Origin of the sequence: Rhodoferax sp., from assembly GCF_028688795.1 — a bacterium.
Lineage (GTDB): Bacteria > Pseudomonadota > Gammaproteobacteria > Burkholderiales > Burkholderiaceae_C > Rhodoferax.
Genome location: NZ_JAQTXM010000001.1, coordinates 170,631 through 226,789 on the forward strand (window position 1 = coordinate 170,631; position 56,159 = coordinate 226,789).

Annotated in this window: 52 protein-coding genes (2 of these 52 cut by a window edge); 26 read left to right on the top strand and 26 right to left on the bottom strand. The window is 59.4% G+C overall.

Annotation, left to right across the window (positions count from 1 at the left end; all coding sequences use genetic code 11):
• The 4 genes in view from PHQ58_RS00805 to PHQ58_RS00820 are tightly spaced (at most 24 nt apart) and all read right to left on the bottom strand, a layout consistent with a single transcriptional unit that may run on beyond the window.
• Positions 1 to 447: the 5' end (the start) of a TolC family protein gene (locus PHQ58_RS00805; RefSeq protein WP_300105791.1), read on the bottom strand. 825 nt of this gene lie to the left of the window's left edge; 447 of the gene's 1,272 nt are visible here — the first part of the coding sequence; the start codon lies at positions 445 to 447; its stop codon lies beyond the left edge, outside the window.
• 7 nt (positions 448 to 454) lie between these two features.
• Positions 455 to 1,105: a thioredoxin domain-containing protein gene (locus tag PHQ58_RS00810; RefSeq protein ID WP_300105793.1), complete on the bottom strand. Its 651-nt coding sequence runs from the start codon at positions 1,103 to 1,105 to the stop codon at positions 455 to 457.
• A complete protein-coding gene (locus PHQ58_RS00815; RefSeq protein ID WP_300105794.1) occupies positions 1,102 to 1,521 on the bottom strand; it encodes a disulfide bond formation protein B in 420 nt (139 codons plus the stop codon). Before PHQ58_RS00815 ends, PHQ58_RS00810 begins: the two co-directional genes overlap by 4 nt.
• A gap of 24 nt (positions 1,522 to 1,545) precedes the next feature.
• Positions 1,546 to 1,845 carry a copper-binding protein gene (locus tag PHQ58_RS00820; protein WP_300105796.1) on the bottom strand — a complete coding sequence of 100 codons (300 nt, stop codon included), beginning with the start codon at positions 1,843 to 1,845 and terminating at the stop codon, positions 1,546 to 1,548.
• 203 nt (positions 1,846 to 2,048) lie between these two features.
• Here PHQ58_RS00820 and PHQ58_RS00825 point away from each other — a divergent pair, with 203 nt between their 5' ends.
• Together PHQ58_RS00825 and PHQ58_RS00830 are read left to right on the top strand one after the other, a co-directional pair.
• Positions 2,049 to 2,732: a heavy metal response regulator transcription factor gene (locus PHQ58_RS00825; protein ID WP_300105797.1), complete on the top strand. Its 684-nt coding sequence runs from the start codon at positions 2,049 to 2,051 to the stop codon at positions 2,730 to 2,732.
• Positions 2,723 to 4,207 carry a heavy metal sensor histidine kinase gene (locus tag PHQ58_RS00830; RefSeq protein WP_300105799.1) on the top strand — a complete coding sequence of 495 codons (1,485 nt, stop codon included), beginning with the start codon at positions 2,723 to 2,725 and terminating at the stop codon, positions 4,205 to 4,207. Before PHQ58_RS00825 ends, PHQ58_RS00830 begins: the two co-directional genes overlap by 10 nt.
• Here PHQ58_RS00830 and lolA read toward each other — a convergent pair.
• The 3 genes from lolA to PHQ58_RS00845 are packed head-to-tail and all read right to left on the bottom strand — an operon-like array spanning position 4,170 to position 7,893.
• Complete coding sequence (gene lolA, locus PHQ58_RS00835; protein WP_300105801.1) at positions 4,170 to 4,829, bottom strand: outer membrane lipoprotein chaperone LolA; 660 nt, start codon at positions 4,827 to 4,829, stop codon at positions 4,170 to 4,172. The genes PHQ58_RS00830 and lolA overlap by 38 nt on opposite strands.
• A gap of 8 nt (positions 4,830 to 4,837) precedes the next feature.
• A complete protein-coding gene (locus PHQ58_RS00840) occupies positions 4,838 to 7,189 on the bottom strand; it encodes a DNA translocase FtsK (protein ID WP_300105803.1) in 2,352 nt (783 codons plus the stop codon).
• A gap of 23 nt (positions 7,190 to 7,212) precedes the next feature.
• Positions 7,213 to 7,893 (bottom strand): Crp/Fnr family transcriptional regulator, encoded by a 681-nt coding sequence (locus tag PHQ58_RS00845; RefSeq protein ID WP_300105805.1) that lies wholly within the window; start codon positions 7,891 to 7,893, stop codon positions 7,213 to 7,215.
• A 116-nt stretch (positions 7,894 to 8,009) separates the two neighbouring features.
• Here PHQ58_RS00845 and trxB point away from each other — a divergent pair, with 116 nt between their 5' ends.
• The 3 genes from trxB to rpmG all read left to right on the top strand — a co-directional run bounded on the left by trxB (position 8,010) and on the right by rpmG (position 9,548).
• Positions 8,010 to 8,960, top strand: coding sequence for a thioredoxin-disulfide reductase (gene trxB, locus PHQ58_RS00850; protein WP_300105807.1), 951 nt, complete (start codon positions 8,010 to 8,012; stop codon positions 8,958 to 8,960).
• 161 nt (positions 8,961 to 9,121) lie between these two features.
• Positions 9,122 to 9,355 (top strand): 50S ribosomal protein L28, encoded by a 234-nt coding sequence (gene rpmB, locus PHQ58_RS00855; protein ID WP_300105809.1) that lies wholly within the window; start codon positions 9,122 to 9,124, stop codon positions 9,353 to 9,355.
• Positions 9,356 to 9,377: 22 nt separating this feature from the next.
• Complete coding sequence (gene rpmG / locus PHQ58_RS00860) at positions 9,378 to 9,548, top strand: 50S ribosomal protein L33 (RefSeq protein ID WP_300105811.1); 171 nt, start codon at positions 9,378 to 9,380, stop codon at positions 9,546 to 9,548.
• Between the two features lie 166 nt (positions 9,549 to 9,714).
• Here rpmG and PHQ58_RS00865 read toward each other — a convergent pair whose 3' ends face one another.
• Together PHQ58_RS00865 and PHQ58_RS00870 are read right to left on the bottom strand one after the other, a co-directional pair.
• Positions 9,715 to 10,932, bottom strand: a complete 1,218-nt coding sequence (locus PHQ58_RS00865; protein WP_300105813.1) for a fatty acid desaturase — start codon at positions 10,930 to 10,932, stop codon at positions 9,715 to 9,717.
• A gap of 103 nt (positions 10,933 to 11,035) precedes the next feature.
• Positions 11,036 to 12,307: an RsmB/NOP family class I SAM-dependent RNA methyltransferase gene (locus tag PHQ58_RS00870; protein ID WP_300105815.1), complete on the bottom strand. Its 1,272-nt coding sequence runs from the start codon at positions 12,305 to 12,307 to the stop codon at positions 11,036 to 11,038.
• A gap of 136 nt (positions 12,308 to 12,443) precedes the next feature.
• Between PHQ58_RS00870 and PHQ58_RS00875 the strand changes: the two genes are divergently transcribed.
• From PHQ58_RS00875 to PHQ58_RS00890, 4 genes are read left to right on the top strand one after another with little or no spacing between them, the layout of a single operon-like run.
• On the top strand, positions 12,444 to 13,832 hold the full coding sequence (locus PHQ58_RS00875; RefSeq protein ID WP_300105816.1) for an efflux transporter outer membrane subunit: 1,389 nt from the start codon (positions 12,444 to 12,446) through the stop codon (positions 13,830 to 13,832).
• 60 nt (positions 13,833 to 13,892) lie between these two features.
• Entirely contained in the window at positions 13,893 to 15,203 is a 1,311-nt protein-coding gene (locus PHQ58_RS00880; protein ID WP_300105818.1) for an efflux RND transporter periplasmic adaptor subunit, read from the top strand.
• Positions 15,200 to 15,955 (top strand): ABC transporter ATP-binding protein, encoded by a 756-nt coding sequence (locus tag PHQ58_RS00885; protein WP_300105820.1) that lies wholly within the window; start codon positions 15,200 to 15,202, stop codon positions 15,953 to 15,955. Before PHQ58_RS00880 ends, PHQ58_RS00885 begins: the two co-directional genes overlap by 4 nt.
• On the top strand, positions 15,945 to 17,150 hold the full coding sequence (locus PHQ58_RS00890) for an ABC transporter permease (protein WP_300105822.1): 1,206 nt from the start codon (positions 15,945 to 15,947) through the stop codon (positions 17,148 to 17,150). The genes PHQ58_RS00885 and PHQ58_RS00890 overlap by 11 nt, the downstream gene beginning before the upstream one ends.
• A gap of 276 nt (positions 17,151 to 17,426) precedes the next feature.
• Here PHQ58_RS00890 and PHQ58_RS00895 read toward each other — a convergent pair whose 3' ends face one another.
• The 3 genes from PHQ58_RS00895 to purN all read right to left on the bottom strand — a co-directional run bounded on the left by PHQ58_RS00895 (position 17,427) and on the right by purN (position 18,742).
• On the bottom strand, positions 17,427 to 17,681 hold the full coding sequence (locus tag PHQ58_RS00895) for a DUF2442 domain-containing protein (RefSeq protein ID WP_300105823.1): 255 nt from the start codon (positions 17,679 to 17,681) through the stop codon (positions 17,427 to 17,429).
• Entirely contained in the window at positions 17,662 to 17,919 is a 258-nt protein-coding gene (locus tag PHQ58_RS00900) for a DUF4160 domain-containing protein (RefSeq protein WP_300105825.1), read from the bottom strand. The genes PHQ58_RS00895 and PHQ58_RS00900 overlap by 20 nt, the downstream gene beginning before the upstream one ends.
• Before the next feature lie 229 nt (positions 17,920 to 18,148).
• Positions 18,149 to 18,742 (bottom strand): phosphoribosylglycinamide formyltransferase, encoded by a 594-nt coding sequence (gene purN / locus PHQ58_RS00905; protein WP_300105827.1) that lies wholly within the window; start codon positions 18,740 to 18,742, stop codon positions 18,149 to 18,151.
• A gap of 82 nt (positions 18,743 to 18,824) precedes the next feature.
• Here purN and PHQ58_RS00910 point away from each other — a divergent pair, with 82 nt between their 5' ends.
• A complete protein-coding gene (locus tag PHQ58_RS00910; protein WP_300106064.1) occupies positions 18,825 to 19,487 on the top strand; it encodes a YceH family protein in 663 nt (220 codons plus the stop codon).
• A 15-nt stretch (positions 19,488 to 19,502) separates the two neighbouring features.
• On the opposite strand, the gene PHQ58_RS00915 is transcribed toward PHQ58_RS00910, so the two are convergent.
• The 3 genes from PHQ58_RS00915 to PHQ58_RS00925 are packed head-to-tail and all read right to left on the bottom strand — an operon-like array spanning position 19,503 to position 21,545.
• Positions 19,503 to 20,582, bottom strand: coding sequence for an ATP-binding protein (locus PHQ58_RS00915; RefSeq protein ID WP_300105829.1), 1,080 nt, complete (start codon positions 20,580 to 20,582; stop codon positions 19,503 to 19,505).
• Entirely contained in the window at positions 20,570 to 21,310 is a 741-nt protein-coding gene (locus PHQ58_RS00920; RefSeq protein WP_300105831.1) for a response regulator transcription factor, read from the bottom strand. The genes PHQ58_RS00915 and PHQ58_RS00920 overlap by 13 nt, the downstream gene beginning before the upstream one ends.
• 55 nt (positions 21,311 to 21,365) lie before the next feature.
• Positions 21,366 to 21,545, bottom strand: coding sequence for a hypothetical protein (locus tag PHQ58_RS00925; protein ID WP_300105834.1), 180 nt, complete (start codon positions 21,543 to 21,545; stop codon positions 21,366 to 21,368).
• On the opposite strand from PHQ58_RS00925, the gene PHQ58_RS00930 reads away from it, so the two are divergent.
• Positions 21,544 to 22,134, top strand: coding sequence for an EF-hand domain-containing protein (locus PHQ58_RS00930; RefSeq protein WP_300105836.1), 591 nt, complete (start codon positions 21,544 to 21,546; stop codon positions 22,132 to 22,134). The two genes, PHQ58_RS00925 and PHQ58_RS00930, sit on opposite strands and share 2 nt — an antisense overlap.
• A 21-nt stretch (positions 22,135 to 22,155) precedes the next feature.
• On the opposite strand, the gene PHQ58_RS00935 is transcribed toward PHQ58_RS00930, so the two are convergent.
• Positions 22,156 to 23,049, bottom strand: a complete 894-nt coding sequence (locus PHQ58_RS00935; protein ID WP_300105837.1) for a DNA ligase — start codon at positions 23,047 to 23,049, stop codon at positions 22,156 to 22,158.
• 97 nt (positions 23,050 to 23,146) lie between these two features.
• A complete protein-coding gene (locus PHQ58_RS00940) occupies positions 23,147 to 23,704 on the bottom strand; it encodes an HNH endonuclease (protein ID WP_300105839.1) in 558 nt (185 codons plus the stop codon).
• Positions 23,705 to 23,892: 188 nt separating this feature from the next.
• Here PHQ58_RS00940 and PHQ58_RS00945 point away from each other — a divergent pair, with 188 nt between their 5' ends.
• From PHQ58_RS00945 to hpnE, 6 genes are all read left to right on the top strand, one after another.
• On the top strand, positions 23,893 to 24,879 hold the full coding sequence (locus tag PHQ58_RS00945) for a bifunctional riboflavin kinase/FAD synthetase (protein ID WP_300105841.1): 987 nt from the start codon (positions 23,893 to 23,895) through the stop codon (positions 24,877 to 24,879).
• Positions 24,869 to 27,763, top strand: coding sequence for an isoleucine--tRNA ligase (gene ileS / locus PHQ58_RS00950; RefSeq protein WP_300105843.1), 2,895 nt, complete (start codon positions 24,869 to 24,871; stop codon positions 27,761 to 27,763). Before PHQ58_RS00945 ends, ileS begins: the two co-directional genes overlap by 11 nt.
• Positions 27,764 to 27,831: 68 nt before the next feature.
• A complete protein-coding gene (gene lspA, locus PHQ58_RS00955) occupies positions 27,832 to 28,293 on the top strand; it encodes a signal peptidase II (protein ID WP_300106065.1) in 462 nt (153 codons plus the stop codon).
• 33 nt (positions 28,294 to 28,326) lie between these two features.
• Positions 28,327 to 29,982, top strand: coding sequence for a Na/Pi cotransporter family protein (locus PHQ58_RS00960; protein ID WP_300105845.1), 1,656 nt, complete (start codon positions 28,327 to 28,329; stop codon positions 29,980 to 29,982).
• Positions 29,979 to 30,818 carry a presqualene diphosphate synthase HpnD gene (gene hpnD, locus PHQ58_RS00965; protein ID WP_300105847.1) on the top strand — a complete coding sequence of 280 codons (840 nt, stop codon included), beginning with the start codon at positions 29,979 to 29,981 and terminating at the stop codon, positions 30,816 to 30,818. The genes PHQ58_RS00960 and hpnD overlap by 4 nt, the downstream gene beginning before the upstream one ends.
• Positions 30,819 to 30,834: 16 nt before the next feature.
• Entirely contained in the window at positions 30,835 to 32,136 is a 1,302-nt protein-coding gene (gene hpnE, locus PHQ58_RS00970) for a hydroxysqualene dehydroxylase HpnE (protein ID WP_300105849.1), read from the top strand.
• An 11-nt stretch (positions 32,137 to 32,147) separates the two neighbouring features.
• Here the strand turns inward: hpnE and PHQ58_RS00975 are convergent, their stop codons facing one another.
• Complete coding sequence (locus PHQ58_RS00975; protein ID WP_300105851.1) at positions 32,148 to 32,561, bottom strand: YidB family protein; 414 nt, start codon at positions 32,559 to 32,561, stop codon at positions 32,148 to 32,150.
• 107 nt (positions 32,562 to 32,668) lie between these two features.
• On the opposite strand from PHQ58_RS00975, the gene PHQ58_RS00980 reads away from it, so the two are divergent.
• The 5 genes from PHQ58_RS00980 (at position 32,669) to PHQ58_RS01000 (ending at position 38,470) form a co-directional block, all read left to right on the top strand.
• A complete protein-coding gene (locus tag PHQ58_RS00980; protein WP_300105852.1) occupies positions 32,669 to 35,110 on the top strand; it encodes a penicillin acylase family protein in 2,442 nt (813 codons plus the stop codon).
• Between the two features lie 69 nt (positions 35,111 to 35,179).
• A complete protein-coding gene (hemH, locus tag PHQ58_RS00985; protein WP_300106067.1) occupies positions 35,180 to 36,277 on the top strand; it encodes a ferrochelatase in 1,098 nt (365 codons plus the stop codon).
• Positions 36,278 to 36,369: 92 nt separating this feature from the next.
• Entirely contained in the window at positions 36,370 to 36,534 is a 165-nt protein-coding gene (locus PHQ58_RS00990) for a hypothetical protein (RefSeq protein ID WP_300105854.1), read from the top strand.
• Between the two features lie 302 nt (positions 36,535 to 36,836).
• Positions 36,837 to 37,448: a DUF6088 family protein gene (locus PHQ58_RS00995; protein WP_300105856.1), complete on the top strand. Its 612-nt coding sequence runs from the start codon at positions 36,837 to 36,839 to the stop codon at positions 37,446 to 37,448.
• Entirely contained in the window at positions 37,445 to 38,470 is a 1,026-nt protein-coding gene (locus PHQ58_RS01000) for a nucleotidyl transferase AbiEii/AbiGii toxin family protein (protein WP_300105858.1), read from the top strand. The genes PHQ58_RS00995 and PHQ58_RS01000 overlap by 4 nt, the downstream gene beginning before the upstream one ends.
• A 60-nt stretch (positions 38,471 to 38,530) precedes the next feature.
• Here the strand turns inward: PHQ58_RS01000 and pap are convergent, their stop codons facing one another.
• Genes pap through PHQ58_RS01025 form a run of 5 tightly spaced genes read right to left on the bottom strand, consistent with a single transcriptional unit; the run spans position 38,531 to position 45,989 of the window.
• A complete protein-coding gene (gene pap, locus PHQ58_RS01005) occupies positions 38,531 to 40,054 on the bottom strand; it encodes a polyphosphate:AMP phosphotransferase (protein ID WP_300105860.1) in 1,524 nt (507 codons plus the stop codon).
• A 25-nt stretch (positions 40,055 to 40,079) separates the two neighbouring features.
• Positions 40,080 to 41,531 (bottom strand): bacteriohemerythrin, encoded by a 1,452-nt coding sequence (locus tag PHQ58_RS01010; protein ID WP_300105862.1) that lies wholly within the window; start codon positions 41,529 to 41,531, stop codon positions 40,080 to 40,082.
• Complete coding sequence (locus tag PHQ58_RS01015; protein WP_300105864.1) at positions 41,531 to 43,744, bottom strand: GAF domain-containing protein; 2,214 nt, start codon at positions 43,742 to 43,744, stop codon at positions 41,531 to 41,533. The genes PHQ58_RS01010 and PHQ58_RS01015 overlap by 1 nt, the downstream gene beginning before the upstream one ends.
• Before the next feature lie 23 nt (positions 43,745 to 43,767).
• The gene (locus tag PHQ58_RS01020; protein WP_300105865.1) at positions 43,768 to 45,126 is read right to left on the bottom strand and encodes an HD domain-containing phosphohydrolase; all 1,359 of its coding nucleotides are present in this window, start codon (positions 45,124 to 45,126) and stop codon (positions 43,768 to 43,770) included.
• Between the two features lie 32 nt (positions 45,127 to 45,158).
• Entirely contained in the window at positions 45,159 to 45,989 is an 831-nt protein-coding gene (locus tag PHQ58_RS01025) for an HDOD domain-containing protein (protein WP_300105867.1), read from the bottom strand.
• Between the two features lie 146 nt (positions 45,990 to 46,135).
• On the opposite strand from PHQ58_RS01025, the gene PHQ58_RS01030 reads away from it, so the two are divergent.
• The 3 genes from PHQ58_RS01030 to PHQ58_RS01040 are packed head-to-tail and all read left to right on the top strand — an operon-like array spanning position 46,136 to position 51,901.
• Positions 46,136 to 47,239 carry an HD domain-containing phosphohydrolase gene (locus tag PHQ58_RS01030; protein ID WP_300105869.1) on the top strand — a complete coding sequence of 368 codons (1,104 nt, stop codon included), beginning with the start codon at positions 46,136 to 46,138 and terminating at the stop codon, positions 47,237 to 47,239.
• A gap of 34 nt (positions 47,240 to 47,273) precedes the next feature.
• The gene (locus tag PHQ58_RS01035; protein WP_300105871.1) at positions 47,274 to 50,294 is read left to right on the top strand and encodes a PAS domain S-box protein; all 3,021 of its coding nucleotides are present in this window, start codon (positions 47,274 to 47,276) and stop codon (positions 50,292 to 50,294) included.
• A gap of 38 nt (positions 50,295 to 50,332) precedes the next feature.
• The gene (locus PHQ58_RS01040; RefSeq protein ID WP_300105873.1) at positions 50,333 to 51,901 is read left to right on the top strand and encodes a methyl-accepting chemotaxis protein; all 1,569 of its coding nucleotides are present in this window, start codon (positions 50,333 to 50,335) and stop codon (positions 51,899 to 51,901) included.
• A gap of 12 nt (positions 51,902 to 51,913) precedes the next feature.
• Here PHQ58_RS01040 and PHQ58_RS01045 read toward each other — a convergent pair whose 3' ends face one another.
• The 3 genes from PHQ58_RS01045 to PHQ58_RS01055 are packed head-to-tail and all read right to left on the bottom strand — an operon-like array spanning position 51,914 to position 54,906.
• Complete coding sequence (locus tag PHQ58_RS01045; protein ID WP_300106068.1) at positions 51,914 to 53,398, bottom strand: tripartite tricarboxylate transporter permease; 1,485 nt, start codon at positions 53,396 to 53,398, stop codon at positions 51,914 to 51,916.
• 8 nt (positions 53,399 to 53,406) lie between these two features.
• On the bottom strand, positions 53,407 to 53,925 hold the full coding sequence (locus PHQ58_RS01050) for a tripartite tricarboxylate transporter TctB family protein (protein WP_300105874.1): 519 nt from the start codon (positions 53,923 to 53,925) through the stop codon (positions 53,407 to 53,409).
• A 21-nt stretch (positions 53,926 to 53,946) separates the two neighbouring features.
• Positions 53,947 to 54,906 (bottom strand): tripartite tricarboxylate transporter substrate binding protein, encoded by a 960-nt coding sequence (locus tag PHQ58_RS01055; protein WP_300105876.1) that lies wholly within the window; start codon positions 54,904 to 54,906, stop codon positions 53,947 to 53,949.
• Between the two features lie 150 nt (positions 54,907 to 55,056).
• Between PHQ58_RS01055 and PHQ58_RS01060 the strand changes: the two genes are divergently transcribed.
• On the top strand, positions 55,057 to 56,159 hold the 5' portion of the coding sequence (locus PHQ58_RS01060; RefSeq protein WP_300105878.1) for a class I SAM-dependent methyltransferase. The gene runs 151 nt beyond the window's last position; 1,103 of the gene's 1,254 nt are visible here — the first part of the coding sequence; its start codon is at positions 55,057 to 55,059; its stop codon lies beyond the right edge, outside the window.

The following is a 56,159-nucleotide window of genomic DNA, read 5'->3' on the forward strand; positions in this document are numbered from 1 at the left end:
AAAGTAGCGCTGGGCATGCGTGGTTTTGACTTTGGCCGCCAGCATGCTCCAGGTGCCTTGCGCCTTGCCGTCTACCGCCTGCGCTTCTTGCACGGCAATGGCACGTTTCAGATCGCGCTTGCCCCACCAGGGCAGGTCTTGCATGAAGGTGTATTTGGTGCTGCCCGTTTCATTGGGCCACAGCGTGGGTGACTGCGAATCTCCCTTGGTGATGTCCATCCATTCGATGCGGAACTTCGGGTCCATCAGGGCGCCTGCCATCGTCACGCGTTCGTTAGCTGCCTGAGATTCGTGACGCATGCTGGTGTAGTCCGGGTTGTTGGCTTTGGCCAGGGCCAGCAAGCTCTCTACCGTGGCACCGGGCAAGGTCTCTTGGGCCAGTGCAGACGACCCCCCCCCTAGAACCAACAGCGCAGTGAGAGCTGTGGCTTGTAAAACAGTTTTCATGGGGAGCCTATTGAGTGTTGGCAAGTTCGCTGTCGACAAGCCTCTTCAACTCATCGAGCCCGAACTGGGGCAAGGGCTTGCCGTTGACAAAATACTCTGGGGTCATGGTCACGTTCATGGTTTTGGCATCCGCCAGATCACGCGCAATCATGGTCGCCACTTCAGGTGCATTGGCATCACTTTGTAACTTGGCCATGTCCATGCCCAAGGTTTCCAGAATCGGTCCGGTCAGCTGCACATTGGCGGTGTGGTTAAGCACCCATTTATCCTGGCCAGCAAACAATGCCGCCAGCGTTTGCTCAAACTTGCCCTGCTTGCGCGAGGCTTCCAGCACTTTCACCACCGATTCAGAACCGGGGTGAAATGGCGCGTAGCGCATGCTCAGGCGAATCTTTTCCGGGTGCGCGGTCATCATGGCCTTGACCAACGGATAAAACTCGCGGCAGGTGCCGCACGCCGGGTCAAAAAATTCAACGATGTGCACCGGTGCATTGGGGTTGCCAAAGCTCGGTGCATCTGCGCGCACCAGTGCAGCCATGTTCTGCTGTGCCAGTTGCGCGGCTGCTTGGGCCTGCTGGTTTTTGTAAAAGAACGCGCCACCGGCAAACACCAGAATCAGCAATGCAATCACTGCGATGAAGAGATTTTTTTGTTTCATTTGGAAGAACTCCGGGTGGCTGCCCACAGCAAGCCATTGATGGTTAAGAAAGCCAGAAAAGAGAGCAAGGGAATCGTCACAAAACCAAACCATTCAATCTGGATCGTCTTGCACGGAATGCCCTGACGACAAGGGGCCAGGGCTTCCGGGATGATGCCCATGGTGAGCAGCACATGAAAGCCGGCCACCAGCAGCCCGATGACCGCCAGCGGCAAGGCATAGCGGAGCACCTTGGCATCAAACGGGAACAGCCCCAGCGCCAGAATCAGCACCAGCGGGAACATGAAGATGCGCTGCCACCAGCACAGCACGCACGGTGCCAGGCCCATGACTTCACTCATAAACAGCGCGCCCAGCGCCGCCACAGTAGCAACCAGCCAAGCGGCAAAAATAAGCGTGGGGGCCGTGGGTTTCATAAGTGGCAAATGGTCACCTATGAATTACCTGACCAGTTCGACTTTGGTGACCGTCATGCCACCGTCGGCTGGATCGGTGGCAAAGCGGATTTTTTGCCCCGCTTGCAGCTGCCCAAGCATGGCTGCGTCCTTGACCTTGTACGCCATGGTCATCGGCGGCATGCCATTGGGCAAAGCGCCGTGTGCCAAGGTGACCGTCCCTTTGGATTTGTCCACTTTTTTCACCAGCGCATCGCTCAGTGCGGCATCAGCACTTGCCTTGGCGGCCGGTTTGGTGGCCTGCGCCATGTGGGCGTTGTGATCCATCTGCGCCAAGACAGGCATGGAAACTACAAAAACAATAGCTGCTAGCGCTTTATTTATATGGGCTTGCATGCGATTTCTTTCAAAAATTGATGGGGTACTGAAAATGGCAATGTCTGAAGTCTGCCCGCCAGCGCCCCACCGCAAGCTGACCGCCAGATTACTTTTTTGTCATCCAGCAACCCGCGCCTCGCGGGCGTACCCGGCCAAGGCAGAATGCAGCCATGAAAATCCTGATCGTCGAGGATGAGCCCAAAACCGGGGACTATCTCAAGCAAGGCCTGTCCGAGGCTGGTTTCACGGTCAATCTGGCCCACAACGGCCCCGATGGCTTGCATCTGGCAGTCACCGAAGACCACGACCTTGCCATCTTGGACGTGATGCTGCCGGGTCTGGACGGCTGGGGTGTGCTGGCAGGCATTCGCCGCGCCGGCAAAGACATGCCGGTGATGTTTTTGACAGCACGTGATGCGGTGGATGACCGGGTCAAAGGCCTGGAACTCGGTGCTGACGATTACCTGGTCAAACCTTTTGCGTTTTCTGAACTGCTGGCCCGGGTGCGCACCCTGTTGCGCCGGGGCAGCAAGGCACCCACCGAACCTTTTTTGCGCGCTGCCGATCTGGAACTGGACTTGCTGCGCCGGCGTGTCAGCCGCGCTGGCCAGCGCATCGACCTCACTGCCAAGGAATTTGCCCTGCTGGCATTACTGCTGCGTCGCCAAGGCGAGGTCTTGCCCCGTTCATTGATTGCCTCGCAGGTGTGGGACATGAACTTTGACAGCGACACCAATGTGATCGAGGTCGCCATGCGCCGCCTACGCGCCAAGGTGGACGACGCCTTTAGCCCAAAGCTGATCCGCACCGTGCGCGGCATGGGCTATGTGCTGGAAGACCCTGAGTGCGCGTAACTGGCCGCACCTCCATCGCCCGGCGGTTGACGCTGCTGTTTGTCGCGGCTTCCACGGCGGTGCTGCTGGCGCTTGGTTTTGTTGTGGCCTCGTCGGTTGAGCAGCATTTTGAAGATCTGGACATGGAGGTGCTGGTTGGCAAAATGGATCTGATCCGCCAGACGTTGGTCACCGTGAAGACACCCGATGCGTTGAGTCACATCGGGCACCAACTGGAGCATTCGCTAGTGGGGCACCATGGGCTTGAGGTGCTCATCATCGGAGCCGATCACACCCGGCTGTTTGCCACACCCAACGCCACCTTTCCTGTAGACCAGGTTGTGGCCAACGCGGCCCCACATTCGTCCAACGCACTGCGGCCCATGGTCTGGTCATTTGGACCTCAAAACTTCCGTGTGGTTGCCGCTGAGCTGCCCACCGGGTTGCCAGGCAAGCTGATCAGCGGCCAGGCCCTGGAACAACAGCGTGACCGTTACCAGCTCGACACGGTGTGGGTGGCAGTTGCCACCGACATGGCGCACCATCAAGCCTATATGCACGCGTTTCTGCAAACACTGTGGCTGTTTGTAGGTGGGGCTGCAGTGCTGACGGGCTTGCTCGGCTGGGCGGTGGTGCGGCGCGGCCTGGCACCGTTGCGCGCCATGCAGGTGCAAGCCCAAGGGGTGAACGCCCAGCAACTCAACCAGCGCTTGCCGGTAGAAACCGTTCCGCGCGAACTGGCTGAGCTGGCCCAGTCCCTCAACGACATGCTGGCGCGCCTGCAAGATGCGTTTCAAAGGCTGTCTGACTTTTCGTCCGACATTGCGCATGAGCTGCGTACCCCTGTCAGCAACTTGCTGACGCAGACTCAAGTCACCCTGACCCGTGAACGAAGCGCCCAGACCTACCGCGACATTCTGGAATCCAACGCCGAAGAGTTCGAGCGCATGGCCCGCATGATCTCCGACATGCTGCTGCTGGCCAAAGCGGACAACGGGCTGGTGCTGCCCCAGCGTGAGCCCCTGGTTATGGCCACCGAGATTCGTGCCCTGTTTGATTATTTTGAAGCGATCGCTGAAGAAAAGAATATCACGCTGAGCCTGGAGGGAGACTGCAAGCTCAGCGCCGACCGGCTGATGTTGCGCCGTGCCGTGGCTAACCTGCTGTCAAATGCCGTGCGCCATGCACATCCCTCCAGCACTGTGTCGGTCAGCTTGCAGACCCTGCATACCGGCGTGCAGATCAGCGTATCGAACGTTGGCGACGACATTGCTCCCGAGCATATTGATCGGGTGTTTGACCGCTTTTTTCGGGTAGATCCGGCGCGTCAACGCAGTTTTGAAGGGACCGGCCTGGGGCTGGCCATCACCCAGTCCATCGTCACCGCGCACGACGGGCGCATCCGGGCCACCTCAGCCAATGGCTTGACCACTTTCACCGTCAGCTTGCCATTGAGCGCTACTGACGAATCACATCCGCCCCCACCGGCGGTTTGAACGCAAAGGCAGTGCTGGGCAGCGCGGGGTTGCTTTGAAACTGTTTGAAGGTCAACACCGAGCGCTGGCCAAAACTGTCCAGAATTTCCAGCACCTCCAGTGTGCTGGTAGGTGCAGCCGCCTCACCCGCCACCCGAAAACCCACCCGCACCGACTGCAACTGGCCGTCTTTGGACTTCGGCGTGGCTGTGACCCACTGCAAACCATTCGCATCAGGCGCGTCAGCCAGCAAAAAATCTGCTTTGAGCGCTTGTAGATCTGCCGCTGAGGCAATCAAAGCCGCCGGGGTTGAGCCCAACACGGCCGACTGCTTGCGCGCGGTGACCTGGTTCAGGTCCGCGTCATACAGCCACAGCGTTTGGCCGTCTGCCACGATGGTTTGCTCGAACGGCTTGGTGTAATTGAACCTGAACCGGTTGGGCCGGGCAAATTCAAACTGGCCGGTAGAGGTTTTCACTTTTGGCAACTGGCCCTCTTTGGCGGGCGAGGTCACCACCTGACTGAAGTCTGCGCGCCCTGACTTGACGTTCTTAACAAACATTTCAAGGCTATTTAGGCCTGTAGCCCCCGCCAATCCTGCGTAAGCAGCTATAAAAATTACAGTAATTAAAAATCGTTTCACACAGTTCCTTATTCGCTGCGCGCGGGCACCAAAATTTCACGCTGGCCACTGCTGCTCATGCTGCTGACCAGGCCAGCGTTTTCCATGTCTTCCACCAAGCGCGCTGCACGGTTATAGCCAATTTTCAGGTGCCGCTGCACCAGCGAGATACTGGCCTTGCGGTTCTTGAGGACAATTTCGACCGCCTGGTCATAGAGTGGATCTTTCTCACCACCCGCAGCGCCGTCACCCGTGGCACCGTCTTCGCCATCCACGGTGCCACCTTCCAGAATGCCCTCGATGTAGTTGGGCTCACCCTGGCTTTTCAGGTAAGTCACCACGCGGTGCACTTCCTCGTCACTCACAAACGCGCCGTGCACACGAATGGGCAGGCCGGTGCCGCTGGGCATGTAAAGCATGTCGCCCATGCCCAGCAAGGCCTCGGCACCCATCTGGTCCAGAATGGTGCGGCTGTCGATCTTGCTGCTGACCTGAAACGCAATGCGCGTCGGAATATTGGCCTTGATCAGGCCGGTGATCACGTCCACGCTGGGGCGCTGGGTGGCCAAAATCAGGTGAATACCGGCGGCACGGGCCTTTTGCGCCAGCCGGGCTATCAGCTCTTCAATCTTCTTGCCGACCACCATCATCAGGTCGGCCAGCTCGTCAATCACCACCACAATGTGCGGCAGGCGGTCAATCGGTTCGGGGCTTTCAGGCGTCAGGCTGAAGGGGTTGTAAATGAATTCCCCGCGCGCCTTGGCTTCATCCCATTTGGTGTTGAAACCAGCCAGGTTGCGCACACCCATTTTGCTCATGAGCTTGTAACGGCGCTCCATCTCGGCCACGCACCAGGTCAGGCCATTGGCGGCTTGACGCATGTCGGTCACCACCGGGCACAACAGGTGCGGAATGCCTTCATACACCGACATTTCGAGCATCTTGGGATCGATCATCAAGATCCGAACATCATGCGCCTCGGCCTTGTACAAAATGCTCAAAATCATGGCATTGATACCCACCGACTTGCCCGAACCTGTGGTGCCAGCCACCAGCACGTGCGGCATCTTTGCCAGGTCAGCCACGATCGGATTGCCGATGATGTCCTTGCCCAACCCCATGGTCAGCAGAGATTTGCCATCGTGGTAAGTCTTTGAGCCCAATATTTCTGACAGCTTGATGGTTTGACGCTTGGCATTGGGCAGTTCCAGCGCCATGTAATTTTTGCCAGGAATGGTCTCCACGACGCGGATCGACACCAGGCTCAAAGAACGCGCCAAGTCTTTGGCCAGACCGACAATCTGTGAACCCTTGACACCGGTGGCAGGCTCAATTTCATAGCGGGTAATCACCGGACCGGGCTGCGCCAGCACCACGGTGACATCCACACCGAAATCCTTGAGCTTTTTCTCGATCATGCGGCTGGTCATCTCCAGCGTTTCGGGGGACACGGTTTCTTGACGCGTCAAGGCCGCGTCCAGCAAGTCAACCTGCGGCAGCTTGCTGTCGACTAACTCATTAAACAAGGGTTTTTGTCGCTCTTTGGCAACCCGTTCGCTCTTGGGCACTTCAGCCATCACCGGCTCAATTTGCACCGGCTTGGTGCGGTGCACCGCTACATCCTGGCGCTCTTCGACCAAGACTTCAGCACGTGCCTGTGCGGCTTGCTGCCCCAGGGCTTTGTCTTGCTGCTCTTCGCGTAGTTCGCGGTGTGTCTCGATCTTGCCAAACAGCCAGCCCCCCAACCGCTCAGCCAATTGTCCCCAGGAAAAACCAAACACCAGCGACGACCCCACCACCCCGCCCACAATGGCCACTAACCCTGAGCCCGCAAACCCCAACCACTTAACCGCCAACGGCCCCAGAAAATACCCCACCAAACCACCACTGTGGCCGGGCAAACGGGCCTCGTAGCTATAAAAACGCGTCCATTCCAGCACAGCGCTGGCAGCCACCAACAACACCAGGCCGAGCCAGAATTTGTGCCGTTGGCCAAACCAGCGCAGCCACGGTGCGCGTGCCACTGCGGCTTGGCCCGCAACCAGCATGTCCTGCCCACGCAGCCAGTGTGCCAAAGCCGACAACCACACCCGCAAGGCGGCTGCCACACACCACCAAACCGAAAAACCCGCCAAAAAATAGCTGCCGTCGGCCAGCCAGGCGCCCAACCAGCTGGCGCCATTGCGCACGGGCTCACCCGTGCCCGATGTGGACCAAGCCGCGTCCTGCAGCGCGTAAGTGGACAGCGCCAGCAACCACAGTGCGAGCAACAAAAAGCCGGCCACCAAGGTCAGTTCATTGGCAAAACGGGCGGCGCCTGAGCGTGTCGGTGCAGCTTGGCGAGCCGTGGGAGAAGTCAAGGTGTGAAGCGAATAGGTCATGGCTCGAAGGGTCTCAACAAACATCAGCGCGGCAAAGAGCGACGCTCAGTCAACTCTACCGAGCCATTCGCATGGGTTTTGATGAAGCCCCGCTCCTCAAAGTCACGCATTACCCGGCTAACCATTTCACGCGAGGCACCGACCATTTTGGCAATGTCCTGGCGTGTAATCTTTTCCCTGATCAGCAATTGCTTGCTGTCTTCTTCTGCTGGTTGTGAAAAGCTCATCAGCACCTGCGCCACCCGGCCGTACACATCCATCAACGCCAGCGAGCTGATCTTTTCGTCGGCCTTGCGCAGGCGGCTCGCCAGCCCCTTGATGACCGCACTGGCGGTGGCGTGGTTCTCGGCCAGACAGCGGTTGAACTCGGCTCGCTCCAACACGAGCAAATCCGTCTGCACTTCAGTTTGTACGCTGGCCGAGTGGCTTTTGCCATCAATCAGACTGATCTCGCCCACGTAGTCACCCACCTGAAGCACCGCCAGAATGACCTCTTTGCCACGCCGGTCCGTCATGACGACACGGGCCCGCCCTGACAGAATAATGAAGAGTGAATTGCATTTTTTGCCCTGCTCCACAATCAACTCTCCCCGCTTCACACGCCGTTTGGTCACAGCATCGGCCAGCTGCGCCATTTGGTGCGTGGAGAGCGCCGAAAAAATTGGCACCCGCCGCAGCAAATCCAGATTTGTAAGCACAGCCATCGCATAATCCTTGTTTAAAACTCGTCACACCGCCGTCTGATACAACACAACGTACTCGCTTTTTTGTATCACCCTTAACTGTACACGGCCATCACACCGCTTCCGAAAGGCACCCCATGACAGACACACGACACGCCAAAGTTCTCATTCTGGGCTCTGGCCCCGCTGGCTACACCGCAGCCATTTACGCCGCACGCGCCAATTTGCAACCCCTGCTGATCACTGGTATTGCCCAAGGGGGGCAACTCATGACCACCACTGAGGTCGACAACTGGCCCGCCGATGTAGACGGCGTACAAGGCCCTGACCTGATGCAACGCTTTCTGGCCCACGCCGAACGCTTCAATACCGAGATCGTGTTTGACCACATCAGCCAGGTTGATTTCTCCAAGCGCCCATTCACCCTAACCGGCGACAGTGGCACTTACACCTGCGATTCGCTCATTTTGGCCACCGGCGCGTCCGCCAAATACCTTGGGCTGCCGTCTGAAGAAGCCTTCATGGGCCGAGGCGTGTCGGGCTGCGCCACCTGCGACGGTTTCTTCTATCGCGGCGAAGACGTCTGCGTGGTTGGCGGTGGCAACACAGCCGTCGAAGAGGCGCTGTATTTGTCCAATATTGCCAAGAAAGTCGTGCTGATTCACCGCCGCGACAAATTCAGGGCCGAACCGATCCTGATCGACAAACTGATGGAAAAAGTGGCGAGTGGCAAGATTGAACTTCGCACATTTTGTGCCCTGGATGAGGTGCTGGGCGATGCCAGCGGCGTCACCGGTGTGCGTATCAAAAACGTGACCTCAGGGGCACTGGAAGACATCACGCTCAAGGGTTGCTTCATTGCCATTGGCCACGCCCCCAACACTGACATCTTCCAAGGGCAACTGGACATGGCAAGCGGCTACATCCAGACCAAGGGCGGCAACCAGGGCTTTTCCACCCAAACCAGCGTTCCAGGCATCTTTGCCGCAGGCGACGTGCAAGACCATGTTTACCGCCAGGCCATCACCAGCGCCGGCACCGGTTGTATGGCGGCACTGGACGCGCAGCGCTTTCTGGAACAGGAATAAATGCTGGCCAGGCGGCCACAAAAGCCCGGGCTATAATCTCGGGCTTTGCTGCTGACCTCCCGTGAGGGATTTGGCTGCAGATGGGTTACCGCCACCCTGATCTTGGCGAGGTGAGGCTTCATGCGTCAGCATGGGCCGTTTAAAAATATCGGAGTGTCCAAATGGCACGCGTATGTGAAGTCACGGGCAAAGGCCCCATGGTCGGGAACAAGGTTTCCCACGCCAACAACAGAACCAAGCGTCGGTTTCTGCCAAATCTGCAATACCGCCGTTTCTGGGTTGAGTCTGAAAATCGCTGGGTTCGCCTGCGAATTTCAAATGCCGGTCTGCGTTTGATCGACAAAAAAGGTATCGACACTGTGCTCGCAGATTTGCGTGCTCGTGGTCAAGCCTAAACCCTTTAACTGAAAGAGCATCATGGCAACCAAAGGCGGACGCGAAAAAATCAAGCTGGAATCGACAGCTGGCACTGGCCACTTCTACACCACCAGCAAGAACAAGAAAACCACACCTGAAAAGCTGTTGATCAAGAAATTTGATCCAAAAGCCCGTAAGCACGTGGACTACAAAGAAATGAAACTGAAGTAATTCAGCGTCATCCACTTGTAAAAAAGCCCGCAGACTGCGGGCTTTTTTGTGTTCTGAATTTTCCAGATTGACAGAATAGCTTGGGTAGCCACCCCTCAAATAGCTACGTATTTAATAGCTGCTAGCGCTTTATCCATAAGGACTAGAGGCCATAAAGACCAATAAATCAAGCGCGAACGGCGCGCAGCTTCAAAGAAAACTCTTGCAGCGACGCGATGCCGCTGGCTTCAGCGCGTTGACACCAGGCGTGCAGCTCGGCGGCCAACTGCTCACGGGTGTGCGAGCGGTTCAACCACAACTGACGTAACTCTTCACGCATCAGCACCATTTTGTCAAGCACTGGCGAGGCGGCGCGCACCGTGGTCAAGTGTGCCACCACGGAGGCAGGCACCTTCTCGGCGTCTCGGTGCAACCAGCTTTGAGCTGCCTTGATCATGGACGCATCGGCACTGCGGGCTTTCAGGGCGACCACCTCATCATTGAAGGCTTGGCGCATGCCCCGGGCATAACCCGCCATCAACTCGTACCGGTTTTGAATCAGTGCTTCAAGTGTTTGTTCATCAGCCACCGGACGAATGGCACCCAAAGCGAGTCGTGGCGGCGTCTTCTTGACCTTGGCCAAACCCATGCGTTGCAGCAGGCTGATGTACATCCAGCCAATGTCGAACTCATAGGGTTTAACCGACAACTTGGCAGAGGTCGGGTAGGTGTGGTGGTTGTTGTGCAGCTCTTCACCCGCAATCAGGATGCCCCATGGCGAGATATTGGTGCTGGCGTCAGGGGCTTCAAAATTACGGTAACCCCAATAATGTGCCGCACCATTCACAATGCCAGCGGCCATCACCGGCGTCCAGGCCATTTGCACCGCCCAAACGGTCAGGCCAACGGCGCCAAACAGCGTGAGATCAATCAACAGCATCAAAATGATGCCAACAGTAGAAAACGGGGTGTAAAGCTTGCGCTCGATCCAGTCGCTGGGCGTACCGTGCCCGAAGCGCGCCAGTGTCTCTTTGTTATTCGCCTCTTTGCGGTACAACTCATAGCCCTGCGTGAGCACGGTTTTGATGCCGTACACATGCGGGCTGTGCGGGTCATCGGGTTGCTCGCATTTGGCATGGTGTTTGCGGTGAATGGAGGCCCATTCCTTCGTTACCTGGCCGGTGGTGAGCCATAGCCAAAAACGAAAGAAATGCGAGGCGATGGGGTGCAAATCAAGCGCACGGTGGGCTTGGTGGCGGTGCAAGAAAATGGTGACGCTGATCATCGTGATGTGGGTCACGGCCAAGGTAAACAGCACCAATTGCCACGCGCTCAAGTCCCAAACACCGTGCACAGCCCAGTCCAGCAAGGCCTGCAAAACAGTCGAGTTGTCCAACGAAATCATCAACTTTGTCTCTTTAATAATTATTGCTGACGCCCACAGAAACCATTTCCTGTGGACTCAACCAGACAATTTTAGGGGTTATGCACGCCCCCTGCCTTGCAGCCTATACCCGTTCCCACACCGCGGCAAAGAAACCGTCGGTCTGGTGCCGGTGCGGCCACAGACGCAGATAGCGCTGGCCAGTTTCGCCGCCACTGCACAGCGAAGCGGCCCGCTCGACCTTCAAGCCGGTGAGCACTTCGCCCGCATCCAACACCTTGAACTCTTGATTGGCAGCAGAAAAAGCGGCGGCAATGGCCTCATTTTCTTGCGGCAGCACGCTGCAGGTGGCATAAACCAGACGCCCACCGGGTTTCACCAGACGCGCCGCACTTTGCAAAATGGCCGTCTGCTTGACCGTCATCTCATCCACCGCAGTTTGCGTTTGGCGCCATTTCAGGTCAGGGTTGCGGCGCAAGGTGCCCATGCCAGTGCAAGGTGCATCCACCAGCACGCGGTCAATCTTGCCGCTCAGGCGCTTGACGCGGTCATCACGCTCGTGCGCAATGACCGCCGGGTGCACATTGGACAAACCGCTGCGCGCCAGCCGTGACTTGAACGCATCGAGCCTCCCGGCCGATGTGTCAAACGCATACAAACGCCCGGTGCTGCGCATGGCAGCGCCAATGGCCAGGGTTTTGCCACCGGCACCGGCACAAAAATCGACCACCATCTCGCCGCGTTTGGCATCAAGCAGCATGGCCAGCAGTTGCGAGCCTTCGTCTTGAACCTCAAAGTCGCCACGCTTGAAGGCTTCCATCTTGCTCAAGGCTGGTTTGCCGGCAATGCGCAAACCCCAGGGTGAAAACGGTGTTGGCACTGCCTTGATGCCCAGAGCGGCCAGCTCTTTTTGCACATCGGTGCGCTTGGCCTTGAAATCGTTCACACGTAAATCCAGCCCGGCGCCTTTGTTAAGACTCTCGGCCAGTGGCCAAAATTCGTCGCCTAACTGGTCTTTGAGCGGCTGCACCAGCCACTCGGGCAGGTTGTGGCGATGGCGCTCCATCAGGTCTTCAGGCTTGATTTTTTCGCATTGATCGAGCCAGTTGATTTCTTGATCAGACAAGGCGCTGCGCAAAAAATCACCGGGGCCGTAAAAACCAAGAATGGCCAGGCGACGTTCTTTTGAGCCGCTGCCTGAGGGCGCCAAGTGGTCAAACAGCTGTTTTTTACGCAGCACGGTGTAGACCGTTTCAGCCATGGTGGCGCGTTCACGCGGCCCGAGACCACGGTGATCACGGAAAAACCGCGACACGATGGCATCAGCCGGGTGGTCAAATTTGAGGGTCAGCCGGACCAATTCGGAACAGGCTTCGAGGAGAGCTTTTGGATGCATAGCCCGCGATTGTCCCACGGGAACTTTACGCAACTTCACCGCTCTGAATCTTGAATGTCAAATTCAAGTTGCACAATGACTCGACGCTGCAATGGCAGTTGACAAATTTTTTGCATTTCACCTCACCCAATTTCTGATGTCTGTGCTCTCCACTTACCCCATGTTGAACCTTTGTAATGGCCGCTGGCCTGGCCGTCTGACCTGTGCTGCCACCCTCTCGCTTGGCCTGTTTTTGTCAGGCTGTGCCAGTGTGTCGCCACCCGTCCAAACAAACTTAAACGAGACACAGGCGCAGCACATGGCGTGGTGGGGCAACTTCAACGACCCACTTTTGTCCCAGTTGGTTCAGCAGGCGCTGCAAGCCAACACCAGCATTCGCTCTGCGCAAGCGTCATTGCAACAGGCACGTGCCTTGCGCGACGTGAAGGTAGCCAATAGCTTGCCCGGTGTCACGCTGTCGGGCTCGGCCCAGCGCAACCAAACCGAATTTGCCGACGGCAACAACAGCTTCCGGGCCGGCCTGGATGCCCGATGGGAACTTGACGTGTTTGGCGCGGTGAGCAGCGACATCAATGCCAGCGAGGCCGACACCCTTGCTTCACAAGCCAGCCTGCGCGATGTGCAGGTCAGCATTGCCGCCGAAGTGGCCCTGGCTTACATCCAGTTGCGCGGTCAACAAGCGCAACTGGCAATTGCCCGCAACAACCTGGGCAGCCAGTCTGAAACACTGCAACTCACCGATTGGCGCGAACAGGCCGGACTGGTGACCTCGCTTGAAGTTGAACAAGCCAAGGCCGCCACCGCGCAAACTTCCGCGCAAATTCCCGCCTTGACCGCCAGCATCGCCAAAACCCGTCATGCCCTGGCTGTGCTCACCGGGCAACGGCCTTTGGAACTTGACTTGCTGCTGTCCACCAGCCAACCCGTGCCACAGGCCGCCGACCTGAACACCACCGCCATTCCTGCAGACACCCTGCGCCAACGTGCCGATGTGCGCGCTGCCGAGCACCGCATACAAGCCGCCCTGTCCCGCGTGGACGCGGCAGACGCCGCACGTTACCCCAGCTTCAATCTGGGTGGCTCACTGTCTTTAAGCGCACTCACACTGGCGGGCCTGACCAACGGCGCCAGTCTGGCCGGCTCGCTGTTGGGCAGCCTGTCGGTGCCGCTGTTTGACGCCGGGGCAGGCAAGAGCCAGGTGCTGGCCCAGCAAGCCGCTCTGGAGCAAGCCCGCGCGGCTTACCAAAACACCGTGCTGACCGCCCTGAAAGACGTTGAAGACGCTCTGATCAGCCTACAAAGTGACCGCCAGCGCTTGCAACTGTTGCAACAAGCCGCCACCGCCGCAAACAACGCCGCCTTGCTGGCACAAAACCGCTACAGCAGCGGGCTCATTGATTTTCAGACCGTGTTGCAAACCCAGCGCACCCTGCTCAGCGCGCAAGACAGCGTAGCCGGGCTGCAAGCCGACCTCAGCAGTGACCATGTGCGCCTGGTCAAGGCACTGGGCGGCGGCTGGCAATAACACGCGCCATTCACCCATTCCTGTCACCGAATATTGACCCCGTTCTCCATGAGCAACCCCATGCCTGATACAACCAAGACCACCTCCCAGCCTCAAACCCCCAAGCCCGGCGACCTGCAAACGCTACTGAAAGAGGCGCCCAAATCCACTTGGTGGCGGCGACGCGAATTGTGGGTCGCGCTGGTTTTGCTGGCAGCGGCCGGTGGCGGCTATTACTACTGGCAGCAAAGCCAGGCGCGCAGTGCCGCCCCCACCTACATCACCGAGCCCGCCGCCCGCGGCAACCTGACGCTCACGGTCACGGCCAACGGCACGCTGCAGCCCACCCGCTCGGTCAACATTGGCAGCGAACTCTCGGGCACGGTGCTGCGCGTGTTGGTGGATGTGAATGACAAGATTATAAAAGGCCAGGTGCTGGTGGAGCTTGACACCGCCAAGCTCAATGACCAAGTGGTGCGATCCAAGGCTGCACTGGCCAGCGCGCAGGCCCAGTTGGCACAGGCCAAGGCCACCGTGGTCGAGAGCAGCGCCAGCCTGGCCCGACTGGAAGAAGTGGCCAGGTTGTCCGGCGGCAAAGTGCCTTCCAAAGCCGAGCTAGACAGTGGCCGCGCCACGCATGACCGTGCCATTGCCGCCGAGTTGAGTTCCCGCGCCAACGTCGATTCGGCTCGCGCGTCGTTGGCCACCGATGAAACCAACCGCTCCAAAGCCTCCATTCGCTCGCCCACCGACGGCGTGGTGCTGACCCGCACGGTGGACCCTGGCAATGCCGTGGCGGCTTCGCTGCAGGCAGTGACCCTCTTCACGGTGGCCGAAGACCTGAGCCAGATGCGCCTGCAAGTCAATGTGGATGAGGCCGATGTGGGCCGCGTCAAGGTCGGCCAGCCGGCTACCTTCACGGTCAGTGCGTTTCCGTCAAGGCGTTTCCCTGCCGCCATCACCCGCGTGGCCTATGGCTCGACCATCACCGACAACGTGGTCACCTACCAAACCCTGCTGGATGTGAAAAACGAAGACCTGAGCCTGCGCCCAGGCATGACCGCCACCAGCACCATCACCGCCGTCGAGCGCAAAAATGTGCTGCTGGTGCCCAACACCGCGCTGCGCTTTAGCCCACAAGCCACGCCAGCAGCAGCCAAATCGAGCGGCAACATCATGTCAAGCATGATGCCGCGCATGCCGCGGGCTACCAAAAAAGCCAGCGGCGGCTCGGCCAAACAGGTGTGGGTGCTACAGGGCGACACACCGGTGGCGGTCAACGTCACCCCAGGCATTAGCGATGGCCGCATGACCGAGATCACCGGCGGCGACCTGACGGAGGGCATGGCCGTGATCACCGACCAGCGCACAGGCACCGCCAGCAAACCATGAGCGCGCAGCCACTGATTGAACTCATCGGCGTCACCAAGACCTATGGCCAGGGCGCCACGGCCTTGCAGGCGCTCAAAGGCGTGGACCTGACCATTGAGGCGGGTGACTTTGTCGCCATCATGGGGCCCAGCGGCTCGGGCAAATCCACCGCCATGAATACGCTGGGTTGCCTGGACACCCCCACCACCGGGCAATACATCTTCAATGGCGTGCATGTCGAGACCCTCACCCGCGACCAACGGGCACTGCTGCGCCGGCATTACCTGGGCTTTGTGTTCCAGGGCTTTAACCTGTTGGCGCGCACCACGGCCCAAGAAAACGTGGAACTGCCCCTGCTGTACCGGGGCGAGCCCACCAAAACCCGCCATGCGGCTGCCAAAAAAGCACTGGCCTCGGTCGGCCTGGCGGGCTGGGAACACCACACCCCGGCCGAACTGTCGGGCGGTCAACAGCAGCGCGTGGCCATTGCCCGTGCCATCGTTACCGAGCCCACAGTGCTGCTGGCCGATGAGCCCACTGGCAACCTCGACACCCACCGCAGCCGCGAGATCATGGAGCTGCTGTGGGGCCTGAACGTAGACCACGGCATCACCGTGCTAATGGTCACGCACGAGGCCGACATGGCCGCCTACGCCAAACGCATCGTGCATTTTGTTGACGGCGTGGTTGACAGCGACACCCGCAACCCGAATCCCGCCGGGCTAGCCCAACATGCCACTGACAAAGCTGCGGAGGTGTCCGATGTGGCTTAGCACCTTGTTACTGGCCCTGCGCTCGATCCGGCGCAACCTGATGCGCTCTTTTTTAACCATTCTGGGCATCGTGATTGGTGTCAGCGCCGTCATCACCATGGTCACGGTGGGCAACGGCGCCACGCTGGCCATTCAAAACCAGATTTCCGGCCTGGGCACCAACCTGCTGCAGGTGCGCCCCGGGCAACGCATGATGGGCGGCGGCGGTGCCAGCTCACCCTCCTTCAAGGAAGCCGATGCACAGGCACTCTTCAGCCAGCTAGGCGGCATCACAGCGGTGGCGCCCGAGGCGCGCAGTGGCGCCACCATCGTGCTCGATGGCCGCAACTGGAGCAGCAGCGTCATCGGCAGCACCAACGACTGGCTGTTCACCGGCAACTGGAAGATCGCCGATGGCCGCGAGTTCACCACCGAAGAGCAAGTGGCTGGTGCCGGTGTCTGCCTGATTGGCGAGACCGTGCGGCGCGAGCTGTTTGGCAGTCAAATGGCCATCGGTGCGTCCATTCGGGTCAAGCAGATCAGCTGCGAGGTGATTGGCTTGCTGGGCGAAAAGGGCCAGGGGGCTTTTGGCAACGACCAGGACGACGTGGTGCTGATGCCGCTGCACACCTTGCAGCGGCGCATCACCGGCAACACCCGCGTCAACACCCTGCTGGTGTCGATGCAAGACGGCGCCGACCCCGAGCGCGTCAAGGCCAGCATCACCCAACTGCTGCGCGAGCGACGCAAACTGGCAGAGAGTGACGAAGACAACTTCAACGTGCTCGACACCAAGCAGCTTGGTGAAACCTTCTCCAGCACCACCCGGGTCATGACCATGCTGCTGGGCGCGGTGGCGGCCGTGAGCCTGCTGGTGGGCGGCATTGGCATCATGAACATCATGCTGGTGAGCGTGACCGAGCGCACCCGTGAAATCGGCTTGCGGCTGGCCATTGGCGCGCTGGAGCGTGAGGTTCTGCTGCAGTTCTTGATAGAAGCCGTGGTGCTGGCGGCCCTGGGCGGCGTGATCGGTATTGTACTGGCCACCGGCGCATCCATTGGCTTGTCCAAGTTGATGAGCGTGCCCTATGTGTTCAACGTCGGTGTCAATTTGCTGTCGTTTGTGTTTTCAGCCGGCATTGGCGTGCTGTTTGGCTATTTCCCGGCCAGACGCGCCGCGCGGCTGGACCCGATTGAAGCGTTGCGGCACGAGTGATTTTTATATAAGAAATTGGCCTCTAGCGCTTTATATATAAGCGCTAGAAGCTATTTTTTATATAGCGAATTGATTTAGATATCCCTGACCGAGGTATCGGCCGGGCCGGGCATCTCAGTCACCCCAGAAACACATCAGCACGCATGTTAAAACGCTGCACCAAGGGTTTGGCGACGTCCATATTTACCGCGCGTTTGCCGCCAAGAATATCCGAGATGCGCCCTTGCGGTGCACAGTCTGACAAATCTTCTTAAGTGTGGTGGTCACGGCCAAGGCTTACGCTGCCATTTGCCGGGTTCGCGTCTTGTCTCCTATGCCCATCAAAAGCCCAGGGACACTGATATCTTCATCAATTTCGTCCCAGTGGACGCCCGTCCCACCCCCGGACAACTCATAGCGCAGGCGCTGCTCAGGCGAGGCACGCAACAGGCGCGGAAAATAGACCAAAGGCACGCCCAGCTTGCGACCATCAGCCAAATTTACCCACATCATCGTCGCGTCAAAATTCAACTCAAGTGCTGAAATATTCATGCCATACCCTTTCTATCAAGACCTCATTTTTTTCGATGACGCCCATCAGACTATTCAACTCATGCGCAGCAAAACCAATATTTTCTGCCAACGATACGGGTCCGATCCAGAACTTTGCCCGAGCACTACCGTTGCGAACGTGAACATGCGGTGGTTCTCGTGGATCGCCCTCATTTGAGAAAAAGAAAAACTTGAAGTTCTTCCAACGAAATACAACTGGCAAGTGACGGGATTCCATGCTTGGTGTGATTATGCAGTTTCAATCATGGGGCCGAGTAAGCATCCCCGTTTTTGCCGGGGATGGTTACTAGCAGAGCAAAGTCAACCCAAGTGACTGAAGCAATCAGCTCTAACCGCCGAGCCGGCCTTGACTTCAATATCTGTATTGGCCCAGGGCAGCGCCCGTTCGACCAAAAAACAACGCCACCAGGGCGTTAGCACTTCGGGCAATGTGGTCAGGCTATGAGCTATTTTTTATATAACAATTCAGCCACCGCACGCGGGTAAATCAAATGCTCTTGCGTGAGCACCCGCGCTGCCAACGTGTCTGCCGTGTCACCTGCAAGCACCGGCACAACTGCCTGCGCCAAGATCGGGCCGTGGTCGAGTTCCGGTGTTACCAGATGCACCGTGGCGCCAGCGACTTTGCAGCCGGCATCAATGGCGCGCTGGTGCGTATGCAAACCGGCAAAGGCGGGCAACAAAGAGGGATGAATGTTCACCAGACGCCCCGCATAACGGTTGACAAAACCAGGCGTCAAAATGCGCATGAAGCCCGCCAACAGCACCAGCACTGGTTGCCCGGGCACCTCAAACGCATCAATGCGCTCGGCCAGCGCGGCATCAAACGCCTCACGGCTTGGGTAGGCCTTGTGGTCAAGCACCGCTGTGTCAATGCCCTGCTTGCGGGCAAATTCAAGGCCTTTGGCGTCTGCCTTGTTGCTGATGACGGCCGCCACGCGGGTGCCATACTTGTCAGCCCAGCGCTCGGCTTGTGCGGCTTTCACAATGGCGGCCATGTTGGAGCCGCCGCCTGAGATCAAAATAACGATGTTTTTCATAACTGGCTGAATTATGACTTTGACCCCTACCCCTCTCTCTGACACCACCGAGGCCTCTCAGCCCACAACCAAGGCTGGCCTCATCTTGACCCCGGTCGAGGCCCGTGTGCTTGGCACCCTGATGGAAAAAGCCCGCACCGTGCCCGACAGCTACCCGCTGTCGCTCAACTCGTTGTTGCTTGGCTGCAACCAAAAAACCACCCGCGACCCGGTGATGGACCTGTCTGAGCCCGAGGTGGCCAGCGCCATTGACAGCCTGCAGAACCTCTCGCTGGTGCGCACCAACACCAGCGGGCGCGTGGCGCGGTTTGAGCACAACTTCCAGCGCGGCGTGGGTGTGCCCGAGCAATCTGCCGTGCTGCTGGGCGTCTTGATGCTGCGCGGACCGCAAACCTCCGCAGAGCTGCGCCTGAACACCGAACGCTGGTACAAATTTGCCGACATCTCATCGGTCGAGGGTTTTCTGGAAGAGTTACAAGACCGGTCAGAGACAAAAGGCGGCGCGCTGGTGGTCAAACTGGCGCGAGCGCCCGGTGCCCGCGAGCAGCGCTGGGCGCATTTGTTGTGTGGCCCGGTGGATGAATCGCAATGGGCCAGCGGTGCCGGTGGGGTAAGCCATCGCGCCGCAGACAACAGCACGTTGGAGCGCATCGACCGGCTAGAGGCTGAAGTGGCCTCGTTGCGCGCCACGGTGAACCAATTGTGTGCGGAGCTTGGGGTCACGGCGGTCGCCACCGCTGAGTGAGCTCTCGGCAATCAATCAGCGATCGATTGGTTTTTGCCGCGGCAAGCACAGCGTGGCCAGAAGGCCACCTTCTATTGGGTTGCACAGCGTCAAACTGCCACCGTGTTTTTGGGCAAATTCATGTGCGCTGGCCAGGCCCAAACCCACACCACCACTGTTGCGGTTACGCGAGGACTCAACCCGGTAGAAAGGGGCCAGCACCTTGTCGAGTTCGCCTGGGGCAATACCTGGCCCATCGTCCTGCACAGAGATCTGCAATTGGTCGCCCACGTCTGTCAAGCTGATGCGGGCGCGCTTGCCATAACGCACGGCGTTTTCCACCAGGTTGCCAAGGCAGCGACGCAAGGCTGAGGCTTGTATCAACAGGGGTGCGGCCGCCACCCTACCTTGCACCCGCACGTCCTGACCACTGTCCTGAAAGTCTTCTTCCAGACTGGTCAGTAGCGAGCCCACATCCAGCAGCACCTTAGGCTCAGGGTCAGCCATGCCGCGCAAATAGTCCAGCGTGGTGCGAATCATGTGGTCCATTTCCGTGATGTCTTTGCCAAAGCTCTGACGCGTTTGCGGGTCACTGAGCGATTGCACGCGCAAGGTCAGGCGCGTCAGTGGGGTACGCAAGTCGTGCGACACCGCGGCCACAAACTGGTCGCGCTGCGCCAACTGCAGGCACATGCGCTCCTGCATCTGGTTAAACACCCGAATCGCCTCGCGGCACTCCAGCGTGCCTTCTTCCGGCATGGCAGGTCGGTGGATGTCGCGCCCCAGTTCTTTGGCTGCCTGCCCAAACTTGCGCACCGGTTCTGAGAGCCAACGCGCACCTACCCAGGCGGCCAGCACCAAGGCCAGCAGCCGCACCGTGATGTCCATCAGCAACCCGACATGAAACATGGGCGGTGGTCCGTGCCCAGGTGGGGGTGGCGAATGATGCGGCGGCGGAAACGGATTCAGTTCAAACATCAGGGTCAATGCCAGCACATGGCTGCTCACCACGGCCACCACCAGCAACAAGGCCAAGCGGCCAAACAGGCTGTCAGGTAGCAGGCGCTGCGCCAGTCCCTGGATACGCTGACAGGCCCAAGGCATCAATTGCGCCATGCCGAGCGCCCCTGCACAGACCGGGCATTGAACATGTAGCCAGCCCCGCGAACAGTCTTGATCATGGAGGGCGCGTCTGAATCGTCGGCCAGCTTTTGCCGCAGCCGCGACACCAGCAGGTCGATGCTGCGCTCAAACACGTCCATGGCGCGGCCTCTGGCCTGCTCCATCAACTGGTCCCGGCTAAACAGGCGGCGTGGTGTCTGCAGGAAGGTGGTCAGCAAGCGAAATTCGGCATTGGAAAGTGCCACCGCCAGGCCAGCCGGCGACACCAGGGTCCGGTCGTCGCGATGCAACACCCAACCATCAAAATGAACCACATCGCTGCGCAACACATCAGAGCCGTCCTCAGGCGCTTTGGCAACGCGTCGCAGCACGGTGTGAATGCGCGCCACCAGTTCGCGTGGCTCAAAAGGTTTGCTGACGTAGTCATCCGCGCCGTTTTCCAGCCCGATGACGCGGTCAACCATGGCACAACGGGCGGTCAGCATGATCACGGGCAAGCTGGAGCGCTGGCGAATTTCCCGCGACAGCTGCAGGCCATCGGCGCCGGGCATCATCACGTCCAGCACCACCAGGTCCACCGGATGACGCGCCAACTCAGCCCACATGCTGCTGCCGTCGCAAGCGGTATGGGTTGAGAAATCAAATCGCTTCAGGTAGTCACTGAGCAATTCGGTGATTTCTTCGTCGTCATCAACAATCAAAATATGGGGCTGGAGGGACATGGCGTAGGGCATTCTGGCTGACCCAACCAGTCTAGTGGCTGGGCCTTGCGCCAGATCACTGGAACTGGGCTGTGATTGCATCCCTGTTGTCCAGAACCCAAGGGCTTTTGTAACGGACTTGGTACAAACCAGACATCACCGCGTTACCTGCCACACCAACAATCAAAGCGTTACCCGACAGGCCGACCTGAATGTCAGGCAGCCATTCTTCACGACCTATGAAAGGAAAGACCATGAGCTCAATTTCAGGCGTCAGCGCTTCAAGTAACGCTTGGGCAAACGCCAATGCCACCACCCAGCGCAGTCAGATGCAGGCCAAAATGTTCAGCAAAGTTGACAACAACTCGGATGGTTCGGTAGACCAAGCTGAAATGACAGCCTTCACCGACAAAATGAAAGCAGCTACCGGCCAGGACAGCGCGACCAGCTTTGCCAAGCTCGACACCGACAGCAACGGCAAGCTGACCCAAGCTGAATTTGAGGCGGGCCGTCCGGCAGAGGGCGCACAAGGCGCCCAGGGTTCCGGCGGCGTCAAGGGCGCTGGTGGCCCACCCCCACCGGGTGGGCATGGTGGGCCCCGCGGTGCAGGCGGCACCAGCGAAACCAGCAGCAGTTTTGACCCGCTGGACACCAACCAGGACGGCACCGTCTCGCAGCTAGAAAAGCTGGCTGGGGCCCTGAAGGAATTTGTCAACTCGGCAGATGCCACTTCCTCAGGCTCAAGCGCCAGCGACAACCTGATGCAACTGGCCAAACAGATCTATGAGCAGATCTCGTCTGGCAACACAGCTACCAGCGCCAGCACACTGGACGCCGTGGCCTGACGCCAACCGCTGTAAATCGCGCTACTCCGGCCCACGCACCCGCAAAAACGACGCAAACTTGGGCAGCCCCTTGGGCGTGCGGTCGCGGTAGCGATAAGTCACCACGGACCCAATCGCAGGGGGCGCCTCGCGCTGGGCATCAGTAAAACCCGTGCCCAAAGCAAAGCGCTTGCCATCGGGCATTTCCAACAACAAAGCACCCAGTCGCCCGGTGTGACGCCCTTTGCCCGGCAAATGGGCCACCACGCGGGCATCTTCGTCGGGCTGGAGTTTGAGTTTCAGCAAAGCGTCGCTGCGTCCGGGCGACCACAGCGCGTTGGTGCGGTGCAACACCAGGCCTTCACCACCTACTTTGACTGTGGCTCGCAGCAAGGTGTGCAAGGCTGCCGCGTTGGCGACGCGTTGTTGCGCCACCGTCTGCAACCAGTCTTGGTTCGCCTCGGCCACCAAGGCTGTCAAGCGCTGTGTGCGCTCGGAAAACGGGCCTGCAGCACCCGGCAGGTCAAACAGCATGTACTTCACGCCACGCCAGTCAGCATCCACCGGCACATGGCGGCGCACGGTGCCGGATAACTCATCAAACCGCCCACGCCCCAGCCACAACTCACCGTCCAGCGCAGTTTTTGGCAACGCGTTGGTGAACCAGGCGGGCGCGGCAATGGGTAAGCCGCTGCGAAAACGCAAGGCTTGCCCGTCCCAAAAAGCGCGCACACCGTCGAGTTTTTCGCTCACCCAATAGGCCTTGGGGTCGTCCCCTTCGTGCCACAACCGGGCGTGCATGAGGGCCGGTGCTGATGCAGCAGCAGCCTGCACCGCAGCCGGATCAGCCACCACAGCACCAGCCAAAGTCGGCGCAAAAACGCTGCCTAACATCAGGGCGACATAGATGGACGTGCCAGTTTCGTGATGTTTCATTTTTTCCCTGTAATTTCTAATCACCACATCAGAACGACATGGATGGCGTCACTGCGCCCGCAATGACGACAGTCAATCATGCCAGCACACTGCGCTGTCACGCTACCAGTCGTGACGACTTGGGCACATGCGCCATGAGAAATTCCATTTGGTCAACCAGAATGCGGCGGTTGCGCAAGATGAAATCTTCCCATAGGCTGGGCACATAAGGTGTGTAAAGCAGCGGCATGTGCGCCTGCTCGGGTGTGCGGTGGCTTTTGCGGTGGTTGCACGGGCGGCACGCCGTGACGACATTCATCCAGGTGTCGATGCCGTTTTGGGCAAACGGAATGATGTGCTCGCGCGTCAAATCGGACTCGTCAAACGGGTTGCCACAGTAGGCACACAGGTTGCGGTCACGCGCAAACAGCTTGCTGTTGGTGAGGCCTGGGCGCAACTCAAACGGGTTGATGTTGGGCACCCCCTTGGTGCCAATGATGCTTGACACGGTGATGATCGACTGCTTGCCGGTGACCGCGTTGTGGCCGCCGTGAAACACCGCCACCTCATGGCCCATTTCCCAGCGCACCTCTTCGGCGGCGTAATGAATCACCGCCTGTTCAAGCGAAATCCACGATTGGGGCAGCCCTTGGGCTGACAGCTTCAAGACTTTCAAAACACGACTCCTGAAAAAAGACGTTATCCGAACCTATCCAAAACCTTCTGCAGCGGTCCACCAGCTTGCGCTGCAAGCCGGCCCGCCCTGGCACCGCATCTGGGCCACAATATACATCTTTTATAAGTCAAATTGACGTCAAGCGCTTAAGCTCCTTGCGCACATAGCTATCAAATTTATAACAAATCATGAAGATTTTCCGTGGCTTCAAGCACCCTGGCATTGCCCCGGCGTGCGCCCTGACGATTGGCAACTTTGACGGCCTGCACCGTGGCCACCAAGCCATGCTGTCCTTGCTCAAGGGCGAGGCACAGCAGCGCGGCGTACCCAGTTGTGTGCTCACCTTTGAGCCGCATCCGCGCGATTTTTTTGCCGCCCTGACGCACAACCCCGGCCTGGCCCCGGCCCGTGTGGGCACGCTGCGCGACAAGCTCTGCGACCTGGCCAACTGCGGGGTCGACCAAACCGTGGTGCTGCCGTTTGACGCCCATCTGGCCAATTTGTCGCCTCAGGCCTTCATCGACAAGGTGTTGCTGCAAGGCGTGGGGGCCCGCTATGTGCTGGTGGGCGACGACTTTCGCTTTGGCCAGCGCCGCGCTGGCGACTACACCTTGCTCGACGCAGCCGGCTTGAAACAAAACTTTGATGTGGCGCGTATGAACAGCTACGAAGTGCATGGCCTGCGGGTTTCAAGCTCGGCGGTGCGCGAGGCCCTGGGACAAGGCCGCATGGCAGATGCCAACCGGCTGCTCGGTCACCCGTATCGCATTTCTGGCCACGTCGTGCATGGTCGCAAATTGGGGCGCACGCTGGGCTTCAAAACCATCAACCAACGCTTTGCCCACTGGAAACCGGCCGCCAGCGGCATTTTTGCCGTGCTGGTGTACGGCCTGAGTGAGCAGCCGCTGCGGGGTGTGGCCAACCTGGGCGTGCGCCCATCAATTGACCCGCGCGATGTGAATGGCGGACGGGTGCTGCTGGAAACCCATTGCCTGGACTGGCCTGACAGCCTGGGGCTTGAGGGGGCCTACGGTAAAATTGCCAGCGTGGAACTTCTCCACAAACTGCACGACGAACTCAAATACGACTCCCTGGACGCGTTGACCACTGGCATTCAAAAAGACTGCCAAGATGCCCGTGCCTATTTTGCGACCCTGCGCCACCATGACCAATAAGACCCCAGAAGCCCTTGAGGCTGTCGGCAAAGCCGATTACCGCAGCACCCTGAACCTGCCCGACACCCCGTTCCCGATGCGCGGCGACCTGCCCAAGCGCGAGCCGCAATGGGTCAAGCAATGGGAAAACCAAGGCCTTTACCAAAAGCTGCGCGCGGCCAGAGCGGGCGCTCCCAAATTTGTGCTGCACGACGGCCCGCCCTACGCCAATGGCCAGATTCACATGGGCCACGCGGTCAACAAGATCCTGAAAGACATGATCGTCAAGGCGCGCCAGCTCAAAGGCATGGACGCCGCCTACATCCCCGGATGGGATTGCCACGGCCTGCCAATCGAGAACGCGATCGAGAAGAAGTTTGGCCGCAAACTGGCCCGTGACGACATGCAGGCCAAGAGCCGCGCCTACGCCACCGAACAAATTGACCTGCAGCGCGAAGACTTCAAACGCCTGGGCGTGCTGGGCGACTGGGACCACCCCTACCGCACCATGGACTTCGCCACCGAGGCCAACGAAATCCGCGCCTTCAAACGCGTCGTGGAGCGCGGTTTTGTCTACCGTGGCCTGAAACCCGTGTACTGGTGTTTTGACTGCGGCTCAAGCTTGGCTGAGTTCGAGATCGAATACGCCGACAAAAAATCGCAAACGCTGGACGTGGGCTTTTTGTGTGCCGAACCGGCCAAACTGGCCACCGCCTTTGGCCTGAATGCATTGACCAAAGATGCCTTTGCCGTCATCTGGACCACCACCGCCTGGACCATTCCCGCCAACCAGGCGCTCAACGCCCACCCCGAACTGACCTACGCGCTGGTCGATACCGAGCGCGGCCTGCTGGTGCTAGCTGTTGATTTGGTCGCCAAGTGCATGGAGCGTTTTGGCCTGACTGGCACGGTGCTGGCCACCGCCAATGGCAAGGCTTTGGCAGGCATCAACTTCAAGCACCCCTTGGCCCACGTCGATGCCGGTTACGACCGTTTCAGCCCGGTGTACTTGGCGGAGTACGTCAGCGCCGAAGACGGCACCGGCATCGTGCACTCCTCACCCGCTTATGGGGTAGAGGATTTCAACTCATGCGTGGCGCATGGCATGGCCTATGACGACATCCTGAACCCGGTGCAGGGCAACGGCGTGTATGCGCCAGAGTTACCACTGTTTGCCGGTCAGCACATCTGGAAAGCCTGCCCGGTCATCATCGACACCCTGCGCGAGGCCGGCCGCCTGTTTGCCACCACCGACATCGTGCACAGCTACCCGCATTGCTGGCGCCACAAAACCCCGGTGATTTACCGCGCCGCAGCGCAGTGGTTCATTCGCATGGACGACGGCGAGGGCGTGTTCACCAAAGACAAAGCGCCTAAATCCCTGCGCAAAATCGCCCTGGAAGCCATCGAGCAAACCGCGTTTTACCCGGAAAACGGCAAGGTCCGCCTGCGCGACATGATTGCCGGCAGGCCAGACTGGTGCATCTCTAGACAGCGCAGCTGGGGCGTGCCGCTGCCCTTCTTCCTGCACAAAGACAGTGGTGAGCTGCACCCCAAAACCATGGAGATTCTGGACATTGCGGCCGACATGGTGGAGCACGGTGGCATTGAGGCCTGGAGCAAGGCCAGCACCGAAGCCATTTTTGCCACCCTCGACTGCGAAGCTGACGCGCCCAACTACACCAAAAGCAGCGACATTCTGGAGGTCTGGTTTGACTCCGGCACCACCCACACCACGGTACTCAAAGGCTCCCACGCAGGCGCTGGCCATGACAGCGGCCCTGAAGCCGACCTGTACCTGGAAGGCCACGACCAGCACCGTGGCTGGTTCCACTCTTCCCTGCTCACGGCCTGCGCCATGTATGGCCGCGCGCCCTACAAAGGCATCCTGACGCACGGCTTTACCGTGGACAGCAAGGGCCACAAAATGAGCAAGAGCGCCGGCAACGGCGTCGACCCGCAGGAAACCTCGAAAAAGCTGGGCGCTGAAATCATCCGCCTGTGGGTGGCCGCCAGCGACTACTCTGGCGACATCGCCGGGGACGAAAAGATCCTGGCCCGTGTGGTCGACACCTACCGCCGCATCCGCAACACACTCAAATTCCTGTTGGCCAACACCCAGGACTTTGACCCAGCAGCAGACAGCGTGCCGTTTGAGCAAATGCTGGAGATTGACCGCTACGCCCTGAGCCGTGCCGCGCAATTGCAGGCCGACATCCTGGCGCACTTCGAGGTGTATGAATTTCACCCGGTGGTGGCCAAGCTGCAGATTTACTGCAGCGAGGATTTGGGTTCGTTCTACCTCGACATCCTGAAAGACCGCCTCTACACCACCGCGCCCAATTCACTGGCGCGGCGCAGTGCGCAAACCGCGCTGTGGACCATCACCCAGGCCATGCTGCGCTGGATGGCGCCTTTCCTGAGCTTCACCGCCGAAGAAGCCTGGACTGTGCTGGGTGCGGCAGGCAAAACACCGGTCGCCACGCGCGAGTCGATTTTCATGGACACCTACAGCGCCTTGGCCGAGCCAGACGCTGCGCTGCTGGCCAAGTGGACACGCATTCGCGAGCTTCGCGACCTGGTCAACAAAGACATCGAGGTGCTGCGCGCCGATGGCAAGCTGGGCTCATCGCTGCAAGCCAACGTGGCGTTGACGGTGGCACCAGATGACCACGCCCTGCTGGCCAGTTTGGGCAATGACCTGAAATTTGTGTTCATCACATCTGCTATTGAGTTAGTAGCTGGTGACGCAATATCCATAAGGGCTAGCACCTCAAATGGCATAAAGTGTGAGCGCTGCTGGCATTACCGTGACGACATCGGCTCAGACCCCGCCCACCCCACCTTGTGTGGCCGCTGCACCAGCAATTTGTTTGGTGCCGGTGAAGCGCGGGTGTTTGCCTGATGGCCACGCCGCCCCGCAAGACCAGTGCCCCGAACGCCAGCCGCGCCCTGCCCGCCGGCATTACCCTGATGGCCTGGCTGGGCTGGGCCATGGTGGTGCTGATCGCGGACCAGTTCACCAAAGTGCTCATCCTGGGCTACTACCAGCTGGGTGACAGCACCCCGGTCACCAGCTTTTTCAACGTGGTGCGGGTGCACAACACCGGCGCGGCGTTCTCGTTCCTGGCCAGTGCCGGCGGCTGGCAGCGCTGGTTTTTTACCGGCATCGGCATTGCTGCGGCGGTGTTGATGGTCTGGCTGCTGAAAACCCACCCCGGGCAAAAACTGTTTGCCTTTGCCATCGCCAGCCTGCTGGGCGGCGCGGTGGGCAACGTGATTGACCGCGTGCTGTACGGCTACGTGGTCGATTTTCTGGACTTTCACGCCAAGGGCTGGCATTTTCCGGCCTTCAACGTGGCCGACAGCGCCATCACCGTGGGTGCTGCCTGCCTGATTCTCGATGAGCTGCTGCGGGTTCGGCGCGGTCGCTGAGCCAGGCCAGCCGCAGAATAAACAAAGGCTGCATTGACCCATCTGCTTAACCTGTTGGCCGCGATTGCCCTGCTGGTATGGGGCACGCATCTGGTACGCAAAGACACCTTGCGTGTGTTGGGCGCCAATTTGCGCCGGGTGCTGGCACAAAGTGTCAGCCACCGGTTTAACGCCATGGCCTCGGGCATCGGGGTCACGGCGCTGGTGCAGTCCAGCACCGCCACCGCACTCATCATCTCGGCGTTTGTTGGTCAGGGGCTGATGGCCTTGCCGTCGGCGCTGGCCGTGATGCTGGGGGCCGACCTGGGCACCAGCCTGATGGCACTGGTGTTTTCGCGTGACCTGTCCTGGCTGTCACCGCTGTTCATCTTCTGTGGCGTGGTGCTGTTCATTGCCCGCCAGTCCACCAACGTGGGTTATGTCGGGCGCATCTTCATTGGGCTGGGGCTGATGCTGCTGGCGCTGAGTCTGGTGCGGGGGGCGGCTACCGAACTCACCCAAGCCCCCGCTGTGCGCGCCTTGCTGGCCTCCCTGGGCAGTGACCGGTTGCTGGAAATCACGCTGGGCGCGGCGCTGTCGGTGCTGAGCTATTCCAGCCTGGCCATTGTGCTGCTCACCGCCACCCTGGCCAGCACACAAGTGATCCCCGTGGACGTGGCGCTCGGCCTGGTGCTGGGAGCCAACCTGGGCAGCGGCTTGCTGGCCGTGCTGACAACCCTCGGCGGGCCGGTAGAAGTGCGCCAGGTGCCCTTGGGCAACTTGATCTTCAAGGTATTGGGTATCGCGCTGATGGCGCCCTTGGCAGGTGTCTGGCTGCACCACGCGACACCGCTTCTGCCTGATGTGGCCACGGTGGTGGTGCTGTTTCACCTGACGTTCAACGTCATCGTGAGCGTCATCTTCATTGGGCTCACCGACGTGGTGGCACGTGTGGTGACGTTTTTCCTGCCCAAGCCGATCAGCAACAACCTGAACGGTCGGCAACGCCACTTGGACCCGTCTGCGCTGGCCACACCCTCGGTGGCACTGTCTTGCGCAGTACGCGAGGCCATGCACCAGTCCGACGTGGTGGAAACCATGCTGCGCGGGGTGGCCGATGTCATCAAGAACAATGACATGGCCATGGCCAAGGCACTGCAAAAGATGGACGACACGGTCGATGAGCTTTACTCTGACATCAAGTATTACCTGACCAAAATCTCGCGCGAGTCTCTGAGCGAAAAAGAAGCCCACCGCTGGGCCGAGATCATCAGCTTCACCATCAACATGGAGCAAATTGGCGACATCATCGAACGCGTGCTGGGCGACATCGAAAAAAAGAAAATCAAGGCTGGCCGCAATTTTTCCGAGGCTGGCATGGCCGAAATCACCGCACTGCACGGCCAGCTGGTCGACAACCTGCGCCTGGGCATGAGCGTCTTTTTAAATGCCAATGTGCGGGACGCCAGGAAATTGCTCGAAGAAAAAACCCGTTTCCGTGACATGGAACTGGCCTACGCGGCCAACCACCTCAACCGCCTGTCGGACAACACGCTGCAAAGCATCGAGACCAGTTCGCTGCACCTGGACCTGATCAGCGACCTCAAACGCATCAACTCGCACATCTCAAGCATCGCCTACCCCATTCTTGATTCAGTCGGCGCGCTGGAGCCCAGCCGTCTGCGCCCGACAAGCCCTTCCCACCCATGACCCCCCAAGACTATGTTCAGCAAAAAGCGGTTGCCTCAGGCAGCAGCTTTTATTACGCCTTTTTGTTTTTGCCAACACAAAAGCGTGCCGCCATCACCGCGTTTTATGCGTTTTGCCGCGAGGTGGATGACGTGGTGGACGACATGGTCGACCCCAGCGTGGCCGCCACCAAACTGCAGTGGTGGCGCGCAGAAGTGGCGCAGGCATTTGCCGGCACGCCCAGCCACCCGGTGCTGCAGGCGCTGATGCCACTTGCCGCCACCTTCCAGATCGAGCAGCGCCACCTGCAAGCCGTGATTGAAGGCTGCCAGATGGACCTGAGCCAAACTCGCTACCTTGATTTTGCTGGCCTGCAGCGCTACTGCCATCTGGTGGCGGGCGAAGTGGGCGAAGTCGCTGCGCGCATTTTTGGCCAGACCGATGCACAAACCACCGCCTATGCCCACGCGCTGGGCCAAGCGCTGCAGCTCACCAACATCATCCGCGACGTGGGCGAAGACGCGCGGCGTGGCCGCATCTACCTGCCAGTCAATGAGTTGAAACAATTTGGCGTGACCGCGCAAGAGATTCTCAACGGCACCTACTCAGACCGCTTCACAGCGCTGATGCGTTTTCAAGCCGAGCGCGCCCAGGGCTTGTATGACCAAGCGCTGGCGCTGCTGCCCGTGGCCGATTTGCGGGCGCAAAAACCGGGCCTGATGATGGCCAGCATTTACCGCGCCCTGCTGCGCGAGATTGAGCTTGAGAACTTTGCCGTGCTGCACCAGCGCATCAGCCTCACGCCGCTGCGCAAGCTTTGGCTGGCCTGGAAAGTGCAAGCGCTGGGGCGCCTGTGAGCCGAAAGAACACGCCTTGAAAATCGCCATCATTGGCGCGGGCTGGGCTGGTTTGGCGGCTGCGGTCACGGCCACCCAAGCCGGTCACAACGCTACAGTTTTAGAAGCTACTCACGCTTATGGCGGAAGGGCTAGAGGCCTAAATGTCTTAAAAAATTGCACCCTGCCAAATGGCACACCGGTGACGCTAGACAACGGCCAGCACATCCTGATTGGGGCCTACACCGAAACCCTCAAGCTGATGCGCCAAGTGGGCGTCAACCCGGCTCAAGCCTTGCTAAGCACACCCATGGCGCTGCTGTTCCCGCAAGGCGAAGGCATCCGGTTCAAAGACTGGCCGACACCGCTGGACGCGTTGGGCGGCATCCTGGCCGCGCGCGGCTGGTCGCTGGGCGACAAGGCTTCACTATTGCGAGCTTCCGTGGGCTGGCGGCTGCAGGGCTTCAGCTGCGCGGCCGATGTGTCGGTGGCTGAGCTGTGCCGCGCCCTGACCCCAAGAATCAACGCCGAGCTGATCGAGCCGCTGTGCGTGTCAGCCCTGAACACGCCAGCAGAGCGCGCCAGCGCCCAAGTGTTTTTGCGTGTGCTGCGCGACGCCTTGTTTGGCATGCAAGGCGGCTCGCGCCTGCTGCTGCCTCGTGTCGACTTGAGCGCGCTGTTTCCTGATGCCGCAGCGGCTTGGCTACAACAACACGGCGGCCAGGTGCGGCTAGGCCAACGGGTTGAAACCATTAAAAAACAAGGCGAAAGCTGGTGGGTAGATGGTGAGGTCTTTGACGCGGTCATTCTTGCAACTTCAGCATCAAATGCGGCTCTAGCCCTTATGAATAATGCGCAAGCAGCTACTCAACCTATAGCAAATAAAATGCAAACCTGGGCCATGCAATGCCAGGCTTTGCGTTTTGAAGCCATTGCCACCGTCTATGCGTGGGCGGCTGATGCAAAGCTGGCGCACCCCATGCTGGCACTGCGCAGCAGCCCGCCCTGCCCTGCGCAATTTGCCTTTGACCGGGGCCAGTTGGGCGGCCCGGCAGGCTTGCTGGCGTTTGTGGTGAGTGCCGCCGAGGGCGACCGGGCCACGCTTGAGGCCCAGGTGTTGGCGCAAGCCCAGGCACAGCTGGGCTTAAGCTTGCAGGCGGTTCAAACCGTGGTTGAAAAACGCGCCACCTTTGCCTGCACGCCCGGCCTGCAGCGCCCGCCAACCCAGATTGCACCAGGCCTACTGGCCTGCGGCGACTATGTGGCGGGGCCTTACCCGGCCACACTGGAAGGTGCCGTGCGCAGCGGCCAGGCTGCCGCGCACGCCCTCGCCGCTTGACGTCTGGTTTATCAGGCTTTGCCCAGCAAACCACCCAGCATCCCCATCAGGTCACCGGCATTGCCCAAGCCACCTTCAGGTGCCGTGCCATTGGGGGTCAACTTGTCAATCAAGCCGGGCAGCATTTGCGCCAATTGGCCAGACAGCTGCGACGGGTCCAGTCCAAGCTGGCTGGCCGCCTTGGTCACCATGTCGCTGCCCAGCGCATCGGACAGCTGGTCGCCCGAAATGGCCTGGTTGGCACCCGTGCCAATCCATGAGTTCACCGCGTCGCCCAGGCCCGCTTGCCGGAATTTTTCCACCAGGCCATTCAGGCCGCCGGCTTCACCGTTGTTGGCCAGCAAACCACTCAACACGTTCGCCAAACCACCTTGCTGCTGCACATGGTTAGTGACAGCGCCCAACACCGAATCAAACAAACTCATAGGTTCCCCCTTAAATTGAAGCTGCAAATTGTCAGGGGCAAACGGCGTTGATACGCCATCGGCCCTTATGATCACTTTGCTAAACGGGCATTTTGCACACCTTTTTCATGAAACTCGCACTCAAGATTTCTCTCGGCACGTTGTTGGGTTTGTTGCTGGTCGCCACGATCGGCGGCTCCTGGTATGTCTACAGCAAGCAGCCCAAGCGCTCTGGCGAGCTGACGCTGGAGCGCCTGAGCGCCCCGGTCACGGTGCGTTATGACGAGCTTGGGGTGCCGCACATCAAGGCCAGCAAAGAGTCTGACCTGTACCGCGCGCTGGGCTATGTGCACGCGCAAGACCGCCTGTTCCAGATGGAAATGGTGCGCCGCCTGGCGCAGGGTGAACTGGCCGAAGTGATGGGCCCCAAGCTGATCAAGACCGACCGGCTGTTTCGCACCCTGGGGCTACGCGCTCACGCCATCAAAACCGTGGCCGCCATGGACCTGCAAAGCCCCGCCATCCAGGCCCAAAGCGCTTACCTTGACGGCATCAACCAGTTTCAGGCCACGCACCCGGCACCCATCGAGTTCGATATGCTGGGCATTCCCAAGCGCCGGTTCACCTTGCAAGACACCGTGGCCGTGTCGGGCTACCTGGCCTACAGCTTTGCTGCCGCCTTCAAAACCGAGCCGCTGCTGACTTTTGTGCGTGACGAACTGAGTGATGACCATCTCAATATATTTGACCTGGAATGGAACCCGCAGGGCGTGATCGAAGCAGCGCCCAAAACGGCCATGAACCGGTCCACGCCCAAAACCCGCACACCCGACTGGCACGCCCTGAGCCAGCTTGCCCAAGTCAGCCAGGAAGCGCAAACCCTGGCCGGCGTGCCGCTGTTTGAGGGCAGCAACGCCTGGGCCGTGTCGGGCCAGCGCACCTCCAGCGGCAAGCCCATGCTGGCGGGCGACCCGCACATTGGTTTCTCTTTGCCCTCGGTCTGGTACGAGGCCCACCTGAGCATGCCGGGCTTTGAGCTGTATGGCAATTTTCAGGCGCTCAATGCATCGGCGCTGCTGGGCCACAACCAGCAGTTTGGCTGGAGCCTGACCATGTTCCAAAATGACGACCTTGACCTGATCATTGAAAAAGTCAACCCAGCCGACCCCAACCAGGTGTGGTTTCAGGGCGAGTGGGTTGACCTTGAAACCACCGAAGAGCTCATCAAGGTCAAAGACCTCAAGCCCATCAAGCTCACGCTGCAGCGCTCGCCGCACGGCCCAATCATCAGCAACGCGTTTCGCGACACCTTGGGTGGTGCCCCGGTGGCCATGTGGTGGACATTTCTGGAAACCGACAACCCCCTGCAAGAAGCGTTTTACGAGCTAAACCGCGCCAGCACCCTGGCCAAGGCGCGAGACGCGGCCAGCAAAATACATGCACCCGGCCTGAATGTGGTGTGGGCCAGCGCCTCGGGCGACATTGGCTGGTGGGCCGCCGCCAAGCTGCCCATTCGCCCGGCCGACGTCAACCCGGCCTTCATGCTCGACGGCGACTCGGAAGAGGCCGACAAACTCGGTTTTTATCGCTTCAGCGACAACCCGCAAGAAGAAAACCCGCTGCGCGGCTACATCGTGTCAGCCAACCACCAGCCCCACAGCACCAGCGGCTTGCCCGTTCCCGGCTACTACAACCCAGCCGACCGGGCGCAGGCCCTGGAAGACCGGCTGGGCAACGACGCCCTGCAATGGAACCAGCTCAACACCGAGTCGCTGCAACTCAGCACCCAAACCGCCTACTTCTGGCGCGTGCTCGGGCCCTTGATGCCCGACCTGAGCGACGTGGTGCGCGACCCGCTGGAGCGTTCGGTGTTTGACAGCCTGTCCCAGTGGGACGGCCAATACACCGTGCAAAACATTCCACCCACCGTGTTCACCCAGTTTCTGTACGAGCTGACCCGCGCCGCCATGGCTGATGAACTAGACAAAGCGCAATTTGCCAACCTGCTGGGCACCCGCGCGCTCGACCTGGCCTTGCCCCGCCTGGCCAGCGATGAAACCTCGCCTTGGTGGGACGACATCAAGACCGACAAAGTGGAAACCCGCCGCGACATCGTGCGCATAGCCTGGCGCGCCACCATCACGCACCTTCAGAACACCTTGGGCAAAAGCCCCAACGACTGGGGTTGGGGCCATGCCCACACCCTGACCCACGTGCACCCGCTGGCGAAACAGAAAGCGTTGGGCACGGTGTTTAATGTGGGCCCGTTTGACGCACCCGGTGGGCGCGAGGTGCCCAACAACTTGTCTTACCCCATTGGCCCCGCCCCGTGGGCTGTCACTTATGGCCCGTCCACCCGGCGCATCATTGATTTTGCCGATGCCAGCAAAGCGCGTGGCATCAACCCGGTGGGCCAAAGTGGCGTGTTATTTGATGCCCATTACAGCGACCAGGCCGCCGCCTACATGGTGGGCGGCTACATGTCGCAGTACCTGAGCGAGAAAGACGTGGCGGCCAACGCTCGCAGCACGCTAACCCTCAAGCCTGCGGCGGCACCAGCAGCCAAATAGGCGCTGGCTGGCCAATACACCTCAAAACGGGCTGATCACACCGGTCGGCGAAAATGCCGCATGACCTTACTGACCTCACCATTTGCCAAAGAGCCCTCGTTCACCCATGGACAAACACCGCGCACCGCCGTGCTGTACTGCAACCTGGGCACACCAGACGCCCCCACCACACCCGCAGTGCGGCGATTTTTAGCCGAGTTTTTAGGCGACCCACGTGTGGTTGAGGTACCCCGACTGCTCTGGCTGCTGATACTGCACGGCATCATCCTGCGCTTTCGCCCGGCCAAGTCGGCCGCCAAATACGCCACGGTCTGGCTCCCCGAAGGCTCGCCCCTGAAGATTTGGACAGAAAAGCAAGCCAAGCTGCTGCAAGGCTGGCTGGGCGAGCGGGGGCACAGCGTGCAAGTGCGCTACGCCATGCGTTACGGCGCCACGTCGATTGCCTCACAGCTTGACGCACTCAAGGCCGCAGGCACCACCCGTGTGCTGATCTTGCCGGCCTACCCCCAATATTCGGCCACCACCACCGCCAGCCTGTTTGACGCGGTGTACCAGTGGGCTGGCAAGGTGCGCCATTTGCCAGAGCTTCGCTTCATCAACCATTACCACGACGATGCGCGCTACATTGCCGCGCTGGCGGGCACCGTGCAACGCTACTGGCAGGCCAATGGCCGCCCCGACGTGCTGGTGATGAGCTTTCACGGCGTGCCAGAACGCACCCTGCACCTGGGCGACCCCTATCACTGCGAATGCTTCAAAACGGCGCGTCTGCTGGCCGAACAACTGGGCTTGGGCAAAGAACAATACAAGGTCACTTTTCAGTCGCGCCTGGGCCGCGCCAAATGGCTGGAGCCCTACACCGAACCCACCTTGATCGAGATGGGCAAAAGCGGTGTGAAGCGTGTCGATGTGATCTGCCCGGCCTTCACCAGCGACTGCCTGGAAACCCTGGAAGAAATCAACCAGGAAGCACGTGAGGCGTTTTTACACGCCGGTGGCAAAGAATTTCACTACATCCCCTGCCTGAATGACGACCCGGCCTGGATCACCGCGCTGGCCGACATCACCCAGCAGCACCTGCAAGGCTGGCCCACCCTGGCGGCACCCGACAGCGCCGCGCTGGCTGCATCCAAAGCGGCCGCAATGGCGTTGGGCGCTACACGCTGAAGCCCCTCCGGTTTGTCGAAAAACTTTACACATTAGTCGTGGATAATTCCAAATAATACTGAATATGATTTGAAATCAATGATCTAGATGCCATGGCTGCCCTAGACCCGCGCCACAAGACGCACAATATTCCGGGCAAGTTTCTCTCTTATATGCAAAGCGGGTTGCCGGTGTTGGCCACAATTAACGCTGGCAATGACTTGGCAGATGTGATTCAGACCGAGCGTGTGGGCAGGTTTGCACAGACAACTCGGTAGCCACGCAGCAACGCCTGGCGCAAGCGCTTGTGCATGAGCTAGCGGCTGATACGACGATGTCGGCCCGTTGCCAGGCGCTGTCAGCCAAGCTGTTTTCGCCTGAAGTTGCGGTGAAGCAGATTACGGCGGCTTTGGCAGCTTGAGTAGATGCCACCCTAGATCGCCATGATCTTTGGCCGTGTGATGGTGCGGCCACCATTGCGAGCGAAGCGCGGCAATCGGTACTACTTATTCAATAGCTACCTACGGATGACATTTTTTGAGTTTTTTGCCCCAAAAAAATAGTATTATTCGTGGCAAAAATGGGAAAACACACTGATTCTGTTGATGCAAACATCCTGATGCGCCTCCAGTCGCATGGGCAGGGTTGGGTGTTCACGCCCGCCGATTTCGCCGATCTTGGCAGCCGCACGGCGGTGGCTACGGCGCTCAAGCGCCAGAAGGCGGCAGGTACCATTCGCCTTTTGGGGCGCGGCCTGTATGACATCCCCATTGTCCATCCGGTATTAGGATTGCTTTGGCCCGCCATTGAAACGGTGGCAAAGGCGCTAGAGCGCAAAGAGGGAATTCGGTTGCAACCTTCAGGTGTTTACGCGGCCAACCTGCTGGGTTTGTCTGAGCAAGTACCGGCAAAAGTGGTGTTTTTGTCTGACGGTGCAACGCGGTCTGTGAAGGTGGGGCCCACCCAGATCAGCCTTACTCGCACGACCCCACGCAACATGGCGGCGGCGGGCAGATTGAGCGGCCTGCTAATTCAGGCGTTTCGCAGCCTTGGTGCGGCCAACATCACGCCTCAACGCATTGCGCACTTACGTGAGTCATTGCCGGATGTGGAGCGTGCCAAGTTGTTGCACGACATTGCGCTGGCTCCTGAGTGGATGCATGCCCATTTACGTGAGGTGGCCAAACCATGAGCAGCCTTTTCTTGGCAATGTCGAATCAAGACCGCAAACTGGCGTTTGACAATGCGGCTCTCACCCTGCACCTCAATGCCGTGATTCTGGAAAAGGACTTCTGGGTGTCGTGGCTATTGGGTCTGTTGTTCGCGCAGCCTGAGCTGGCACCATTTTTGGTGTTCAAGGGTGGCACGTCCCTTTCTAAGGTGTTTGGGGTGATTGACCGGTTCTCCGAAGATATTGATCTGTGCTTGGTGCCGGAGTTTGTGGGCGCAGATGCGCCGGGCTTTGACGCATTGACCAGTCGCGTCAAGCGCGATGCGGCTGTGTTGAAAATGCAGCACCTGTGTGCTGCGAAGGTGCAGCAGGTGGTATTGCCGCTGCTGACAAGTGTGATCACCGATGCTTTAGGCGCCGCGCCTGGGGGCGAGTGGCTGCACTACGAACTTGATACAGATGCGAAGTCGCCCATTCTTTACTTTCGCTACCCAACGACACAAACACAAGGTTTTGGCTATATGCGCCGCGAGGTCAAATTGGAGTTTGGCACGCTCACGGACCAGCAGCCCACCGGGCGTTACCCAATACAAGCGCTCATCGTCAGTGCCTATCCGGCCCTGTTCAGTGACTGGCATTGCGACGTGGTGGCCCTGGAATTGCAGCGCACTTTTTGGGAGAAAGCGACTATCTTGCATGCTGAATATCATCGCCCGCCCGATTCGCCCACACCTGACCGGTATGCACGTCATTATTTCGACATGGTCCGTTTGCTGGCACACGCAAGCGCACCACGGTTTTGGGCTGACAAGTCGCAATGCGAGCGGGTGGTGGACTGGAAAAGCCGGGTGTTTGCCCGCGGCTGGGCGCGCTACGATTTGGCCCAGCATGGCACTTTCCGACTGGTACCGCCGAAAGTGCGGCAGGCCGCTTTGGCGCGGGATTACGCGACGATGCGCCCCATGTTCATGACCGAACCGCCAAGTTTTGACACGCTGTTGCAAGAGCTAGCAATTGCTGAAAACGCCATCAACAAATTGTGATGCCGCAGTCTGGCCCTGGAGCAGATCTGGGGACCCAGATGATGCCAATATTTGGCATATCTATTTTTTTGGTTTTTTGGCCAGCCTGAGCGATACCTCAGGCGCTTGTGCCAAAGCGGCTTCAAGCCGCTGGCACAGGGTGCGCAAAATCTTCACCCGGGCGTAGTTTTTGTCGTTGGCCTCCACCAGCGTCCAGGGTGACTCACCGGTGCTGGTGCGCTCCACCATGTCGCAAATGGCTTGCTGGTAGTCGTGCCATTTTTCGCGGTTGCGCCAATCTTCCTGGGTGATCTTGAAGCGTTTGAACTCAATTTTTTCACGTTCTTTGAAGCGCTTGAGTTGCTCGGCCTGGCTGATTTGCAGCCAGAACTTGACCACAACCACCCCGGCCTCGATCATTTCGTGCTCAAAGTCATTGATCTCGCTGTAGGCGCGCAGCCAGTCGGCCTCAGTGCAAAAGCCCTCAACGCGCTCCACCAGCACCCGGCCATACCAGGTGCGGTCAAACATGGCCACATGACCGTGGCGCGGCAAATGCCGCCAAAAGCGCCACAAGTGGGGTTGGTCTTTTTCTTCGTCGGTGGGGGCTGCCACTGGCGTCACCTGGTATTGGCGTGCGTCCAGTGCGCCTGCAATGCGCCGAATGGCACCGCCTTTGCCGGCAGCGTCAGCGCCTTCAAACGCACACACCAAAGAGCGCCCCTGAAAGCGGGCGTCGCGCACCAGTTCAGACAGGCGGCCCTGCCATTTGGCCAACTGGTCTTTGTAGGGTTTGTCGGCCAAGGCCAGCGTCAGATCAAGCTCCGAGAGCACGTTGCGGCCATCCAGGTCGACCCGCACCATGGGCGGCATGAGTGCGCGCGGTGGCGCTGCCTCGGCCAGTTTGTTTTGCAAGGCTTTGAGCAACACTTGGCCCACCGTCATGGAACGGTAACGGTCGCAAGCGCCCTCCACCACCACCCAGGGCGCGGCGGCGGTATTGGTAATGCGCAGCAAATGGCCAGCAACATCTTGCAACTGGTCGTAGGTTTTAAGACGGTCCCAGTTCCACTGCGTGACTCGCCAAGCGGTGCGCGGGTCGCTAGAGAGCGCCTTGAGTCGCTGGCGTTGCCCGTCTTTGGTCAGGTGAAACCAGAACTTGAGCACCAGCGCACCTTCGTTAACCAGCATCTCTTCAAAGCGGTTGATCTGCTCGGCCCGGGCATCGAGCTCTTTGACAGAAATTTCGCCATAAATGCGCTCGCGGATGGGTTCGGAATACCAAGACCCCGCAAAAATACCCACCCGGCCCTTGGGCGGCAGGCTGCGCCAGTAGCGCCACATGGGCGGGCGCTCGCGTTCTTCGTCGCTGGGCTGCGAAAACGCCAGGGTTGAAATAAAGCGCGGGTCCATCCACTCATAGAGCGTGTTGATGGTTTCACCCTTGCCAGCACCATCTTGGCCACTGATGAGCACCACCACGGGCGTTTTGTGTTTTTCAAACAAGTCCACTTGCGCGGCCAACAAGGCGGCACGCAGTGTGGGCACGGCTTCACGGTAGGCAGACTTGGCCAGCTTGTGGCCAATTTCAGCGGATTCAAACATCAATGGCTTTCGTTGAACGGCTCAATCAGTTGGGCTGAGGCACTGGCAAACTCACCCGAAATGTGCTGCCCTTGCCCGGCTCGCTGTGCACAGCCAATTCGCCATGGTGCTGTTTGATGATTTCCCAGCTGGTGGACAAGCCCAAACCGGTGCCTTTGCCAACCGCTTGGGTGGTGTAAAACGGCTCAAAAATGCGCTTTTGCACGTCTGGCGCCATGCCGCAACCGGTGTCACAGACCTCCAGCCAGACCTGGCCTGACTGCGCGCCACTGCGCACCGTGATCAGCCCTTGTTTGTCAATGGCTTGCGCCGCATTGGTCAGCAAATTCACCAGCACCTGCTTGATTTGTGAGGCCATGCAGGACACCGGCGGCAGGCTTGCCAGCGCTTTGGCCACACTGGCTTTTGACTTGATCTCGCTGGCCACCACGCCAAGCGCACTCTCCAACACCTGGTTCAAATCAGCCGGAGCCCACTGACTGTTGTCTGCGCTAGAAAAGTCACGCAAGCCACTGACGATTTTTTTGACCCGCTCCAGGCCTTCGCGTGATTCACGGATGAGGCCGGGCATGTCTTCTTGCAGGTAGTCAAAATCAATTTTTTGGCGCGCCGCTGCCACGCTGCTTTGCTGCTCGGTGGTCAGGGTGGCGTTTGTGGCCTGGTACACGCCGATCAAATCAAACAACTGACCAACATAGCCAGAAAGTGAGCCCAGGTTAGAGGTGACAAAGCCGATGGGGTTGTTGATTTCATGCGCCACGCCGGCCGCCAGTTGCCCCACTGCTGCCATTTTTTCAGACTGCAGCAGCTGGGCTTGTGTCTGCTTCAGGCGGGTCACGGTGTCTGCCAGGTCACGTGTGCGCTCTTGCACGCGCAATTCCAGCGACTGGTTGGCCATCGTCAAGGCGGCTTGCGTTTTACGCACGGCTTCATTGGCAAGCACCAATTTTTGGTTGCGCTCGGTGAGCAAGGTGAACAAGTCCAACAGCGCACTGTGATACACCGCGTGGGCACCATCGGGCGGCTGGTTCGCATGCTCATAAGCCATCAACGCCGTTTGCCCGGCAGCCATGTCTTTCAGTTGGGCCGCCATGCGCTGGTCTTCTTCCAAAATATGAAAGCTCAGCCAACTGCTCAAAAAGCGCAACAGCTCGGTGCCGGTAAGCGAGCCATCTTCTTCATATTGCCGGCGCATTTGGATGATCTCGTCGACAAACGCCTGATGCGTCACATGGTGGTGCGCAAGGTAGTCGGGGGCCATTCCCTTTTGTGCCATCAAGCGCTCTTCATCACGGAAGTGCACCACGGCGTACTTGGTCAGGTTGTCCAGCAGCGGGCCAACTGCGCGCTTGGCGACATCGTCATTGAGCGCCAGATGCGGCGCCGCCAGGTTGATCATGTCCACCAGCGCGTGGTGCTGGGTGTCTACCAGCTCCAGGCCGGTTTCAAAATGGGGGTTCCAGGCCATTAGTTGCATCAAAGCTCCCTCGAATTGCAGTTTGGCTCAAGCTCGGCCTGCTTGGCATTGATGGGCAGCACCAGACGAAACGTAGAGCCAACACCCGGCGTCGACTGCAACAGAATTTTTCCGTGGTGTCGGCTCATGATGTCAGCCGCAATCGACAGCCCCAGCCCGGTACCCAGGCCAACCGCTTTGGTGGTGTAAAACGGTGCAAACACTTGCGCCTGTTTTTCTGCTGCGATGCCGCAACCCGTGTCCTGAACCTCTATCCACACCTGGTCTCCCTCGACACCCGTGCGAACCGTCAGGGTGCCGCGCTCGGCAATGGCCTGCCCGGCATTGACCAGCAGGTTCATCACCACCTGGTTGATTTGGGACGCCACGCAATACACCTGCGGCAGGTCCGCATACTCACGAACCACCTGCACCTTGTACTTGAGCTGGTTCCACACCACGTTGATGGTGCTCTCGATACCCGCTTGCAGGTCAGCCCAACCCCAGTCGTTGTCACCGGAGCGTGAGAAGTTTTTCAGGTCCAGCACAATCTTGCTGACACGACTCACACCGTCTCGCGACTCATCAATCAGCTGCGGCAAATCTGTGGCCATGAACGCAAAATCTGCCGATGCCTTGCGCAACCGAACCGACTCGAACAAGGGCGCCTGCGCCGCGCCCAATTTGTTTTCAATGGCTTCATAGTCATTGACCAAGCCCAAGAGTTCTTCAATGTAGTTGGCCAGCGTGCCCAGATTGGACTTGACGAAACCAATGGGGTTGTTGATTTCATGCGCCACACCGGCGGCCAACTGACCAATAGCGGCCATTTTTTCTGACTGCAGCAGTTGCACCTGCGCCTCTGAGAGCTTTTTATTGACCACCTCCAGCTCTTCCAGCCTGCGTTGCAGTGCCGCCTCGGCGCGGGCGCGTCGCACCACACGCCACAGGTCGTTACCGATCAGCGTCAGGGTGTCGATGTCAGCATCTGAGTAGTTGATGGCTTTGTTGCCAACCCCCATGATCATGCGCACCTGGTCGCCTTCAACCACGGGCACCGAAATCAGCCGCTGCAGGCCTGCGTGCCCCTCAGGCAGACCACATTTGGCGGGGTAAGAGGCGTAGTCATTGAACATGACCGGCCTTTTTTCGCGCACACAGTCGGCCCAGATGCCTGCCTGGCTGACCGGGTAATGTGCGTCGTAGGCCACGGTACAGCCACGCAGGGCGCCAGCAGTCCAGGTGACCAGCTCCAGGGTTTCCTGATCGTCATTGACGAAGTGCAAAAAACCAATGCTGCTGCGGGTGAGTTTTTCTGCCATTTCCAGGCCGCGCGACAAAAATTCTTTTTCTGGCAGCAAACCGCCCAGTTCGTTGACCTGCAGCAACACCGAGGTGAGTTCTGCTGCCTGGTAGCGTTCGGTAGCGTCCAGGCTCAGCCCGGCCAAAAGCCGCTCGCCCGCATCGTTTTCAATGGCAAACATGTGTGTCTCAAAGTGTTGGCCATTGAACGTTTCTTCAACCATGCGTCGGCCACCGTCTGCCAGCATTTGCAGGTCCAGCTGCGTGATCACATCGGCAAATTCTTTGGGGAATATCTCGTGAGCGGTCTTGCCAATCAGTGCCTGCGGGGGAACCCCCAGTGCCTGCACCAGGTGCTGGTTGACCATCAGCATGCGAAGTTGGCTGTCTTTGACATAGATCGTGCCGGGAAACTCGTCAATGAAGCGCTGCAACATGCGCTGCATGCTCTTCATTTGCAACTGGTCACGCTGGCGGTCAGTGACGTCGTGGATCGTCGAAAGCAAAAAAGCTTCGCCATTGAAATTCACCAGGCTGCTGAACACCTCGACATCACGCACCTCACCACTGGCCAGTCGGTGCTTGAAATCAAAGTGTGTTTTTCGGGCGCTTGCGGCCAGCGCCATCTCGGCGCGAATCTGGTCCGGCGTCAAGGTGTTGATGTCCATCACGTTCATTGACGTCAGCGTGGCTTTGTCCCAGCCGTAGTACTTCACGGCCTCCAGGTTGGCGTCCACAATGCGCGCGTTGTCGGGGTTGACCAACAGCATGGGCATGCAGTTGTTGACAAACATGGCTCGGTAGCGGGATTCGCTCTCGGCCAAGGCTTCTGCGGTATCGATGCAACTGACCTGAGCCGGGCACACAAGTGGCGCTGCTTGCGGGTCGGTGATGCCTTTCGCGCTGGGGGCAGTGAGTGGACAGGAATCCATGGCGCTAAATGTTCAGGTTGTCGTTAAGGCAGGGTGCCCGGGTTGTCACGCCAGACATCGGCTTTGAGCCGTGTACCGATCGATTTCTCAAAGGAGATTATTTTTCTGATGACGGCGTCATCAAACACATGCCCGGCCGTGAGCATGAGCAAACCACTGGGCGTGATGAAGTCGCGCGACAGCACCATACCGGCGTGGAGTTCTGCGGCGCCAAGCGACAACTCCACCAGCTTGTCTGCCTGACTGATGCCTGAGGTCGCAACGGGCTCGCCCAACAAAGCGACCAAGGCCTGCACCACCACCGGGTCATAACGGCGACCGCTGCCGCGCACGATCACGGCCAGTGCCTCGGCCACTGGCAACTGGCACTGCCCCAACAAGCCAATTTGCAGGCTGTCATAGTCGCACGCCACGCTGAGAATGCGCGCGCCCACGGGTATGTGCTGGCCAACCAATTGCTGCGGGTAGCCGGCACCGTCAAAGCGCTCAAGGTGACTGCCAATCGTGTCGGCAGCACCCTTGAGCTCGTCAAGCGGCATCAACATTTGGGCAGCACGCGTGGGGTGTTTGCGGTAGCCCTCAAGTTGCCGGGTGTTCATCATGACAATGGGCGTGTCCATCAGGATGTCGTCAAAGCCAACCTTGCCAATTTCATGCAGCAGGCCGGCCACAAAGGTTTCCTGGATTTGCCGGCTATTGAGGTCCATGCGCTGAGCAAGGCGGCGCGCCAGGTCGGCCACACGTCGGGAATGCCCAGCCAACTTGCTGTTGCGCAACTCAATCAGGCTGGTGAAGACCTTGATGGAGGTGATGAAGTTGTTTTTAAGCCGCTCATTGGCGTTGTTGAGTGACGCATTGGCTTGTTTGAGCTCGGCCGTACGTTCTTCCACCTTGAGCTCAAGGCTGGCATTGAAGGCCTTGAGTGCGTCATTTTGCTGCTGCACCAGCGCTTGCAATCGCCGCTGCTCAATGGCCATGGCACGCTGCTGCAAGGCAGCTTGCACGATCAAGATGATGTCGTTGTCGTCCCAGGGCTTGGCAATGTAGCGGTAGATTTCTCCGCGGTTGATGGCCCCCATGATGGAAGAAATGTCGGCATAACCTGTGAGCAGCAGGCGCATGGTGTCGGGCCAGCGCTGGCGCACCTGTTCCAGAAACACCACGCCGTCCATTTCGGGCATGCGCATGTCTGAAATCACCAGGTCAAAAGTCTCACTCTCCATTAACGTCAAGGCGGCCTGACCACTCTCGGCCACCTTGACCTGCAGTCCCCGGGCACGAAACAAGCGCCGCAACGCCGACAGAATGCTGGGCTCGTCATCAACGCACAACACCGCACCGGCCTGCGCATTGGGGGGCGGATTTGTGGAGAGAACGGTCATGGTGATGTTGTTTTAAATGGGGTTAAGCGGCATCAAAAACTGGAGAACAGCCTTGACTCATTGAGCAAGGGGCCGAGGTCTCCCAGGCTGGCTTGCAACGCATCAATCTGCCCCCCAAGGCGCTTCTCTACCGTGGCAGGCAACGGGGCGTCTACCAGGCAACCACCATAGTCAAGGCCCAGGCGCTGGCTGATTTGATTGGCGGCAAAAACGCAGGCCAGCATGTCGGTGTCACATTGCTCGGGGGTGTGCAGGTGCCTGATGCTTTCCACCAAATTTGATGCAAAACGCCATTTTTCGGCCAGCATGGCGCCCACTTCAGCATGGTCAACGCGAATTACTTCAAACAAGGCGACATGCAAAGGCCGGCTGCTCCAAAGGCTCAATTCCATCGAACGGCGAAATTCTGTGGGCATGAACTGCGCCACCACCACTTTGCCAAAATCATGCAGCAAGCCGGCAATAAAACAATCATGCACATCGGCGTCGGGCAGGCGTTGTGCCAGTTGGCGGGCAATAGCCGCCGTGCTGAGCGAGTGCAGCAGATAACGCTGACCGTCAAAACCTGCCAACTGGTTATGGGGCAACATGCCAATGGCGGCAATGCTCAGCGCCAGATTTTTGATGGTGTTAAACCCCAAAAAAACCACCGCATGGTCAACCGAGGTGATTTGATTGGCCAGCCCGTAATAAGCTGAATTCACCACGCGCAAGACCTTGACGGTGACCACAGGATCGCGGTCAATCACTTGCACCAGATCTTTCGGTGAGCAGGCCACGTCGCGCGTCAGGTCGAGGATTTTTTGAACGCTCTTTGGAAACGCGGGCATCTGCTCGACGGCAGCGGCGAGTCGAAGAGACAAGTCAGGATTCATCGCACTCATGTTGCCGCATTACAAATGTATGTCGATCTCGTTGTTCAGTCGCACCACTTTACATCACAAACCCCACACCGAAAAGCCACAAATGTTGTCTAATTCGGCCTCGTTGGTAGCAACTTTTAAACAATATGACTGAATACCCGCACGCCACGATCCTGATCGTGGACGATGCCCCAGAAAACCTGTTTGTGCTGAGCGAATTGCTGCAGCCGCACTACCGTGTGCTGGCGGCCAACAATGGCGAGCGCGGCTTGCTGGTGGCCGCCGCCGAACCCTTGCCTGACCTGATTTTGCTGGACGTGATGATGCCCGGCATGAATGGCTACCAGGTGATGCAGGCGCTGCAAGCCAATGCCCGCACCGCCGATATACCGGTGATATTTTTAACCGCCCTGTCGAGCCCGCGCGAAGAAGAGCGTGGCCTGAACCTGGGCGCGGTCGACTACATTGCCAAGCCCATCACGCCGGCCACCGTGCTGGCCAGGGTGCGCACCCAATTGCAGGCCAAGCAGGCACGCGATTGGCTGAAAGACCAAAACGCCACACTCGAAGCCGAGGTGGCCCGACGCATGACCGAGAACGACCTGACCCAGCAGGTCAGCATTCGTGCCTTGGCGCACCTGGCTGAAATCCGCGACCCCGAAACTGGCAAGCATCTGGCGCGCACCCAGGGCTATGTCAGGCTGCTAGCCAAGTTGCTTGAACCCCACGCGCGCTTCAAAGAACGCCTGACGCCCCGCTATATCGACTTGCTGGCGCGTTCAGCCCCGCTGCATGACATTGGCAAGGTTGGCATTCCTGACCACATTCTGAACAAGCCTGGCAAACTCAATGCCGAAGAGTGGCGGGTGATGCAAACCCACGCCAAGCTCGGCAGTGATGCCATTGACCTGGCTGAGCAAGACATTGAAAAGCCGCTGGATTTTCTGGCGCTGGCCAAGGAAATTGCCCATTGGCACCATGAAAAATGGGATGGCTCGGGTTACCCCGACCGCTTGTCCGGCGATGCCATTCCCCTGTCGGCCCGACTGATGGCCATTGCCGATGTGTTTGACGCCCTGATCTCTCCACGCGTCTACAAACCAGCCTTTGCATTTGATGTGGCGCACGACCTGATTGCTGTGCAACGTGGCGCTCATTTCGACCCTGACATCCTGGACGCTTTCCTGTCTCACTACCAGGACTTTGTGGCCATCGCTGCGCAGCATCACGACAGCCAAACCGGCGCCTGATCAACTCACCCGGCTCGTTCGCCACAACCTTGCCATGAGCCTGCCAACCGAGCCCGCCGCACCGGTTCCGCGTGATCACACGGCCACGCGGGTTGGTCTGAAAATTGCGCTGAGTTATGCGGCTTTTGCGATGTTGTGGATCGTGTTTTCAGACCAGGCTGTGGCGTGGCTGATCAAAGACCCGGACCAGCTGGTACTCGCCAGCACAGCGAAAGGCGCTCTGTTTGTGCTGATCACCGCGCTGGGGCTGTTTACCTTGAGCCACCGCTGGCTGAGCAAAGCCACCCATGACTTGTTGCAAGAGCAAAACACCATTGCGCACTTTGCCAAACGCGGCCAAGCCATGCTGGCTTTGCCGGCCGCTGCTGAAACCATGAATGAGCGCGCCTTCTTGCAGCACGGTCTGGCGCTGGCTGAAGGCCTCACCAGCAGCCAGATTTCATTCATCCATTTCGTCAATGACGATCAGGAAACCATTGAGCTGGTGACCTGGTCGAGCGGTACGCTGGCGCATTACTGCACCGCGGCGTTTGACAGCCACTACGCCATCAGCCAGGCCGGCATTTGGGCCAATGCCCTGCGCCAACGCGCGCCTGTGGTGTTCAATGATTACGCCAGTGCCACTGGCAAACACGGCCTGCCCGAAGGCCACGCCCATTTGAACCGTCTGATCAGCGTGCCCGTATTGCAAGGCGGGCTGGTGCGCATGATGGCCGGTGTAGGCAACAAGGCCAGTGACTACACAGAAGCCGATGTAGAAACCCTGCGCCTGATGGCTGAGGCCATATGGCGCATCGTGCAGCAGCGCCGCGCCGATGCGGCCTTGCAAAGCAGCCAGGCCCACTACAAAAGCCTGTTTGACAGCAACCCGCTGCCGATGTGGGTGTTTGACCTGGAAACGCTCAGGTTCCTGTCCGTCAATGACGCCGCGGTGACCCACTATGGCTACAGCCGCGCTGAGTTTATGACCATGACGCTGCGAGACATACGCCCGGCCGAAGACGTGCCACGGCTGCTTGACGACATTCGCCTTAACCGCACAGGCCGCGGAAACGGTGTGTTGTGGCGACATCAGCTCAAGGATGGCAGCATCCGATTGGTTGAGATCGCCTCGCACCCCCTGACTTTTGAGGGCCGGGCTGCCAAACTGGTGCTGGCCTACGACGTGACTGAGCGTGAGGCTACCCAGGAGCAGCTGAGCAAGCTGTCGCAGGCCGTGGCGCAGAGCCCGGAGAGCGTGGTCATTACCAACACCCGCGCAGAAATCGAGTACGTCAACGACGCCTTTGTGCTCGCCACGGGCTACCAGCCGCACGAGGTGCTGGGACTAAACCCGAAGCTGCTTCAATCAGGCAACACGCCCAAACGCACCTATGACGACCTGTGGCAAGCCATTGCCAATGGCCAGATGTGGCGCGGTGAGTTTTACAACAAGCGCAAGGACGGCAGCGAATACGTTGAGTTCGCCATCATTACCCCGCTGCGGCAAAAAGATGGTCGTATCACCCATTACGTGGCTGTGAAGGAAGACATCACCGAGAAAGAGCACATGGGCATTGAGCTTGACGGCCACCGTCACCACCTGGAAGAACTGGTGACGCAACGCACGTTGGAGCTCAGCCAGGCCCGCGAAGAAGCCGACGCCGCCAGCCAGTCCAAAAGCGTTTTTTTGGCCAACATGAGCCATGAAATCCGCACCCCCATGAATGCCATCATGGGCTTGAGCCACCTGCTGCGCCACGACACCACCAGCAAAGCCCAAATGGACAAGCTCAACAAGATCGACAGCGCGTGTCGACACCTGCTGTCCATCATCAACGACGTGCTGGACATCTCCAAAATCGAGGCCGGCAAGATGGCTCTGGAAACCCGGCAGTTTCAGATTGCCGAGGTGATGGGTAACGTGCACACCTTGATGGAGCCCGACGCACTGGCCAAAGGGCTGGCGCTGGAATTGCATGGGGAAGCACTTTCGCTATGGGTACAAGCCGATGCCACCCGGCTACGCCAGGCTTTGCTGAACCTGGTTAGCAACGCCGTCAAGTTCACCGAGACTGGCAGCGTGACCATGACCGTGACCCAAGTGGCCGCCGGAGACACCCACGCCATGCTGCGCTTTGAAGTGGCAGACAGCGGCATTGGCATGGATGCCGACACGGTGAGCCGGCTGTTTCAGAATTTCGAGCAGGGGGACGCGTCGACCACCCGCAAATATGGCGGCACCGGGTTGGGACTGGCCATCACCCGAAGCTTGGCGCAGCTGATGGGTGGTGCGGCCGGCGTGACCAGCACACCGGGTGTGGGCAGCACTTTTTGGTTTACCACAAGGGTCATCATCAGCCACAGCCTGATGGGCCTGCCGCTGCAAGCGGTGGCTACCGAATCAGCGCAACAGCTCTTGGCGCAGCACAAGGGCCAGCATGTGGTGGTGGCCGATGACAACCCGCTCAACCTGGAAGTTGCCCAGGAGATGCTCAGCCGCGTGGGCCTGCAAGTGACCACCGCCAACGACGGGCAACAGGTGCTGGACCTGCTGGCAGCGCCACCGTCACACATTGACCTGATCCTGATGGACCTGCAAATGCCCCGGCTTGACGGCTTGCAAGCCACCCGCGCGCTGCGCGCTTTGCCGCGTGGCAAGGCGCTGCCCATCATTGCCCTGTCTGCCAGCGCCTTTGCACCAGACCGCCAAGCTGCCCGCGAGGCCGGCATGAACGATTTTGTGGCGAAACCCATCGTGCCCGAAACGCTTTATGCCACCTTGCTGGACTGGTTGCCCAAAATGGCCACTGAATCAGCCGCCACCCCACAAGCCACTGTCGCCCCATGCCCAACCCACATGCCCGATGCCAAGCTGGTGCACACCGTGATGAATCAGCTTGACCACCTGCTGGGCCAAAGTGACACGGCGGCTTTGGCCTTGTTTCAACAACACACCGATACACTGGTGGCAGTCCTTGGCGATGACTTCAGCCTGCTGACCACGCAGCTGCAGCAATTTGCCTTCGACAAGGCCCAGGCAACCCTTCATCAACACAAAAAGACTACCGATTAACGGTATCCTCAGCATCATCCGTCGTTAGGAATCACACTGTGCACGTTACCAAATACAAGATCTGGGTCCAGCTTCTGACAACCATCGCGGCAGCGCTGCTAGTGGTTTGGACTGGCGTCATCATCTGGCAAGGCCATGTCACGCGCCAGGCTGCGCTGGATCAGGCCACTGATTTTTCAGCCAGCATGCACGATGCCACCATGGCCGGGCTCACCGGCATGATGGTCACAGGCACCGTGGGCCAGCGCGACGTGTTTCTGGACCAGATCAAGCAGCTCGGCTCGATTCGCGACGTGCGGGTCTTGCGCGCTGAGGCGGTCACCAAGTTGTTTGGCAAGGGAACCGAGAAAGACGACAACCATCCCGATGCGCTTGAGCAGCAAGTGCTGCAAAGCGGCAAACAGGTTGTGCAGGTTGAATCCGATGCCAAGGGCGAGTATTTGCGCGCGGTGCGCCCCGCTCTGGCCCTGAAAAACTCGCTGGGCAAAGACTGCACCAGCTGCCATCTGGCCACAGAAGGCACCGTGCTGGGCGTGGTCAGCATGAAGGTGTCGCTCGACAAGGTGAACGCCAGTTTGGCGGACCAGCGCTGGAAGTCCATTATGGCGGCGCTCATCACTTGCATTCCGGTGCTGATGCTGATCTATCCGTTCATTCGCAGGGTGGTGACGCGCCCGCTGGAGCGCAGTGTGGCCATGGCGCGCGGCATTGCCTCAGGCGACCTGACCCAGCACATTGAAGTCGATTCACACAACGAAATGGGTGAGTTGCAGCAAGCGCTGCAAGACATGAACGCCGGCCTGGTAAAAATTGTGCGCCAGGTGCGCGTGGGCACCAACACCATATTTAGTGCCTCCAGTGACATTGCCAGTGGCAACCTGGACTTATCCAACCGCACCGAACTGCAAGCCAGCTCGCTGGAAAATACCGCCAACTCCATGGCCGAAGTGACCTCGGCGGTGAACCAGAATGCGGAGCATGCGCGCCGCGCCAACCAGATGGCTAAAAGCGCATCAGACGTGGCCGTGCGTGGCGGCAGCGTGGTGGCAGGGGTGATTGACACCATGGCCTCGATCAACGCCTCAAGCAACCGCATTGTGGACATCATTGCGGTGATTGACGGTATTGCCTTCCAGACCAACATTCTGGCGCTGAACGCCGCGGTGGAAGCAGCTCGCGCCGGCGAACAAGGCCGTGGTTTTGCGGTGGTGGCGGCAGAAGTTCGCAGCCTGGCCAAACGCAGCGCCGATGCCGCGCAGGAAATCAAGGCCTTGATTGGCGACTCAGTGAGCAAGGTCGAAGCCGGCAGCAGCCTGGTGCAGCAAGCCGGCAGCACCATGAATGACATTGTTGACAGCATCCGCCATGTGACCGACATCATGGGCGAGATCACCACGGCAAGCGCAGACCAGACGGCAGGCATTGAACGCGTGGGCAACGCCATCGACGAGATGAATCAGGTGACCCAGCAAAATGCTGCGCTGGTGGAGCAAGCCGCCGCTGCAGCGCAGTCGCTGCAAGACCAGGCACAACACCTGGAGCAAGTTGTCAGCGCATTTAAAATAAATGAATCAAATAGCCATCTAGCCCTTAATCACCGGGCGTAAGCAGCTATTGATTTAAGAGCGTTTTTTCAGCAGCCGTGGCAGCACCATGATGAGCACAATGACGACCAAAATCGTCAGTGACATCGGGCGCTGCAAGAAAATCATCGGGCTGCCCTCACCAATGGAAATCGCGTTGCGCATTTGGGCCTCGGCCAGTGGGCCCAAAATCATGCCCACCAGCACCGGTGCCGTCGGGAAGTTAAAGCGCCGCATCACCAGCCCCAGCAGGCCAATGCCGTAGAGCAAAAACAAATCGAACGCGCTCTGGCGCATGCCGTAAGCACCCACCGTGGCAAAAATCAAAATGCCGGCATACAGCTGCGGCTTGGGCACCTTGAGCAACTTCACCCACAGGCCGATCATGGGCAAATTCAGCACCAGCAGCATCACGTTGCCAATGTAGAGCGAGGCTATCAGCGCCCACACCAGTCCCGCCGAGGTGGTAAAAAGTTGTGGGCCGGGCTGAATGCCGTAGTTTTGAAAGGCCCCTAGCATGATCGCCGTGGTATTTGAGGTGGGAATGCCCAAGGTGAGCAGCGGAATCAGCGCTGCCGTCACCGTGGCATTGTTGGCCGCTTCGGGCCCGGCCACCCCTTCAATCGCACCTTTGGTCCCAAACTCGGCCTGGTGCTCGCCTTTGGCCAGTTTTTTCTCCATGGCATAGCTCAGAAAGGTCGGTATTTCGGTGCCACCGGCGGGAATACAACCAAATGGCGCACCAATCGCCGTGCCGCGCAACCAGGCAGGAATTGAACGCTTCCAGTCGCTCATGGTCATGGTCACTCGGCTCATGCGGTTCTCGGATTCCACCGTTTTGCCCTCAAACAGCACCGCGTGCATGGCCTCGGCCACGGCAAACAGACCCACCGCCACCAGCACGATCTCAATGCCGTCCAAAAACTCTGGCACGCCACCGGTGTAACGCACTTGTCCGGTGATCTGGTCCATGCCCACCAACCCGGCGGCCAGGCCAACAAACAAAGCCGTCAAACCGCGCACCGTGCTTTGGCCCAGTACGGCGCTTACCGTGGTGAAGGCCAGCAGCATCAGCATGAAGTACTCGGGCGGGCCCAGCTTGACGGCAAATTCAGCCACCACCGGAGCAAACAGGGTGACGATCACCGTGGCAATCGTGCCAGCCACAAACGAACCGATGGCCGAGGTGGCCAGCGCCGCGCCAGCACGCCCGCTTTTGGCCATCTTGTTGCCTTCCATGGCGGTGACCATGGTGGCGGTCTCGCCCGGCGTATTGAGCAAAATCGAGGTGGTGGAGCCGCCATACATGGCGCCGTAATAAATGCCGGCAAAAAAGATCATCGAGGCGGTGGCCTCCACCTGCGTGGTAATGGGCAGCAACATGGCCACCGCCGTGGCCGGACCAATACCGGGCAACACACCCACAGCCGTGCCAAGCGCACAGCCTACAAAAGCCCACAGCAGATTCACTGGCGTGCCAGCAGTGGCAAAGCCCTGTAGCAACAGGTTCCAGGTTTCCATCACATCCATTACAACCACCCACTTTCGGTCAAACCGGGCAGGTTGATGCCCAAAAACTTGGTGAACATCCAGTACACCGGCGCCGCAATCATGAGCGCCACCACAATATCAATCAGCCAGCTTTTGGCACCCGTCTGTGCGCTGGACTGGGCATTGCGCAGCCCGCGTGCCGCACACACAAAACACAGCGCGCAGCTGAAAATGAAACCTATCTGGGTGATCAACGCGGCGTTAAGCAACATGCCAGACGACATCCAGGCAAAACCCGCCCAGTACGGGTGTTCGCCACCATGCTCCTCCATGTTGAGAAACCCACCCCGGCGTGCCTTGCGAATCAGCATGACGCCACACAAGCCCAACGCGGCAGACACCACCCAGGGTAAAAAATTGGGGCCAACACCGGCGTAGCCAGCGTTGGACGAAATAAACGCGGCACCCAGCGCAAGCCCGAGTGCAATCAGCAGCACCCCGACACCGACCAGGGCCTGTAAATACGGTGAATGGCTTGCCAGGTCGCGCTTACGCATGGGTGCTTCTCCAGAGGGGTTTTAGATCATGCCGGACTTGACCATGGTCGCACGCAGCGCGGCAAAGTCGTTGTCAACAAACTTCTCAAACGCATCCCCGCTGAGCACGGCGGGTGTCCAGTTGTTTTTCTCCAGGGCTTCGGCCCAGGCTTTGGACTGCGTGGCTTTGATCACCATGTCAGTCAAGGCCTTGCGCTGCGCCGGGGTGATGCCGGGCGCGCCATAAACACCGCGCCAGTTGCCAATTTCGACATCAATGCCCTGCTCTTTCAGCGTGGGCACGTCAATGCCTTTGAGTCGGGCGGCAGATGTGACGCCAATCGGCTTCATCTTGCCAGTCTTAATGTACTCGGAGAACTCGCTGTAGCCGCTGCCGCCAATCGTCACATTGCCACCCAAAATGGCCGCCGTGGCCTCACCACCGCCACGGAAAGCCACGTAGTTGATCTTGGCCGGGTCAACACCCACCACGCGGGCAATCATGGCCGCAGCAATGTGCTCGGTGGAGCCGCGTGAACCGCCACCCCACTTGACGCTGCCAGGGTCTTTTTTGAGCTGGGCCACCACGTCGGCCATGGTTTTGAACGGCGAGTTGGCGGGCAGCACAAACACGTTGTACTCGCTGGTCAGGCGGGCAATCGGGGTAGCCGCTGTGATAGACACCGGAGGTTTGCCGGTGATGATGCCGCCCAGCATCACAGCGCCCATCACCATCAGGGCGTTCGGGTCGCCCTTGCTGGCATTAACAAACTGTGCCAGGCCCAAAGCACCGGCAGCACCGCCCTTGTTCTCATAGGTCACGGTGTCTGCCACCTTGGCGTCCATCAACGCCTTGCCAAGAGCCCGGCCGGTGCCGTCCCAGCCGCCACCCGGGTTCGCCGGAATCATCATTTTGACGTTGGTGGCAGCAAACGCCGACAGCGGCAAGCCGCCAGCGACAGCCATTGCGGCCATGGATTTCAGAAAAGTATCACGACGCATCGAAGTCTCCTGTGTGGGTTGATAACACGGCCATGATGCGCGGCCAGGCTGTCAATCGGCTGTCCGCACACCCTAGGGGAAATACCAATCTGGCAAGCGCTTGGCCCAATCTGTTACAACCGTCGTCATTCAAAATTTATGACTGTTTCCATGTCCCAAACTTCCCAAAGCCCCGCCACCCCTGCCCCGCGCATCCACTGGACCGAATCTGACCTGGCCTGCGACGCCCTGTGGCGCAGTGAACGAGGCGGCTCGCCGCCAAAACAGGTGGTGCTGGCCGACGACACCCTGACCGCCGACAGCGCCTACCGCCTGGCCTGCGCCGGCACTGGCCTGCTATGGCGCGGCGACTTTCAAAACGCCCGCCAACTGGTGCAAGCCATCGCACGCCGCATTGACCAGGTGCCAAAACGCAAACGCAGCAAAGCGGCCTTGCCCGTTCCCATCACCGAGGCCTTCAACCTGCACCGCCAGGCCCAGGCACAACGCGCCCGCACGCTGGGCATGGTGCTCATCCAGCTCGATGCCAACTTTAAGATTGCCCTGCGCCGCGCACCCGATGTGAGCCAGGCCTGCACCGAAGCCTGGGGCGAGGCCGACGCCTCACTAGGCCCGTCGGTGGTGTCGCTGCGCGAACTGCTGGGCGTCACCAGCGCCCATGAATGGCGCCGCGTGGGTGTCGAGATTGCCGCCCTTGGGGACGCGCCCAACAACCGCATCCACCCGCACTACGGTGTGTTTTCGCCAGTGCGCGGCGAATACATTGGCTTGGTGGCTAGCGCCCACCTACCCAAGCCACCCAAGGGACAGACCGACATCACGGCGTTTGACATTGGCACCGGCACCGGTGTGCTGGCCGCTGTGCTGGTGCAGCGGGGCGTGCGCCATGTCATGGCCACCGAATGTGAGCCCCGCGCCTTGGTTTGCGCCCAAGACAACGTGACGCGTCTGGGGCTGCAGCGCCAAATTTCGGTGCTGCAGGCGGATTTGTTCCCGCCAGGACTGGCCTCGTTGATTGTCTGCAACCCACCCTGGCTGCCGGCACGGCCAAGCTCTCCGCTGGAGCGCGCCGTGTACGACGAGGGTGGCCGCATGCTCAAAGGCTTTTTGGCCGGACTGGCCGAGCACCTCGCCCCCGGCGGTGAAGGCTGGCTGATCTTGTCCAACCTGGCGGAACTGCTGGGCATGCGCACGCGCGAAGAGCTGCTGGCAGCTTTTGAGCAACACGGCCTGCGCGTGGTCAGCCGCATTGA

What these genes read in the sequence shown, in the direction of transcription:
- PHQ58_RS00885 (WP_300105820.1), top strand. Translation starts at nt 15,200, where the DNA reads ATGAGCGCGCAGCCACTGATTGAACTCATCGGCGTCACCAAGACCTAT.
- PHQ58_RS00995 (WP_300105856.1), top strand. Translation starts at nt 36,837, where the DNA reads ATGGGAAAACACACTGATTCTGTTGATGCAAACATCCTGATGCGCCTC.
- PHQ58_RS00810 (WP_300105793.1), bottom strand. Translation starts at nt 1,105, where the DNA reads ATGAAACAAAAAAATCTCTTCATCGCAGTGATTGCATTGCTGATTCTG.
- PHQ58_RS00875 (WP_300105816.1), top strand. Translation starts at nt 12,444, where the DNA reads ATGTCTGTGCTCTCCACTTACCCCATGTTGAACCTTTGTAATGGCCGC.
- PHQ58_RS00895 (WP_300105823.1), bottom strand. Translation starts at nt 17,681, where the DNA reads ATGAATATTTCAGCACTTGAGTTGAATTTTGACGCGACGATGATGTGG.
- PHQ58_RS01045 (WP_300106068.1), bottom strand. Translation starts at nt 53,398, where the DNA reads ATGGAAACCTGGAACCTGTTGCTACAGGGCTTTGCCACTGCTGGCACG.
- PHQ58_RS00865 (WP_300105813.1), bottom strand. Translation starts at nt 10,932, where the DNA reads ATGATTTCGTTGGACAACTCGACTGTTTTGCAGGCCTTGCTGGACTGG.
- PHQ58_RS00880 (WP_300105818.1), top strand. Translation starts at nt 13,893, where the DNA reads ATGCCTGATACAACCAAGACCACCTCCCAGCCTCAAACCCCCAAGCCC.
- PHQ58_RS01020 (WP_300105865.1), bottom strand. Translation starts at nt 45,126, where the DNA reads ATGACCGTTCTCTCCACAAATCCGCCCCCCAATGCGCAGGCCGGTGCG.
- PHQ58_RS01035 (WP_300105871.1), top strand. Translation starts at nt 47,274, where the DNA reads ATGAGCCTGCCAACCGAGCCCGCCGCACCGGTTCCGCGTGATCACACG.
- purN (WP_300105827.1), bottom strand. Translation starts at nt 18,742, where the DNA reads ATGAAAAACATCGTTATTTTGATCTCAGGCGGCGGCTCCAACATGGCC.
- PHQ58_RS00920 (WP_300105831.1), bottom strand. Translation starts at nt 21,310, where the DNA reads ATGTCCCTCCAGCCCCATATTTTGATTGTTGATGACGACGAAGAAATC.
- PHQ58_RS00935 (WP_300105837.1), bottom strand. Translation starts at nt 23,049, where the DNA reads ATGAAACATCACGAAACTGGCACGTCCATCTATGTCGCCCTGATGTTA.
- rpmB (WP_300105809.1), top strand. Translation starts at nt 9,122, where the DNA reads ATGGCACGCGTATGTGAAGTCACGGGCAAAGGCCCCATGGTCGGGAAC.
- PHQ58_RS01015 (WP_300105864.1), bottom strand. Translation starts at nt 43,744, where the DNA reads ATGGATTCCTGTCCACTCACTGCCCCCAGCGCGAAAGGCATCACCGAC.
- rpmG (WP_300105811.1), top strand. Translation starts at nt 9,378, where the DNA reads ATGGCAACCAAAGGCGGACGCGAAAAAATCAAGCTGGAATCGACAGCT.
- trxB (WP_300105807.1), top strand. Translation starts at nt 8,010, where the DNA reads ATGACAGACACACGACACGCCAAAGTTCTCATTCTGGGCTCTGGCCCC.
- PHQ58_RS00930 (WP_300105836.1), top strand. Translation starts at nt 21,544, where the DNA reads ATGAGCTCAATTTCAGGCGTCAGCGCTTCAAGTAACGCTTGGGCAAAC.
- hpnD (WP_300105847.1), top strand. Translation starts at nt 29,979, where the DNA reads ATGACCCCCCAAGACTATGTTCAGCAAAAAGCGGTTGCCTCAGGCAGC.
- lspA (WP_300106065.1), top strand. Translation starts at nt 27,832, where the DNA reads ATGGCCTGGCTGGGCTGGGCCATGGTGGTGCTGATCGCGGACCAGTTC.
- PHQ58_RS01050 (WP_300105874.1), bottom strand. Translation starts at nt 53,925, where the DNA reads ATGCGTAAGCGCGACCTGGCAAGCCATTCACCGTATTTACAGGCCCTG.
- PHQ58_RS00915 (WP_300105829.1), bottom strand. Translation starts at nt 20,582, where the DNA reads ATGGCGCAATTGATGCCTTGGGCCTGTCAGCGTATCCAGGGACTGGCG.
- PHQ58_RS01010 (WP_300105862.1), bottom strand. Translation starts at nt 41,531, where the DNA reads ATGCAACTAATGGCCTGGAACCCCCATTTTGAAACCGGCCTGGAGCTG.
- pap (WP_300105860.1), bottom strand. Translation starts at nt 40,054, where the DNA reads ATGTTTGAATCCGCTGAAATTGGCCACAAGCTGGCCAAGTCTGCCTAC.
- PHQ58_RS00825 (WP_300105797.1), top strand. Translation starts at nt 2,049, where the DNA reads ATGAAAATCCTGATCGTCGAGGATGAGCCCAAAACCGGGGACTATCTC.
- PHQ58_RS00980 (WP_300105852.1), top strand. Translation starts at nt 32,669, where the DNA reads ATGAAACTCGCACTCAAGATTTCTCTCGGCACGTTGTTGGGTTTGTTG.
- PHQ58_RS00990 (WP_300105854.1), top strand. Translation starts at nt 36,370, where the DNA reads ATGGCTGCCCTAGACCCGCGCCACAAGACGCACAATATTCCGGGCAAG.
- PHQ58_RS00900 (WP_300105825.1), bottom strand. Translation starts at nt 17,919, where the DNA reads ATGGAATCCCGTCACTTGCCAGTTGTATTTCGTTGGAAGAACTTCAAG.
- PHQ58_RS01030 (WP_300105869.1), top strand. Translation starts at nt 46,136, where the DNA reads ATGACTGAATACCCGCACGCCACGATCCTGATCGTGGACGATGCCCCA.
- PHQ58_RS00840 (WP_300105803.1), bottom strand. Translation starts at nt 7,189, where the DNA reads ATGACCTATTCGCTTCACACCTTGACTTCTCCCACGGCTCGCCAAGCT.
- PHQ58_RS00815 (WP_300105794.1), bottom strand. Translation starts at nt 1,521, where the DNA reads ATGAAACCCACGGCCCCCACGCTTATTTTTGCCGCTTGGCTGGTTGCT.
- PHQ58_RS00870 (WP_300105815.1), bottom strand. Translation starts at nt 12,307, where the DNA reads ATGCATCCAAAAGCTCTCCTCGAAGCCTGTTCCGAATTGGTCCGGCTG.
- PHQ58_RS00945 (WP_300105841.1), top strand. Translation starts at nt 23,893, where the DNA reads ATGAAGATTTTCCGTGGCTTCAAGCACCCTGGCATTGCCCCGGCGTGC.
- PHQ58_RS00820 (WP_300105796.1), bottom strand. Translation starts at nt 1,845, where the DNA reads ATGCCTGTCTTGGCGCAGATGGATCACAACGCCCACATGGCGCAGGCC.
- ileS (WP_300105843.1), top strand. Translation starts at nt 24,869, where the DNA reads ATGACCAATAAGACCCCAGAAGCCCTTGAGGCTGTCGGCAAAGCCGAT.
- PHQ58_RS01000 (WP_300105858.1), top strand. Translation starts at nt 37,445, where the DNA reads ATGAGCAGCCTTTTCTTGGCAATGTCGAATCAAGACCGCAAACTGGCG.
- PHQ58_RS01055 (WP_300105876.1), bottom strand. Translation starts at nt 54,906, where the DNA reads ATGCGTCGTGATACTTTTCTGAAATCCATGGCCGCAATGGCTGTCGCT.
- PHQ58_RS00890 (WP_300105822.1), top strand. Translation starts at nt 15,945, where the DNA reads ATGTGGCTTAGCACCTTGTTACTGGCCCTGCGCTCGATCCGGCGCAAC.
- PHQ58_RS00845 (WP_300105805.1), bottom strand. Translation starts at nt 7,893, where the DNA reads ATGGCTGTGCTTACAAATCTGGATTTGCTGCGGCGGGTGCCAATTTTT.
- PHQ58_RS00925 (WP_300105834.1), bottom strand. Translation starts at nt 21,545, where the DNA reads ATGGTCTTTCCTTTCATAGGTCGTGAAGAATGGCTGCCTGACATTCAG.
- PHQ58_RS00975 (WP_300105851.1), bottom strand. Translation starts at nt 32,561, where the DNA reads ATGAGTTTGTTTGATTCGGTGTTGGGCGCTGTCACTAACCATGTGCAG.